Raw genomic sequence first — 57,671 nt, forward strand, 5'->3', positions numbered from 1 at the left:
ATTGACCTAATCGCCGTGAACTAAAGCGGTTAGGCGCCCTTCAGTGCCTTGGCCCAGCTCATCTTTTTGCCGTTGTTCAGAATGGAATTGCGGTAGACGCGGGCCACCAGCAGAATCACCAGAACCGTCGCAACGGTGGCGATGAGGAAGCTCAGCAGAACCTGCGGCAGGCTCATCGTGCCCGCCGCCATGTTCATCGGGGCGACGGTCAGGCTAAACGGCGGCACCCAACCCAGCACCTGCATGAACGTGGATTCCATGTTGCTGAGGCCGAAAAGCGGGGCGTAGGTCATGCCCATAATGAACAGCAGGATCGGGGCCTGGGTGGACTGTAGATCCTCCGTACGGGAGACCAGCGAGCCCGCTGCGGCGTACAGACTGCCGAAGAAAAGCATGCCGATGCAGAAAGCCAACAGCATCAGAGCCACCACCGTGTAATCGAGCTCCACGTCTCCCAACAGCCCGGAGACGGATACTGCGACCGCGCCGATGATCAGCAGGATCGCGGTGCCGATGAAACCGAAGACGGTGTTGCCGATGATCTTGCCAGCCAAGAAATCCATCGGGCGGGCGGAGGCCAGGATGATCTCCACCACACGAGAGGACTTCTCCTCGGTGATGCGCCCGCCGACGTTCGCGGCGAAGAGGATGATGAAGTATGCCATCAGCATTACGCCGACCAAGGCCGTGTAGAACTGCGGTTCGTTAGCCTTCGTCGCGTCATCTGCCTTCAAGTCCACGGTCTCCAACTGCGTGGAAGGGGTGGCCTTGGCGAACTCTTCGGGGGAAACTCCCACCTTGTTTAGCGCTTCAGATTGCGCGTGCGCGTTAATTGCGGCACCTACGACACTGAGGATAGTGGGATTCGGCTCACCCTCGGCGAGCAGTTCGTAGCCGGAATCAGTCTTCACCAGGGCTGCATCGAGGTCCTCGTCGGACACCTTAGAAGAAGCTTCATCGCGGGAGCCCACAGTTTCCGCCTTCACGCCACCGGAAACTTCAGTCCCCTCTGGGGCGCCTTCGGCGGAGGCCGAGGCGGCGTCAACAAACTCCTTCTCAATCCCCACAAGACCGAGCTTCGGAGTTTCGTCGCCGTCGTCCTTGCTGGCGAACCATGCGCCGGCGAACACGCCGATGAGCATGACGGCGATGACCACAATCAGGGAGAACATGATCGCCTTGCTGCGGGCAGCCACCTGGATCTCGCGCTTGGCGACGGTGGCGATGGTGTTCGGAGAAGAATAACTCATGATTCGACGACCTCCTGGAAGAGCTCTGCAAGGTGCGGGATACGGCGAGAGAACGAGTGGACCGGGCCGACAGCTAGCGCAGCCTGCAGGATCTGCTGATCCAGATCCGTGGTCTCGGCCTCGAGCAGCACGCCCTCGCCAAAGTCCTCAACCAGGCGCGTGCCCTGGGGATACCAGTCGCGCGCCGGAGTGCGCACCTCGTAGACGATGGGGCCGCGGGTACGCAGCTCGTCGACGGTTCCCTCGGCCTTCATGCGCCCCTTGGCGATGATGCCCACGCGGTCGCACAGGCGCTGCACCAGATCAAGCTGGTGGGAGCTGAACAGGACTGGAACGCCCGCATTGCAACGCTCGACAAGCAGGTCGCTCATCACATTCACGGCCACGGGATCCAGGCCGGAGAAAGGCTCGTCCAGGATCAGCAGTTCCGGGTCGTGGATCAGCGAGGCCGCCAGCTGGACGCGCTGCTGGTTACCCAGCGATAGCTCTTCCAGCTTGTCGTCCGAGCGCTCGGCCAGGCCGAGCTGCTCCAGCAGGCCTTCCGCGTTCTTCCGGGCCGATTCGTCGCTCAAGCCGTGGAGGCGGGCGAAGAAGCGCAGCTGATCGCCGATCTTTTCTTTCGCGTACAGGCCGCGCTCTTCTGGCATGTATCCGATGCGACGGCGCAGGTCATCATCGATCGGCTTATCGCCCAGGCGAACCTCGCCGCTGTCTGCAGCGAGTACTCCCAGCGCGATGCGCATTGTGGTGGACTTGCCGGCACCGTTGGAGCCAACGAAACCGTACATTTCGCCGGGCTGGACCTGGAGCGTCATGTCGTGGAGGACCTGATGGTCCCCGTAACTCTTATTGAGGTTGTTGATATAGAGAGCTTCCATACATTCCTTGGAGTTTTATAACGAAAAGAAGGATCTTGTTTATTGTGTCATACGCCAAATATTTGAGCTGGCAATGCTTTCTGGCTTTCTGGGACTTCGCAGTACGTTCGTGGTTGCGATTCCTCTGCCAGCGCCGTCGCGAGAATGAAGTCGGTGGCGTACAAAGGAGGCCATGAACGAAAAGAACAATGCAGTACCGACTCTTGAGATGAATGACGGTAAGACCACTCCGCAGCTGGGGCTGGGCGTGTGGCAGTTGAGCGACGAGGACACATACACCTCGGTGCGTGCGGCGATCGAGACCGGCTATCGCCACATCGATACCGCCGCGATCTACGGCAACGAAGAGGCCGTGGGGCGCGCTGTGGCCGACGCGGTGAAGGCCGGGGATGTGCAGCGCGAGGAGCTGTTCATCACCACCAAGCTGTGGAACGCCGACCAGGCGTGCGGTAAGGAAGCATTCGCGGAATCCCAGAAGAAGCTGGGGATGGATTATGTGGATCTGTACCTGCTGCACTGGCCGTGCCCGCAGGCCGATTCGTTCGTGCAGGCCTACGACTCTATGGCGGAGATCCAGCAGTCCGGCGGCGCGACCAGCATCGGCGTGTGCAACTTCTACCCCGAGGCGCTGGATGCCCTGAAGCAGGCCGGCCACACCCCAGCCGTGAACCAGATCGAGATTCACCCGGGCTTTAGCCAGGCCGAGCAGCGCTCGGACAACCGCGACCGCGGGATCGTCACCGAGGCGTGGTCGCCGCTGGGGCAGGGGCAAAACCTGACCGACCCGACCATCGCGAAGATCGCCGCCGAGCACGGAGTGAGCGTGGCGCAGGCCATCATCCGCTGGCACATCCAGCGTGGCGACGTCGTTATCCCGCGTTCCTCCAAGGTGGAGCGCGTGCGCCAGAACTTCGACGTCTTCGGTTTTGAGCTTTCCGCTGACGAGGTCTCCGCCATCGAGGCTCTGGACGTGGAGGACGGTCGCATCGGCGGCGACCCGCTGACTTTCCACGCCGGCCTAGAGGGCTAGCGCAACTCCGCGCGGGTTACCGCGAAACACCCGCGTATGGCACCGTCCCTGCGGTACATTGCTAGCCATGAGCGCAGGGCACGTCATCACTCATCTAGAGACCGTCGAGGCAGGCAAAGCGAGCAATGCCGACGGTTTCGGCCATTCCGCCGCCCCACAGGTCGGCGTGATCACCCTCAACCGCCCAGAGAAGCGCAATGCCCTCAATGCCGCCATCGCCACAGTCGTCGCAGAGGCCGTCCGCGCCCACACTGCCTCCGGGGTGCGTGCCATTTTGATTCGTGGCGAGGGACCTGTTTTCTGCGCCGGAGCAGACCTTTCCGGCGGTGTGTATGCCGATGACTTCTGGTCCGCTATGGAAGACATGCTCTCGGCCATCCAGACCACCCCGGTGCCTGTGATCGCCGATATCCACGGCCCGGCGGTCGGTGCGGGCTGTCAAATCGCGTTGGCTTGCGACCTGCGCGTTTTCGCCGACGAAGGGGCCTGTTGGGTGCCTGTAGCCGAACACGGTTTCGCGCTGGACCTTTGGACCCACGCCCGCGCCCGCGAGTTGATGGGCGGCGCGCTGGCTCGCAACGTGTTCTTGGCAGGCGCCCGGGTAGGTGCCGAACAAGCTCGGGCGACGGGCTTTTCTGTGGTTCTGGATGACGCCACCCCCAACGCCAGCGCCCTAGCGCATCGGGTGGCGCGCCAGGCTCCGCTTTCTATGGAGCATTCGAAACGCGTGTTCAACAGCCCCGACATGCACGCGGATGCGGAGCTGCAGCAGATGATGGTGGACATCTGGGCCAGCGAGGACGTACAGGAGGCGCGCCGCGCCCGCGCCGAGAAACGCGCGCCTCAGTTCAGAGGCCGTTAAGGGACCATTCGCCGCCTAGTCGCGGCCTTCCACCGACCAGGTGTGCACTGGCTGGCCGCTGGACTGGTGGGCGATATAACGCTGCATCATGGTGGCCAGCGCCTCGGCGCGCTCTGCGGACTCCGGCTCGCTATTCGGCGCCAGCCGGTTCAGGGCATCCAGCTGCCACGTTGCACCGTTTTGTCCGCTGCGGGCGCGGCCTTCGATGATTCCCAGGTAGGTCTCGATCAGTTCGGAATCCACGTCCAGCAGCTCCAGTCCTTCGCGGGCCTGGTCGAGCAGGTGCTCGGTAATAAGCTCCCGGACAGGCACTGTTCCCACTCGCGGCCAGCGCATGCTGGCGCGGAGCCCTTCGCGGGCGCCGGCGAGGAAGTTACTGTGGGCGTCCTCAAAGGAAAGCCGTGACCACACGGGGCGATTCTGCGTGCCCAAGAACTTGACGAGCCCGTAGTAGAAGGCAGCGTCCGCGACAATGTCGGCGGTGGTGGGGCCAGCGGGCAGCAGGCGATTCTCCACGCGAATGTGGGAGAGCTCCAGGTTCGGATCGTAGATCGGGCGGTTCCAGCGCCAAATCGTGCCGTTGTGCAGGTTCATATAGTGCAGGCCGGGGCTCTCGCCGGACATGATGGGTGTGCCGGCTTCCATGCGATCCTCTGGCAGGAGTGGGGAGAAGTAGCGGCCGTTTTCCTCAAAAAGGTCGAATACGCTGGTGATCCATCGTTCGCCGAACCACACGCGCGGGCGCACACCCTGGTTGACGAGCTCTGCCGTGCGCGTGTCGATGGCCTGCTCGAAGACGGGGATGCGTGATTCGTGCCAGAGCTTGTGGCCGACAAATAGTGGGGAGTTGGCGCTGAGCGCCGTCTGCACACCCGCGATGGCTTGGGAAGCGTTCCAGGCGTTGGCGAAGAGGTTCGGCGCGACCTGCAGGTGCAGCTGCATGGAGGTGCAGGCGGATTCCGGCGCGATGTCCTCGAAGTCGTGCCTATAGGAATCGACGGTGCCGAGTACTCGGCCCGGCAGGGCGCCTTCGAGTTCGATGCGGACCAGCTCGCCGCGGGATTCGAGGATGGCGTTGTTGAGAGCTTTGTAGCGGTTTTCGTCGGTGATCCAGGCAGGATCGCTGAGGAAGTCGGTGGTCAGGGTCGGAAGGGTGCCGATCATGACGGCGTGGGAGCCGAGCTGTTTGGCGGCTTTCTGCACCGCGCGCAGGCGCTCGTCGAGGCCTTCCTGCAGTTCCTCGAGCCCGCGGCCGGTGATGGCCAGAGGGGGATGGTTCATCTCCACGTTGAAGGAGCCGATCTCGGACTGGTATTCGCCAGGGTGGGTTTCCTCCAACTTCTCCAGCACGCCTACGTTGCAGCGCTTGGGCTGCATGTCGTCGCCGACGAGGTTCATCTCTAGCTCCAGGCCGATGGTGCCCTGGTTGATGAAATCTGCGTTCTGCAGGTGCTTATCGAAGACCTCGAGTTCGGCGTTGAGGCGCTCGCGGAAGCGGGTGCGCTGTTTCGGTGTGTAGGTATCTTTGGATACTGCATCGCCCATGCTTCTTAATCGTAGCCTTGCTGCGGGTGGGGTGTGGGGGTTCTTTGGTGCGGACGCCCACACGTTCCGGTGCGCTGGGGGACTGGGGCGCGGTGACCAAAAGGGCTGGTTAACGGGGAGCGTCGACGGGCTTGTATTATGTACCTCGCACGGTTTCCGTGCGACTGCCCTAGTAGCTCAGTGGATAGAGCACGGCTCTCCTAAAGCCGGTGTCGGAGGTTCGATTCCTCTCTGGGGCACCATGTGAAGTGGGACTTTCGGTTAACTTTTCCGTTCAATTCAGGAAACTCCTTCCAGGTTAACCCGGGTTTTCAAAATTCGGTAACTTTTTCAGAGACTATCCCCGACAACGCGAAAACCGGCCGGTTTTCAGCCTCAAAAGGCTTTGCCGGCCGGTTTTTGTCTATTAACCCGGATTTCTTTTGAAAGTGTTCACTATCAGCCCGTCCTAACGCGAGGGCTCCGTGTCTGCACATGTGTCGCCGCCAGAGGGCTCGCTTGCGTTCTTTAGTCTCCTAATTTCCGAATGCGTTTACCCGGAAACACACCGTTGGGATTAGGTTAGACTTTCCAATAGTCAAGGCGATTGGCACGGAGTTGAAGGAGGCACGTTGTACGACGTCGTAAGGGATGCTTATGCAAGGCTCGCTCCCGAATACGTTGAAGCCTTGGGATCAATTAAGGATATGAGTCCTCAAGACGTAGCGCTCATTTCTGAATGGGGAAGAGTGGTTAATAGTCCGGTGCTGGATGCGGGGTCAGGTCCCGGACACTGGACGGACCTATTGCGAACTTTGAAATGTGAAGTAGTCGGGCTAGATATGGTCCCAGAGTTCATTGGGATTGCGAAGAATAGATTTCCCTCCACCAACTTCGTTTTGGGCGACTTGTCGGAGATACCCCTTAAGTCCTCCAGCCTCGGAGGGATACTTGCCTGGTACTCGTTGATTCATTTGTGGCCTGATGACTGGGGCTTGGTTCTAAGCGAATTTGCTAGGACTCTTAGGCCGGGTGGAACTCTTCTTCTTGGAGCGTTTTTAGGGGAACAAGGTGCTCCATTCGAGCATGCAGTTACTGAGGCTTACTACTGGTCAGAACTAGAGCTACTAAAACAGTTGGAGTTGGCTGGCTTTCAGGCAATTTCTGTCCACTCTCGATGCGCGGCTGGCATTAGGCCGCATCTAGACGTTCTTGCACAGCGTTGTTAGATGGGGACAGCTTGGCATTTTGGACAGTGACTGTCGCGACAGCACTCCCGTAGATCTGCTAGTGGCACTTGTGATGAAGGCGTGGTCGTAGACCCGGTCTGTATATCCGATGGCGAATTCTGGCACGTCAACCAACCAAACCACCTTCGATTTTTCGCCCGCAGAGCAATTACATTCGAGATTAACCCAGCTCAACTGCTAGAAACCGGCCCCGCCCGGACACGCTTTTCGAGCCTTAACCCACCGGTGGGCTGAAACCACATATTCGCTCCCGCCTAGATTCAGAACAAACTTTCTGCGTCCAAGAAATTTTTCAGACCCGTCCACCCGGTAAACCTGCCCCGTCTCGTCCGCCCAGTGTGACCGGCCATGTGTTCGACTGGCGCGTTTCGGTGTCGCGACGACCGTTACGCTTAACGTGTCGGTTCCCGTTTCGAAGGAGAATGATGCTCGGCTACAGAGATTTTGCCCTGCTTGAACTGGACCTTAACCAAGGACATCATCGATTTAGGTTTACTGACGATAGAGCACAGTCGGGAGCTATCACCTGCCCGGTGTGCGGAGAAGGAAAAACGGTAAACATCGCTTGGGCGACTGACAGGCGCCACTTCGTTAAAACCGGGTACCGCTGGATGGTCTGCCAGGACTGCTGCGGCGCTTCAATCAGCATTTATCGGGAAGGTGGCGGCGAGGAGATCTACCCACCCCGGACACAGCAGCAACCTATCGACAACCTACCTGGTGACGTTGCGGAGATGTGGGAGGAAGCGAACCTCACGTACTCTGTTGGTGCCTACACTAGCGCGGTGCTTATGTGCCGCAAGATAGTTTTCGCTGCTGCTGTCCGTTGCGGTCTACCAGAGAAGAACGACAGGAGCTGGGCACCGAGTTTCGAAGAGTGCGTGAATTTCTTGGTGAATGAGGGAATTCTCACCCAGCGCATCAAGGACAGTTGGGCTGACAGCATTCGACTCTGGGGTAATGCAGCCACTCACGAGCTGAAATCGGTAAGGCAATCTACCGCGTTGAAGGCCATCGAGTTCACCCAGATGATCCTTCGCATGGCCTTTGAGTTTGAGGGAAACGCACGGGCCGAAAATGAGTCTTGAGGGGTAGTCCCCCCGAAACGACACCCGCCCCGCTAACCGCTGCGCAACCCGTTCCGACCGGCGACAATAAACCCATGCCAGCCGCGAAAGAACTCACCCCGCGCCAACGCACCGTCCTGCAATGGGTCGTTGACGGGTGCCCCACCGACCCAGAAGTGCCTTCGACGTACAAAACCACCGCCCGCACACTCGAAGGCCACGAGCTCGTCAAGGTCAAAGGCCACGGCAAGACGTGGCAAGCAACGGTCACTGAGCGCGGCAAGCGGGTGCTGGCAGGGAAAGAACTGCTCCGGAAACCGAAACGGAAACGCGGCGCGGCACCCGAGACGGTGTACGTTGCGGCTGCCTATGCCCCGCCAGAGCCGCCACCTGCGAGCGAGGTGGCACTCGACACGCGCGTGACCGACCTGCTCGAAGACTTGGTCGCCTCTCAGCGCGGTTGGGTTGTCAGGCACGTAGAAAACCGCGACGTGGCGAGAGCCGACTGGGACCCCGTCGAGAAGTGGGTCAAAGGACCGCGGAAAGACCTTGTCCCAGACGGCAAAGAGTTCATGCTCGACTGGAGCTACGACTCGTGGCATTTCAACTCTCCCGTGACGGTGACCGCTGCGTTGCTTGACACGGACGAGTGGGTGTCACCAGACCCGGGACCGGTCCTGCGGGACGAAGTTGAAGTCCGCAAATTCCACCCGGCAATCAACAGGCTTCTACGAAACTCTAAGTGGTACAGCGCAGAGACGAAACAGCGCGCAAAGTTGCTTTTGCACGTCGTTATCACCGAGGCTCAAGCCCGCGGGTGGAGTGTGACGGCACACGACACCGAGGACCACAAAGGCAAGAAAGTACTGGAGAAAGTCACACTCGACACCGACTACCACTCGTATGAGATGTGGGTCAGCGAGCGCGAAAACAGCGTCGAGCGGCCGCCGACGAAGAAGGAAGTCAAAGCCTACGAGGACTCGCTGCGCTGGTCGTACAACAAGGGCAAAGAAATGCCGAAGTACTACAACAAAGAAGGTACAGGCCTGGTGTCTCTCGTTGTCGGTTTCACCAGGCGAAACGACACCCCTGCCAAGCCGACGCGGCTGAACTTCGTGCTCGGGGACTTCTTTGCCGACGTCCACCGCAGGGAGCAGTGGTACGCAGTGGTAAAAGAGCGCGACCGCGTCGAGGCCGAGTGCCGGCAGCGCCGACTCGACAAAGCAACGGAGCTCGCCCGTGTTCACCACCGGGAGAGCGAGCGTCACAAAGTGCTTCTCCAGCGCGTCGAGGCATGGAAAGAGCGGCAGGCAATTGAGGAGTACCTCGCAGCGCTCGAAGGCGTTGCAGGGGCCGAAGAGTGGGTCAATTGGTGCAGGGAAAGGCTGACCAAGACGAGCCCTCTGGGTGAGACCGACTTGCCTGTGGACGTCCCATTTGACGAGCAGGAAAACCGTGGGCTGATTGCGGCGTTCGAGCAACGGTTGCCGGAGGACGAAAGTCAGTGGTGACGCTGGCCTGTCGCGGGGGCTGGGTTCCGTAGCGGGAGTCGTGGCGGGGTTCGGTGCGGGAGGACGTCAGGGGGGTTGGAAGGAAGCGGGGCTTTGGCCTGGAGGGTTGCGTCAGAAGTGGCAGTGGAGTCCCGAATTGAGGCAAGGTGCGAACCCCCGCTGTAGCGGTTCGTCTCGCACGACGACACAATGCCCGTCCATGACTGCACAACGACATGAAAGCGGCGGTGACGGACGTAGTTCGGCTTGGTCGCAGGAGTCCGCGCCAGAGACCTTCTACGCCAAGAAAGTGCGCTCGGTTTCCGACACGTACCCATACTCCGCGGTCCGAGTCGAGGTGCGGGACGGAGACTTCACACTGCTGTCCGTCCACTGGTCGGCAGAGCTAGCGCTCAAGGAGGTCGGTGAACACCTCGCCCGCGGTGAGAAGGCCGCTGCGTACCTCGCCCGCTGGGAACGCATTGAGTCCGAGAACGACCCGCGGCTCAAAGAGACGTCCTAACCTGCACCGAACTGCCTGCCCCTGGTTGAGTGGGCGGCTTTTCGAGGTAAGGCAGGCTACTTTCCATGATCCACCACAACGCAAAAGCAGCGACACCGCACCGCTGCACCGAAGAAAAGAAAACTACGACCCCGCACACGCCAAAGGAGGTGCTGCTCTCGCTCGACGTGTTCTTCAACCGGGACGAACTGGTCACAGTGAACCGGTTCCTCCGCCGCCACTCCGACAGTGTTCGTGTTGTTGGCGCTGACGGTGAGCACCACCTGCTCGACGTGTTCCAGGCCATGAAGTTCCTGACCACACTGGTCAAATACTCCGACCAGGACAACGGAATGCTCACGCTGGAAGCGGACGCGAACCCACGTCACCTGACGTACTACGAGCGGGAAAACCTCGTGGACGCAGACAAGTTCGACCAGAAAGAGCTGGCAGCCGCCGTCGCACCGAAAGAAGACGCACCCCGCGAGCTTCTGGACGCAATGTTTAGCCAGGACACCTGGGAAGTCTGGACCGCCGAAAGCATCGACTTCCTCGCCCGCTGCAACGACTTCGAGGAGGCACGTCGCATAACTCAGTCGTTCCGGGACGAAGGGGTGCCGGCCCAGTTGAGTAGAACTTCTCGCACGGTCTATCCCGTGTAGGAAGGCGAAAAGAAACCCGCCACGGCGAGCGAAACGTTCACCGTGGCGGGTTTCGGCATACCGACCCGGTCGGTGACCGCCAGCGATTAGAACGTATAGTCGATACTTCCGTACCCGTGTCTAGCCCGTCACTACCCTCGGTGTTGCTCCTTTCAACACAACCCAACCAAGGAGCACAGAATGTCTTTTCCCGCCCCCGACACCATTGTCCGAGACTGGCTGAACGAGCGTGCCGAAGCAGGCGTTGTCCGCGCCAAGGTCGTCACCGACGTCGCCTACAGCGACGGCGTGCTGACGGTGACCATCGAGCCGGAGAAGTTCGTTGACTTGGGCGCCTGGAACTCACTGAACGAGGGCTACTCCGACTCGCTTGGCGCCTTCTACGCCACGGAGCTCGGCTGGACGAATAAGCAGTCCGTCTACCTGCGCGAAATGGTCACCGAAATGCGCGTCGTGACGGCCACCGGCTCGGTGCTCGAAACGGTGGACACCGCCGCCTACCAGCGGAAGAAGAACCCGCAGTTCTAGTGCCCCGACCCGCACCCCGACCCGTCTCGGCAACCGCTCCGGCTAACGTGTCGGACTCCGAAGCAGTGAACACGCACTCGTAACGGCAACCGGGGCGGCTCCCGAAGCGAGCCCCACCGGGCACCGAGACGAGCCTCGGGCGACATCCGCGGCGCGCCCCGCTACGACACGCCCGGTACGGCAACCGAGACGAGCCCCGGGGCGGGAGTCGGTGGGCGTTGCGGGGTGTGCAAGGAAGCGGCGGAAAACGTGTAAGCCGCCGTGTAAGCGGCGGCGGAGCTAAAGGTTGGGGAGTTTGCTGAATGTCCCTTTTGGTTGGCTTCATCGATGTCGCCTATGGCGATAGGTCTGCGTTTACGTTGTTCGTTGCGGGACGAGGTTGAATGGCGGTCCATGCCTAACCATGACTGAGTGAGGGGAGGGGCGAGGTTACCCATCTTGGGGGGTGTCCCTATGTTTTTGTCAAGCGTTAGGCCGATGTTGACGAGAACAGTCTTGGGAGTAGGTTCTTAGGCGTGCCTAGGAGCCGACCAGCGTGTGCTGGTCGGCTCCGTCTTTGGGCTTTATGCGGCGACGGGGCGTGGCGGGATCTCGCGGAAGAACTCCTTGTTTTTCAGCATCGCGTAGATGACATTGCATCGGCGTCGTGCCAGGCAGATGACTGCTGCGTTGTGGCGTTTTCCTTCAGCGCGTTTGCGTTCGTAATACTGCCGTGACGGTTCGTGGCTGCGGATAACCGGTCAAGTCCGGTGTAGTGGTGTAGCCGTTTGTGCTTTCGGCTCGATATGAAGTTCGGGGCTTGGTTAGGCGGTTAGCTGGTGGTGGTCGTCACGATGTTCTCCTGGGTGGTGCATGAGGTGCTTGGTGTGTTCGAGTGCGGTCAGTGACATGTAGCGTTTTTGTTGGATCCAATCGTCGTGTTGCTCGGCTAGGACCGCACCGACAAGCCGGATGATGGATTCACGGTTTGGGAAAATGCCGACGACGTCGGTGCGCCGGCGGATCTCTCGGTTTAACCGTTCTGTGGGGTTGTTTGACCACACCTTCGTCCAGACTGGTTTCGGCACTGCGGTAAACGCCAGTACTTCATCGAGTGATTCCTCCAAATACGCCGCGACGTGAGGGAATTTCGGCTCCAGTAGGTCGACAACTTCGCGGGCTTGAGCCCAAGTGGATGTGGCGTCAGGTTGCTGGAAGATTGTCTGGAACATCGCAGAGACCATCGGCCATTGTGTTTTCGGGACCTTTTCGTAGAGGTTCTTCGCGAAATGGGTGCGGCACCGCTGCCACGACGCATTGGGCAGCACTTCGGAAATGGCGTGCTGGATGCCTTCGTGGGCATCACTGGTGATAAGGAATACCCCAGTAAGTCCGCGGGCTTTTAAGTCCTGGAAGAAGCCTTTCCACGACGCGTTGGATTCCGCGGTGGCGACGTGCATGCCGAGCATTTCGCGATACCCGTCGGCGTTGACTCCGGTGGCAAGCAGCACTGAGCATTTGACCACCCGGCCGCCTTCACGGACTTTGATCGTGAGCGCATCGCACGATAAAAAGGCGTACCCGCCGGGGTCTAGTGGGCGGTTTTTGAAGTCTGCGACCATGTCGTCGAGTTCTTCTGACATGCGTGAGACTTGCGATTTCGACATGCTGGAAATCCCAAGTGTAGCCACCAGATCATTCATCCTGCGGGTGGAAACCCCCTTAAGGTAGCACGTGGCGATCACAGTCGATAAGGCTCGTTCTGCTCGTGAGCGGCGCTCTAACAGCCAGTCTGGGAAGAACGCGCCGTGGCGCAGTTTCGGCACCGCCACGTCGATCGTGCCGACACGGGTGTCAAGGTCGCGGTGGCGATACCCGTTGCGGTGGTTGACCCGCTCGGTGGATACAACCCCGTATTCGGCGCCGCAGACGGTGTCAGCCTGGGCGGAGAGGATCTGGTTGATAAACCCTTGCAGCATCTGGCGCATCAAATCCGGAGACGCTTGGGCCAGCAAATCATCCAGATAGGTTGTCGGGTCGATAGAATACGGTGCAGCGGTCATCGTCATAGGCCTTTCGGTGAGATGTGGTAGTTGAGTTGAAAGGCTAACTGGCGGTGGCCGCCCACTACTTTCCGGGATCCACCATCAGCAAGCGTTACACCACACTAAGGGACGCAACCGGATAACCGCGAATGCGGAGTAGAACAAGGCATTTTTCAGTCGTTTATTGCCTGACCGTGCTGGGAACTCACCTCTGATCGACGAACCTGATCGTCTAGTGACGGGCGCTATTCCAGCATAAGCAGCTAAGTGGCCAGCACTATCGAAGTCGGAGCCATCACCGATCGCAAGAAGGATCTGCGCTGCGGTCTTGATGCCGACTCCGGGCATACTCATCAAGACCTCACAAAGAGGGAAATCAGCGAGCATCTCTTCAACCTGTTCAGCGATGGTGTTTCGTTGCTCTTTGAGGGCCTTGATGTTTGCAGCCAGTTGAGGAATTACTAACTCGGCGGCATCGCTTCCAGGCACGGTGACTGATTGAGCTTTCAGTGCTGCAAAAATGTCGTCTACCAGCGGGGTGGGGTCTTTACGTGTGTGCTTGATCATCCAGTTCAACACTCGTTGGTATCCGGCTCTTTTTAGCCCCTGCGGTCCCTTGTAATGAATCAATAAATCCAGGATCGGCGTGCGAGTCAGGGTGCTACCAGCAAAAACTCGTTCCAGGCTGGGATAGATCTGGGTGAGGATACTGCGAAGTCGATTGACCGTGCGAGTGCAATCGCGGGCGATGTCATCATCGAAGCCGGACAGCATCTTTAGGGCGGAAAGTACCTCATCATTGCGGTCGACGGCACGTAGCGTGTGGGGCATTGTGCGGGCGGTGTCAGCGATGATGAATGCGTCGCGTTTGTCTGTTTTTGCACGCCCCGGATAGAGATCTGCAGCTTTGCGCATCGCAAGACCTGGCAGGTATCCGACTTCGCAACCGCAGTCCCGGGCTACAGCAATTGGTAGTGCGCCGATGGTGTTGGGTTGGTCGACGATCACGAGCACGGTGCCAAGCTCCTGAAGCTGGTGAAAAACGCCTGCTAGTTCGGATTCGAGTTGGGGCAACGGTTTGTCGAAGACCTTGTTGCCATCACGGTCTAGGGCGCAGGCGTGGTGTTCAGATTTGCCGACGTCTAGGCCGAGGAATATGTCGATGGAATGCTCCGGAGACATGATGAGCTCCTAGAAAACGAGATGGGTATGGCGTTGATCCAGTCGCTGGCGTCATGACCTTCGTTGCAAGCACCCACGTTACAAAGAGACCTAGTTTGAAACTGGCCGTGTCCCTATCAGCTGTCATCGAAAGTCCTGGCACCCGGCGGCAACACCCCCCGGATTATGGAAACTACAGGGCAAGTAAGCCATACCGGGACCAGCGACTATCCCCATTATCAGGGACACTCACAAGGTAACGGGGGGTGGAGAATCGGCCGCATTTTTACTTAATTTTTCATATGAAGTCCAGGGGGTTTACCCAACCCGTAGGTTTATGCGATCGCGTTTAAAACGTTGTTTCATAGAAAAATATGCGCAGGATTGTATCGTTGAAGATGTATCGGTTTTTCGAAAACCGGAGCGTACAGCGCTTGCGGCTCGCGCCCAGCGCCTTTTGATCCAGAAAGATTCAGATACAACCAATCGAGATTCTTCGAGGAGAGATTTCGCCGATGACCCAGTCCACCGGCTCCACCGACACCAGCATCGACTTCCTGTGGCTTTCCGAGCCCGACATGATTGAAGCGGGGGTGACGGACTCTGCTCGCTGCGTCGACGTCATGGAAGAAACCCTGATCCTTCTGGATAAGGGCGACTACCGCATGGCTGGCGCTTCCGGAAACTCCCACGGCGCCCAGGTCAATTTCCCCGACAACCCCGAGCACGAGGGCATGCCCGCCAACGGCCCCGACCGTCGCTTCATGGCTATGCCCGCTTACCTCGGCGGCCGATTCAAGGGCGCCGGCGTGAAGTGGTACGGCTCGAACGCCGAGAACCGCGCCGCAGGTCTGCCCCGCTCCATCCACGTGTTCGTCCTCAACGATGCCGTCACCGGCGCCCCGAAGGCGATCATGTCGGCCAACCTGCTATCCGCTTACCGCACTGGTGCGGTTCCGGCTGTGGGCGTCAAGCACCTCGCCGTAGAGAACGCAGAGACCGTAGGAATCATCGGACCGGGCGTCATGTCCCGCACCATCCTGGCCTCCTCCATCACCCAACGACCCAGCATCAAGACCGTAAAGATCAAGGGCCGCAGCGCCGGTTCCACCGAAAAGGCAGCACAGTGGATCCGCGACCGCTTCGCGGACCTGGACGTGCAGGTCGTCGATAGCGAGCAGGAGGCCATCGAGGGCAGCGACATCCTGATCGCCGGCACCTCCACCTCCCCGGACGGCCCGCAGGCCTTCCCGTACTTCAAGCGCGAGTGGCTCAAGCCCGGCGCGCTGGTGCTGTGCCCCGCAGCGGCCCGCTTCGATGACGACTTCATCAAGTCCGAAGAATCCAACCTGGTGCTGGACTATGACGGCCTGTACAAGGAATGGTTCCAGGAAAACGGCCCGGACGTCACCTACGAGCGCCTGCTGGGCATCCCCGGCAACCGCTGGTGGGACATGGTCGAGGAGGGCACCCTGCCGAAGGAGAAGCTGCACAATATCGGTGCCATCGCCGCGGGTAAGGCCCCGGGCCGCGAGAACGATGAGCAGATCTTTTTCTACTCCATCGGCGGCATGCCCGTCGAGGATGTTTCCTGGGCTACCGAGGTGTATGAGAACGCTCTGGAGAAGGGCATTGGCACCAAACTGAATCTCTGGGAGACCCCGGAGCTAACCTAGGAGCCTGAACGAACCATGGAGTTCAAAAACATCGACCAGGTCATCGACTTCATTAAGTCGGAAAACATACGCTACCTGGACATTCGCTTCACCAACATGTTCGGCCTGGAACATGGGCTGACTGTCCCGGCACGCGAGCTAACCCCCAAGGCGGCGGAGGACGGCTTCGCCTTCGACGGCTCCTCCATCCCCGGCTTCTCCACCGTGGATAAGTCGGACATGACGCTGATCCCGGACCCGACGACCGCCTACGTGGATCCCTTCCGCGACCACCCCACGCTGAACATGCAGTTCTTCGTGCAGGATCCGCTGACCCGCCAGCCGTACCGCCGCGACCCGCGCACCATTGCGCGCAAGGCGGAGAACTACCTGAAAGAAACGGGCGTGGCAGACACCTGCTCGATCGGTGCGGAGGCGGAGTTCTACGTCTTCGATTCCGTCCAATACGCCTCCGACACCAACATGTCCTTCCACCGCGTGGATTCGGACGAGGGGTGGTGGCGCTCCGGTGAGGAGACGATGATGGACGGCTCGCCGAACCGCGGTAACCAGATCCGCATCAACGACGGCTACTTCCCGGTCGCCCCGTACGACAAGACCATCCCGGTACGCGACGACATTGCGTACAACCTGGAGAAGGTCGGCTTCGAGATCGAGCGCTTCCACCACGAGGTCGCCACCGGCGGCATCCAGGAGGTCAACTATCGCTTCGATACCTTGCTGGCCGCCGCAGATGACCTGCAGACTTTCAAGTACGTGGTGAAGAATACCGCCGAGCAGCACCGCAAGACCGCTACCTTCATGCCGAAGCCCCTGGCCGGCGATGGCGGCTGCGGCATGCACGCCCACCAGTCGCTGTGGAAGGACGGCAAGCCGCTTTTCTACGACGAGACGGGCTATGCAGGTCTGTCTGAAATGGCGCGCTATTACATCGGTGGCCTGTTGCACCACGCCCCGGCGGTGCTCGCCTTTACGAACCCCACCGTTAACTCTTATCGACGCCTATATTCCGGTTTCGAGGCACCCGTCAACTTGGCCTATTCACAGTCCAACCGCTCGGCGGCCATCCGCATTCCGCTGACCGGCGATAGCCCTGCGGCCAAGCGTATTGAGTTCCGTGCGCCGGACCCGTCTTCGAACCCCTACCTGGGCTTCGCAGCCCAGCTGATGGCGGGACTGGACGGCATTCTGAACCGCATCGAGCCGGGCGAGCCGACGGATAAGGACCTCTACGAACTGCCGCCCGAAGAGGCGAAGAAGGTGCCGAAGGTACCGCACTCGCTGGAGGCCGCCCTTTCGGCAATGGAGGAAGACCACGACTTCCTGACCGCAGGGGGAGTCTTCGACGAGGACTTCCTGCAGGCCTATGTTCGCCTGAAGTACGAGCTGGAGATCCAGCCGCTGCGCCAGGGGCCAAGCCCGAAGGAGTTCGAGCTGTACTACAGCGTTTAACTAGCTGTGCGTTATGGCGCGGAGCTGCTAGTGGACTACTAGCGGCGCGTCCAGGTGCAGAAGCGATAGCGCAGGGGCTGCTCGGGATTAGCCTCCTGGTCGACCGGGTGGCCCTTTAGCGATTCCTGCCATTCTTCGGCATGCTCTTCGAACTCTTCGGTGGGGACCAGAGGAGCGTACACCTGGAAGCGATCGGGTGCCTCCATGTCGATCTCCGTAATGACGATGCGATCGGCCACGGGCATGCACTGCGCGTACACCTGGCCGCCGCCCAGTACCCATACGGTGGGAGTGCGCTCGTCTGAAGTGCCGTCGGCTCCGTCAGCGCTGGCGCTTTCCTTCAGTTCGTTGAGGATCTGCTCCGCGGCATTGGCTAGGGCACTGGGGATCGACGGCTCGATGATGCCGCCGGGGGCGTCATAATTATCCTGCCTAGTGATCACATAGTTCGTGCGTCCCGGCAGCGGGCGGAAACCATCGTCGAGCGCTTCCCAGGAGGTGCGCCCCATGACGACGGGGTAGCCGGTGGTGGCGTTCTTGAAATGCTTCAGATCCTCTGGCAGGTACCAGGGCATATCCGCGCCATCGCCGATCACTCCGGCGGTGGTTTGCGCCCAGATCATGCCGATTTCCACCTGATCGCGGGAGATCCCCTTGGCCTCCAGGGCGTAGCTGACAGCTGCGGCCGTGAGCTCCGGATAGTCGCCGGGCTCGTAGCCGGTCGGGCGGTGGGGTTGGTTGTTGGGAGTCATTTACACGGCCACCTTTGCCTTAATCACCGGATGCGGGTCGTAGCCGGTGAACTCGATATCGGAAAAGTCGTAAGAAAACATGTCCGCAGCCTTGTTCAGCTTCAGCTGCGGATACGGGCGGGCATCGCGGGAAAGCTGCAGCTGAACCTGCTCCACGTGATTGTCGTAGATGTGGCAATCGCCACCGGTCCAGATGAACTCGCCGACCTCCAGGCCCGACTGCTGAGCAAACATGTGGGTAAGCAGTGAGTAACTGGCGATGTTGAATGGCACGCCTAGGAACATGTCGGCGCTGCGCTGGTACAGCTGGCAGCTCAGCTTGCCGTCGGCCACGTACAGCTGGAACAGCAGGTGGCATGGTGGAAGGGCCATGTTGTCCAGCTCCGAGACGTTCCAGGCGCTGACGATATTGCGGCGCGAGTCCGGGTTAGTCCTCAGAGTTTCTAGTGCGCCCGCGATCTGGTCGATGTGCTGACCATTCGGGGTCGGCCAGCTGCGCCACTGCACGCCATAGACCGGGCCCAGGTCACCGTTCTCGTCGGCCCATTCGTTCCAGATGCGAATGCCGTTTTCCTGTAGCCAACGCACGTTGGAATCTCCGCGGAGGAACCACAGCAGTTCACCCACCACGGACTTCACGTGAACCGATTTGGTGGTAATCAGTGGGAAACCGGCGGAGAGATCATAGCGGATCTGACGGCCAAAAAGGCTGGTAGTGCCTGTGCCAGTACGGTCACCCTTGGGAGTGCCCGTTTCGAGGATCTCCCGCAGAAGATCCTCGTATGGGGTGGGGATGGAACTCGGCTGCTGCTGGGGTGCCACTGCTCGCCGCCTTCCTTTCAAAGCTCTTAGGTCCTTAGGTTTAAAAGTCCCACATAGTCTACGTCGGCTAAGCAGCGGCGGCACCCAAGGGGCTGAAGAGCTCTTGGCTGGGGTCAACTAGGAACCGGAAGCGGACGTAGAAGCGGAACCGCGCGCCGGGCTAGAGCAGTGCTCGGTGGTCGGCGTGTGGTCGCCCGCCTTGCGGGTCAGGCCCCACAGGATCAGCCCAATGGTTGGGTTGTTCTGTGGCATCGCTGCGTGGGCCGGTGCGATCGGAAGCTTGCAAGCAGCGCCTACCTCCACGTTTGCTACGTCCGCTCCGTCAACCGATTCCAACATGGAGGTCTTGTTCGGTGTGGCGGTGGTATCAGCGGAAGAGTAGAGGTTGGTGTACTGCACGCGCTTGTCGGTATCCGGCAGTTTGTTCAAGCGATCGATGAGTTCCGAACCGACCAGCTGCTGCACGCCAGCCTTACCTGCGACGGACTCTGCAAGCTCCGGGTTCCGCTCAATGATCGGGCGCAGCATCTTATCCATACCGGCCAGAGTGGTGCCGTGGTAAGTCGGGGCCACGCCGACCACGCGGTCGACCTTATCTCCACCGCCGTTTTCCGCGATGTACTTCTTCAAGTGCAAGCCGCCCTGGGAGTGCCCCACCAGATCGACCTTCTCTGCGCCCGTCACGGACAGGATGTAGTCGATGGTCGAAGCGATTTCCTTGGCGGAATCGTCGATGTCCGTCATCGCGTAGTGTCCCAGCAGGTTCGGCTTGCCGTCAGTCGGCTTGCCGTAGTTGAAGGCCCACGTACAAAAGCCCTGGTTGGATAGTGCGTTGGCGGCCTTCTGCCAACGCGTGGAGTTATCGGACGTGCCGTGGAGGAATACGACAGGGTTCGGGTGCTCCGGGGAGGGAAGACAGGTGGGATTGTTTACAGGTGCCTTGGCCACATGGTTGCCTTCTAGACCGGCGGGGACTGCGGCGTCCGGAATAGCGCCAGAAGCTTCCGCATCAGCAGCTAGGGCAGAAGGGGTTAGAGAAAAGAGGGTAGAGAGGGAAACACTAAGCGCCGCGGCGCCGGCGAGGAAGGATCGGCGACCCCGACCCAAATTGCGAGAGTCAGTTTTCATGGAAGAAACGATAGCCTAACTTCCAGCGCTGTCCACCGTTACAGCCAGAATGCACGGGCGTGTGATCACCCCGATCGCGCGTCAAACCCCACTCGATCAGGCCAATGATGTGATCATTTTCGGGTAGCGATGCATGCCCCGGTGGAAGCAACAGCCCGCAGACCTCGCCGACCTCTGCCTCGGCCACGTCCGCGCCACCGATGGATTCCAGCTGCGACGTGGAATTCGGCGTGGCCGTCAGATCCTTCGAGGTAAAGATGTTCGTGTACATCACGTTCGGATGGGTATCTGGCAGCTCGTTGAGGCGCCTAATGAACTCCGAACTATTCAACTGCTGAATCGCAGCCGTACCCGCCACCAGATCCGCGAACTCCGGGTTACGATCCACTAAGTTCTGCAGTATCGAGGACATCCCGGTCATCGTCGTGCCGTGATAAGTGGCGGCCAGCCCCACCGCACGGCGCACTGTATCCTGCCCGCCGTGCTCCGCAATGTACTTCTTGATGTGCAGCCCACCCTGCGAATGGCCCACCAGATCCACCTTGCTGGCACCGGTGACGTCCAGGATGTAATCAATCGTCGCTGCGATCTCTAGGGCGGATTCGTCGATGTCGTTCACAGCGAATACACCGGGGATTGCAGGGCGGCCTTCCTCCGGCTTGCCGTAGTTGAAAGCCCACACGGAATACCCCCGGGCGGCGAAATACGTTGCGGCTTTTTGCCAGCGGAAAGAGTTGTCCGTCGTACCGTGGATAAACACCAGGGGGCAGGGGTGCTCCTCCGAAAGGTCCTTCCGTGGATTATTGGCCGGCGCACCGATAACGTAGCGCCCCTGCAGGGTGGCGGGAACGTCCGGATCCAGCTCTGCCCGCGCGCGGGAGGCCGGGCGGGCCGTCAAGAAGGAAAAAGGAAGCATGCAGTGCTAGGTGCAGGGCTAAAGAGAGTAGGCGCCGTGCTTGTCGTGGAACTTCGCGGCAGAGGCTAGGATCTTGTCGGCCATATCGGGGCGGGAGATCACCAGATCCGGCAGGTACGGTGACTCGCAGTTGTAGCACAGATCCGTGCCGTCCAGCCGGGAGGTGTGCAGGCCGGCTGCCTGGGCAATGCCTACGGGGGCTGCGTTATCCCACTCGTACTGACCACCGGCGTGGACGTAGGCATCGTTATCGCCCAGGATCACGGAGACGGCTTTAGCTCCGCAAGACCCCATGGTTACCAGCTCCATGCCCAAATCCTCGGCGATGAACTCGGCGATCGCCGGGGTGGTGTTTTGGCTGATCACTAGGCGGTTTGTGCGTGCTCCCTCGACGGCGCGGACCTCCGAGCTGCTGAACACGCGCCCCAGATCCGGCATGCCCACGGCAGCCTCAATGATCTTGCCGTTTTCCACCAGTGCAATGTGTACGGCCCAGTCCTGGCGGCCACCGGCGTACTCTCGGGTTCCATCGAGCGGGTCGATGATCCACACGCGCGAGTTGTCCAGACGCGAGAGGTCGTCTTCGGCCTCTTCCGAGAGCATTGCATCGTTCGGGCGGTGCTGTACGAGGGAACGGGCGATCCAGTCCTGCGCCAGCGCGTCGCCGGCCTTGCCTAGCTCGGTGCCGCGGAGCAGACCTACGTTTCTTACGCCCTTGAGGATCTCTCCTGTGCCCTGCGCGAGTCTCTGGGCCAGCGTCGCATCATTGAGTTCAGCCGTCATAGTTCTTACTTTAGCGGTCTGTTTAAATGGTCACATGGCTGTTGACCCGCTGGATTCCTTTTATGCCCCCGTTGCAGCGTGGTTCCGAGATGTCTTCGCCGAGCCGACGATTGTACAAACTCAGGCGTGGAGAGCTATCTCCGCAGGTCAGAATGCTTTAGTAGTGGCACCGACGGGGTCGGGTAAGACCCTGGCGGCTTTTTTATGGTCGCTGTCACGACTTTCTGGGGGATCTTTTTTTAATGACGCCCCCACGCCTGAAAAATCCAGCCCCACCAAGGTGTTGTACATCTCCCCGCTGAAAGCACTGGGCGTGGACGTCAGCCGAAACCTGGCGGCTCCGCTGGCCGGCATTGCTCGGGTGGCCGACGCAATGGGGGAAACTGCCGCCCCAGTGCGGGTGGGCGTGCGCAGTGGAGACACCCCACAGTCGGAACGTTCTAAACTGCTGCGCAATCCGCCGGAGATTCTGGTGACCACTCCCGAATCGCTGTACTTGATGCTGACCAGCAAGGCAGCGGCCACGCTGGCAAATGTGGATACCGTCATTGTGGACGAGGTACACGCGGTGGCCGGAACGAAGCGCGGCACACACCTGGCGCTGTCCCTGGAGCGATTGGAGATGCTGACGGGCCGGGCGGTGCAGCGCATCGGCCTGTCGGCGACGGTGAACCCCGTGGATAAAGTCGCCAGCTTCTTGGGAGGCGACCGCCCGGTGACGGTGGTGAACCCCGAGCAGCCGAAGTCTTGGGATGTGCAGGTGACCAGCGTGGTGGAGGACTTCCAGGATCCTCCAGCGGTCGAAGACGTCGCGCTGGCTGAGTATGAGGTGGCTGAGTCTGAGGCGGCGTCAGAAAAAGAAACAGAGGAAGCACTAGTAGACGGGGCACCTGTAGACGAAGCACTGCTCGGCCCTAGCCTCATCGGCGAAGGGGTGGGCGGCAGCACCCAGGTCGGGTCGGGTGCACGCGTGGCGAGCGGGGTGGATAAAGAATCTGCACTGCCGCAGCAGAAGAGCGTGTGGCCGCACGTGCAGCGTGCGATTTACCGGCAGGTGATGGAGAACCGGTCGACGCTGGTGTTCGTGAACTCCCGGCGCGCGGCGGAGCGGCTGACCGGAGCACTCAACGAGGAATGGGCCAAGGAGCACGATCCGGATGCACTGGCCGCTCCGACCAGGCGCGACCCGGCGCAGATGATGGCGCAGTCCGGGGCTGTGCGGGGGATGGACGGGGCGGGCGTCGCGCGAGCGCACCACGGTTCGGTTTCCAAAGACGAGCGCGCCGACATCGAGGCAGCGCTGAAGTCTGGCGAGCTGCGCTGCGTGGTGGCGACGAGTTCCTTGGAACTCGGCATCGATATGGGATTGGTGGACCACGTGGTACAGGTTGGGGCGCCACCGTCAGTGGCTGCGGCAGTGCAGCGCTGTGGTCGCGCCGGGCACAACGTGGGAGCGACCAGCCACGCGACGATCTACCCATTGCACAAGCAGGACGCTGAGGCTGCGGTGGTGGTCGTCGACCGGCTACTCAAGGGAGAATTGGAGCCACTGCACGTGGTGCATAATGCGCTGGACGTGCTGGCACAGCAGACGGTGGCGGCGACTGTGCAGGCCGGGGCGGGCGGCACAAGTGGCGCAGACGGCACGGGCGCGCTAGACGTCGAGGAGTGGTGGCGCGTCGTCCGCCGCGCGCACCCCTATGCCACTCTGCCGCGCGAGGCCTTCGACGGCGTGATCGAAATGATCAGCGGCCGCTACCCGTCCACCGACTTCGCGGATCTAAAGGCCCGCGCGATCTATGACCCTGTGGCCGGCACCTTGGAAGCCCGCCCTGGTGCGCAACGCCTTGCCGTGACCAGCGGCGGCACCATCCCGGACCGCGGGATGTTCGGGGTATTTTTGGCAGCCGGGGAAAACGACGGCGCCCGGCGGGTCGGCGAGCTGGATGAGGAGATGGTCTACGAGTCCCGTGTCGGCGACGTATTCACCCTAGGCGCGAGCAGCTGGCGCATCCTGGAAATCAACCGCGATCAGGTGATCGTTGCCCCTGCTGCGGGTCACACAGGCCGCCTGCCGTTCTGGGTGGGCGACGCTGCGGGCCGTCCTGTGGAGCTCGGCAAGGCCATCGGTGAGAACCGACGTACTTGGGGCTCTGGCACCTTGGCGGATATTCGTTCGGCCGATTTTTTGGACGCCCACACCCGCGCCAACCTGGATGCCTACTACCAGGAGCAGAAGGAAACCGCCGGGATCATCCCGGATGAGAGAACCGTGCTGATCGAGCGCTTCCGCGACGACATCGGCGACTGGCGCGTAGTGGTGCACACTCCCTTCGGCCGTGGGGTGAATGCGCCGTGGGCATTGGCGCTGGGGGCGGAGCTGAACCGCCGGACGGGGATTGATGCGATGGCCGTGGCCGGCGACGACGGCATGGTGCTCCGCCTGCCGTATTCGGACGAGCCGCCGGGGATGGAGCTGCTGCTGGGCGAGGGGTACAGCGGTGCCGAGCGTGCGGAGGCGACACTGGCGGATGTGATGGAGGAGGTCGGCTCATCTGCATTGTTTGCAGCCCGTTTCCGCGAATCCGCGGCCCGGGCTCTGCTCCTGCCGCGCCGCAATCCTGGCAAGCGCCAGCCGCTGTGGCAGCAACGCCAGCGGGCCGCCCAGCTGCTGGACGTTGCCCGGGAGCACCCGGAATTCCCGGTGATGGTGGAGACCATGCGTGAGTGCGTGCACGATGTCTACAACCTGGATTTTCTCAAGGCACTGGTGGCGAACTTGGGCCAGCGGGGTGTGCGCCTGGCGGAGGTCACCACCGAGGCTCCGAGCGCGTTTGCCGAGTCGCTGCTGTTCACCTACACCAGCGCCTTCATGTACGAGGGCGATTCCGCCGAGCGCGCAGCCGCCCTTGCCGTGGACCCAGCGTTACTGGCGAAGGTGCTGGGCACCCGGGAGGAGGGCATGGTCCTGGACCCAACTGCGGTCCGCCGAGTGGTCGACGCCGCCCAGTGGCTGGCCGAGGGGCGCCAGGCTGCGAGCGTGGAACAAGCTGTGGATATGCTGCGTGCCCTCGGGCCGCTGAGCCTGGACGGCGTGCGCGAGCGCATCGAACCCTGGGCTGGGACAGTGGAGGACAGCCTTGAGCAGCTGCGGGAATTGGTTCCCACGCGCTTGATCGAGGTGCACTTTGGTGGGCAACTGAAACTCGGTGCGGTAGAGGATATGCCTCTGCTGCGCGACGGCCTGGGAGTGCCAGTTCCACCTGGCGTGGCCATTGCTGCCGAGCAGGTGGATCAGGTGGATAATGCCATCGACCAATTGTTGCTGCGATGGATGAAGAATCGCGGCCCCACGACCGCCGCCGAGGCCGCTGCGGAGTTTGGCCTGGGACGCGCAACCTCCGACGCGCTGCTCGCCCGATGGGCCGGGGGAGTACAAGGCACGGGAAAGCAGCGCCGCTTGAGCGCCGGACATTTTGTCGACCTGCAGGCGGAAACCCAGCACACGGAAACTCAGCACACCGAAACCCAGTACGTGGATACGGGGATGCTTCGCCGCCTCCGGTCGGCAACCCTCGCCGCCGCGCGGGGATCGCTGGAGCCGGTGACCCAGCAGACCTACGCACAGTTCCTGGCCGACTGGCACGGTCTGGGCCAGATGCAGCGCGAGGAGCTCGCCAGCGCCCTGGAACAACTCGCCGGGGTGCCGATTCCCGCCAGTGCATGGGAAACCCTGGTGCTTCCCGCGCGCATCCCGGACTATCAGCCGGGAGACCTGGACGAACTACTCAGTACCGGCGAGATTCTCGCTGTCGGTTCCGGACAGGCCGGCGCCAAGGATGCCTGGCTGTGCTTCATACCCGCGGGCATGGCCGAGTACCTGCTGGAAGGTGGGGAGGGGCTGGAACGTGGCGTCCATAAAGAAACAGTGACCACCTTGGGCATGGTGGCCACACAGATCCTCGAGCACCTGCAACGTGGCGGTGCGTTCCTAGCGGCCGAGCTGCAATCGGTGACGGGGGCGGATCCCGAGGAGGTCGACGCTGCGCTGTGGGAGCTCTTCGATGCCGGTTTGGTTGCGCCCGATAGTTTCGCTGCTGTGCGGGCGCGGCTGGCGGAGGCTGGCCCCACTGGCAAGCAGGCACACCGCGCACCTAGACGGAACCAGGGGCGCGGTTCGGCGCGCCGGGTGCGGATGGGGCGCAGTGGTTTCGCGCGGGCGGCACGGCGGTCGATGAACGCGCATTCCTCGGTGCCGGGGCGCTGGTCGGCGGTGTACGGTGCGGGGACTGGCACTGGGATTGGCGCTGGTATTGACGCTGTGGGGGAGCTGGAAGCCCCGCTCGATGCTGCGGAGCTTGCCCTGGTGCGTTCCGAGGCATGGATCGACCGCTACGCCGTGGTTACTCGTGGGGCAGTCGTGACGGAGAAGGCCGCCGGGGGCTTCGCTGAGGCATACCGGACGCTGAGCGCCTGGGAGGATTCCGGCGAAGTATTGCGCGGTTACATTGTCGAAGGTTTAGGCGGGGCGCAGTTCGCTCCGCGCGACGTGATTTCCCAGCTCCGGCGAGCGCAGGACGGGCGTAGTCGTGATGCTGGCGAACCGGCCACACCCGGAAACGCGCCACAGTTGCTTTCCGTACTGGACCCCGCGAACCCATTCGGCTCCACACTGCCCTGGCCGGAGGTCTCGCGTTCGACCGCGGAGGGGATATCGCCCACGCGCACAGCCGGCGCGATGATCATTATTGCCGCTGGTCGCGCCGAGGCGTATGTATCCCGCGGCGGCAAAAACGTGAGTCTTTTTTCTCGGCCCGATTTTGGTGACGCCACGTCTGCCGAGCTCGGCGCCTCAGCTCCGCAGATCGATCTGGTGGTTGGGGCTCTCAAGGAAGCTATCCGTGCCCAGCGTTTGAGTCCTGTGACCATAGAGAAGGTCAACGGTTCCTCGGTGATGGACATTGCTACGACAGATTGGGTGGCCGCAGGCGCACGCCTTACTCCGAAGGGGCTGAGCATCCGTGCCTGAGGGTGACTCCGTACTCCAGCTTTCCAACCGCCTGCAATGGATGACGGGGCGGACGGTGCGGCATACGGACATCAGGGTTCCACGCTTTGCCACCGAGAGCTTCGACGGTGAAGAAGTCCGACGGGTGTGGCCGTATGGGAAGCACTTGTTTATGCACGTTGGCGACCGAGTGATCCACACACACCTGAAGATGGAAGGCGTGTGGGCGATTCACCGGGCTGGCCAACGCTGGCGCAGGCCGGGCTATAGTGCGCGCATCGTGCTGCGCTTTAGCCCCCAGCACACCGGTGGCGAGGAGATAGAGCTAGTGGGTCACGACCTCGGCTTCGTGCGGGTGTTCAACTTTGCGGATTATCCGCAGGCTATTGCGCACTTGGGGCCGGACATTCTGGCGGAAGACTGGCAAGACGGCGGCAGGGAAGAGGCCATTGGGCGGATACTGCAACGGCCGGAAAGGACCCTCGGTGCCGCGCTGCTGGATCAGAAGAACGTCGCGGGGATTGGCAACGAGTATCGCGCCGAGGTGATGTTCCTAGTGGGAATGCACCCGGAGGTGAAGGTGGGGCAGGTGGGAGAAGTGGGCGTCACAAAAACAATAGACCTGGCGCGAAGAGTGATGTGGGATAACCGTCTTGAGCCGCACCGAGTCTTCACAGGCGACCGTCGGGCCGGGCAAACTAACTGGGTGTTTGGCCGTGCGGGTAAGGCATGCCGGCGGTGCGGGACGGCGATCCAGCAGTCAACGCTAGGAGGACGCTGGGCTGGTGGGGATCCGGATCTAGATTCGGCGGAGTTGGAGCGGATTATCTGGTGGTGTCCGAACTGTCAGGAGCGGTGAGCTTCTTCGAGGTGGGGGAAGAGGTCGCTAGAGAGGCTGCTTCGCGGACTACTTGACAATCCGGTCAATAGCCCCAAAAAGGGGTGGTTTCGTTCGGTGGGAGGGGTAAAAGTGCAGGTCGCGTGAGTTTACCTAAAGTTCATGTAGCTCAAGGTTATGTATTTAGAAAAAGTGCGATTGTGTGAAAATTTCGGAAACAAAAGGGTCTGCTATTCTTATTTTTTAAGGATGGGTGTGTTTGTGTGGGGTGGTTACCGCGTCAATCAAGGCTTTTCGATGGTCAAAGCAAGGGTTACCTAAGTAGACGGCTCGGGCTAAATTGCAGGGGTGTGAATCCGGTTTCGGCGAGGTGGGTGGAGTTCTTTAAGGGTTGACTAAGGTTCTTTTGGTGAACTGTTGCTTAAGGGTTGGTGAACTTGGGGTTAAATGCCGTGCACGGGGGCGCATAATTGTCGAACAATTACCGGCTTTGAGGAGCTAGAGTTAAATCCCGTCACTCAGAACCTGGGTGTGTAGCGGCCCTCGCAATTCGGCGCGCAGCACCCGGGGAGGGCACCCCTAAGACCGGATTCAAACCCATAGTCACCTGGCCGAAATCTCGCAGAACCCCTTGGCTGGCGGCGCGTATTCTCGCAGCATCACCAAACACGCCCCAGCCCGTGCGAGCCGGAGAGTATCCAGCTCGCGCACGTTTTCGTCCAGTGGCGTGCAAGAGGAGCACAAAACATGAAGAACCTGTGGAAGAACGGTGCAAGTGCAGCTGCTGCCGCCGCTATCGTTGCAGCAGCCGTAGCATCTCCCGCATCCGCAATCACCAAGGAAGAGCACTACCCGGAGACTCCGAAGCTCAACCCGACCCTGCCGATCGTCAACACCACTCACGGTAGCGACCACATCAAGGCCAACGTCCTGAACCCGCACCCGGTATGCAACTCCGGCGAGGACTACCGCACCGTCGTCTACAAGGTGGACGACAAGTTCACCCCGGCGGGCACCATCTCCGCCACCAACCAGTCCAAGAACACCATCCCGCTGACCCAGGAGCTGTCCAAGACTCAGACCATCTCCATCAGCATCAAGGGTGACCGCACGGAGACCACCAGCGTCAACCTGGGCGGCGAAGGCTCCGCCAAGGACGCCAAGGGCAGCGTTGGCATCGCCTACGAGCTGGCAAAGACCATCGGCGCTGAGGCTTCCTACTCCCTGAGCTGGAACGTTGGCCAGACCGTTGGCCCGTACGACGTCCCGGCAGGCCACACCGGCGAGGCCACCTACGGCTTCCGCACCATCAACATGACCGGCACCCAGCAGTTCTGCAAGGCCAACGGCACCTGGTCCACCCCGACCCCGTGGTCCGCGCTGACTCCGATCAAGAACCAGGTCAACGTGAAGCTGTACGGCAACCCGGCTGACTCCGCTGTCCCGGCAAAGCCGGAGGACGCCGAGAAGCCTGCTGATAAGCCGGCCGACAAGCCGGCTGAGAAGCCAGCTGACAAGCCAGCTGACGAAGCAAAGCCGGCTGAGAACGCCGACGCATAAACCCCTTATCGCGCAGAATATCCAGCAGGTTCGAAGGGGCTTGAGCTACTGCTCCTAGCTTTCGCAGGCTATGTCCCTTCACCCCGCCCCTACTAAGTAAGGAACCCCCTCACATGAAGAAGAACGCAGCTTCCCTGACCCTCGCTGCTGCCATTGGCGTGACCACCGCTTTCGCGGGCGCTGGCAACGCTTTCGCTGAAGATGCTGTCGATCCTGGCTTCAACCACGACGTTGCTGTCGCTGAGAACACTGACGCTGCCGAGGCTCCGGCTGATGAAGCTCCGGCTGACGAAGCCGAAAAGCCGTCCGCTGACGAGGCCCCGGCTGCCGAAGCCGAAAAGCCGTCCGCTGACGAGGCTGAGCAGCCCGCTAAGGACGAGGCTGAGCAGTCCGGCGAGAAGTACGACCTGAAGCCGGAGATCCGCGTCGCTGCTGGCAAGGCTGCTGGTTTCGCAGGCCTGGTCTCCATCTCCGCCAAGAACGTTGGCTCCGAGACCTACTACCAGGACTTCCCGGCTACCTCCTTCCGTATCGACGTGCACACCGAGAAGGGACCGAAGGGTGTTGACCGCCTGATCACCCCGGGCTGGTTCAACGGTGCATACACCCGTGACCTGGGCTTCGACAAGGAAAAGTCTGTTCGTAGCTTCGAGGTCACCCTGTCCAACCCGGTCAACCCGGGTGATTCCCAGCTGCTGGCGAACCTGAACTTCGGCGATGGCAAGACCAAGCTGGGGCGCCTGGTGAACTACATCACCGTCACCCAGACCGGTCGTCTGGAAGAGGACAAGTCCACTTCTAACGACCAGAACGTCGACTCCCGTGAGATCACCACCACCGACGTTATGCACAAGCCGACCAAGGGTCTGTTCTAGTCTGATCTCTGATCGGATCTCTGATCTGAATGGCTAACTCCGTCTAAACACACTAAGGCTCCCCGCGTCAGCGGGGAGCCTTAGTTTCGTTATCTAGAATTCGCTCTGCACAGTGGGTTTTGCCAGATGGCTAGGAACTGAAGGCGCTGGGTCTAGTTTCTACCTTTGTTAAGGAAGCATCCAGTTCGATTCACCCTTCAGCAGGACGCGAATCGCGATAGCCAGCAGCAAGCCTGGTGCGAGCAGTAAGCCGAACCATCCAGGTGCAATGTTAGACAGTGAGGACGAGGGGGACGGGGTGCCTTCCGTCCGGGCAGCTTGTGCCGGCGCAGCTACGCCAGCGCTGATGGATGCGGCTGCGATACCTACTGCCAAAGCCTTGCGGATCTTCATTGGGGGGTGTTCCTTTCTGGGCATTCGTGCGGTCACAACCAGTCAAAACCAGCTATGGGGGAAGCGGGTTTCGTAAGTGAAATCGATCACCGAGCCCCCAGCCTTAGCTTTCGGGGCGGATTCAGGCGCGATTGGCGCTGGATCGAGGTTGCGACAGACAGCTTTCGGCGAAAGTTCGGGCGCAAATGTCGTTAGAACGGGAATACGTCGGACGGTTTTCAAACCGTAGGGCGAGCGCGTCTCTCTGACCAGGCATTATGTATAGATGAAAATGTGTTTAAATAACGTATTCTCGTTCTAGCGACATTTGCCCAGAAACCGGCGCCCGCTCGCCTCGACAGTATCTAGCTCCGGCGCCCTCCCCAGCGTTAGCCTTCGGAGTAAGTCGCTAATCCCGGTGCTGACGGTAGTAGGCGATGAGGTCGTCGGTGGAGGAGTCGCCGGCGTCACTACGCTCCTCACCAGTAACCGCAGGCAACAGCGCGTTTGCCTGCTTCTTGCCGAGCTCCACCCCCCACTGGTCAAAGCTGTTGATACCCCAGATCACGCCCTGTACGAAGACAATGTGCTCGTACAGTGCGATCAGTGCGCCCAGCGTCTTCGGGGTCAGCTTGTTGGCCAGGATCGTGGTGGTCGGACGGTTGCCGGGCATCACCTTGTGCGGGATCAAACCGGGGGCCACACCCTCCTCCTTCAACTCCTCGGCGTTCTTGCCGAAGGCCAGCACGCGGGTCTGGGCAAAGAAGTTGGACATCAACATGTCGTGCATGCTGGTGGTTCCGTCGGCGGCGACTGCATCGTCGTGCGGGTTGACGAAGCCAATGAAGTCAGCCGGCACCAGGTGCGTGCCCTGGTGGAGCAGCTGGAAGAAAGCGTGCTGGCCGTTCGTGCCGGGCTCGCCCCAGTAGATTTCGCCGGATGGTACCTCCACCGGGGTGCCGTCTAGCTGCACGGACTTGCCATTGGATTCCATCGTCAGCTGCTGCAGATAGGCGGGGAAGCGCGCCATGTCCTCGGAATACGGCAGCACTGCGTGCGACTGCGCTCCCAGAAAGTCGGTGTACCACACGCCCAGCATGCCCATCAGTACCGGAATGTTCATCTCCAGTGGCTCGGTGCGGAAGTGGTCGTCTACCTCGTGGAAGCCCTCCAGGAAGCGCATGAAGTCCTGCGGCCCAATGGCGGCCATCAGGGACAGGCCAATGGCGGAATCCACGGAGTAGCGGCCGCCTACCCAGTCCCAAAACTCGAACATGTTCTTCGTGTCGATGCCGAAGTCCTGCACCTTTTCCGCCGCGGTGGAGACGGCCACGAAGTGCTTGGCGGTGATGTCACGGATGGCGTCGTCCCCCTCGACGTCCACGCCCTCATCGGCGAGGTTGCGCAGCAGCCAGCGGCGCGCGGCGTGGGCGTTGGCCAGGGTCTCAGAGGTGGTGAAGGTCTTGGAGGCAATGACGAAAAGGGTGGATTCGGGATCCAGCCCGTCGAGAGTGCCGGCCACGTCCGCCGGGTCGATGTTGGAGATGAAGTGCGGCGTAATGCCGGCCGTCATGTAGGGGCGCAGTGCCTGTGCAGCCATCGCCGGACCCAGGTCGGAGCCGCCGATGCCGATGTTCACGACGTGCTTGATGGTGTGCCCGGTCACGCCCTGCCAGGAGCCGGAGCGGAGCGCCTTAGCGAAGTCGCGCATGCGGCCCAGCACTGCGTGCACGTCGGCGGCCACGTCCTGCGTCTCGTCGGCTCCGACTGGGATGCTGAACTCGCGGTCGACCGGAATGCGCAGCGCGGTGTGCAGCACGGCACGATCCTCGGTGGTGTTGATGTGCTCGCCGTCGAACATGGCGCTGCGGTAGTCCTCCAGGCCACGGGCGCGCGCCAGGTCCAGCAGCAGGCGCAGTCCGCGCTCGTCGATGAGGTTCTTCGACAGGTCTACGTGCAGCGGACCTACGTTGTAGGTCATGTCGCTGGAACGTCCCGGCTGTTCGGTGAAGAGCTCTCGCAGTTGGGTGCCGCGCGTTGCGTCGGCATATTCGGTGAGCTTCTTCCATTCCCGTGTCTTATGTGCGGCTTCGCGTTGTTGTGGCATAGGCACAGCTGGGCTCCTTTCGTCGCTGTAATTATCACTTTCCACGGTAGTGGAAAAGGTGCAGGCTCGTGGCGGTCTGCAAGCCTGCTTCCGAAAGACGCGTATATGTGGGTGTATGACTTCACTCAACATTCCTTCTGAATTCAGCACTACTCTTCAGGCCGCGGGGCTTTCCTTCGAGGTGCCCACGGGCTTGTTCTTAGGTGGGGCCTGGCGCGCCGGGTCTGCCGGTGAAACTATTTCGGTTATTGACGCCGCCACGGGGAAGCCCTTCGCGGATGTCGCCGCGGCGACAGAGGATGATGCGCGAGAGGCCATGGATAAGGCCGTGGAGGTTCAGGCGGACTGGGCCGAATCCACCCCGCGGGAGCGTTCCGAGCTTCTGCGTCGGCTGTTCGACCTGGTGCACGAGCACGCGGATCAGCTGGCGGCTCTGCAGTCCCTGGAGCTGGGGCGCGCGCTGCCAGATTCCAAGGGTGAGGTGACCTACGCCGCCGAGTACCTGCGCTGGTTCAGCGAGCGAGCGGCGGCTATCGCTGGCGAGTATCGCGTGGCCCCGGCGGGCAATGGGCGCATCGTGACTACGCACCGTCCGGTCGGGCCGGTGCTGGCGATCACCCCGTGGAATTTCCCGCTGGCGATGGTGACCCGCAAGCTAGCGCCGGCGCTAGCGGCGGGCTGCACCGTGATTGCCAAGCCGGCGCAGCTAACTCCGCTGACGATGCTTTACTTCGCGGAGCTGGGGCGCATCGCGGGCATTCCGGATGGTGTGTTCCAGGTGCTGCCGACGTCCTCGGCGCGCCGCGTGTCCGCCCTGTTGGACGACGACCGTCTGCGCAAGCTGACGTTCACAGGTTCCACGGAGGTCGGCCAGGCGCTGGCCGCCACCGCAGAGCAGAAGACGATCCGCACTTCGCTGGAACTCGGCGGTAACGCACCTTTCGTCGTGTTGGAGCACGCGGATGTGGACAAGGCTGTGGAGCAGGCTATTGCGGCGAAGATGCGTGGCGCGGGTCAGGTTTGTGTGGCCGCTAACCGCTTCATCGTTCACGAGTCCCTGGCCGAGGAGTTCGAGGCTGGGCTGGTGCAGAAGATGAGCGAGTTCGTGATGGGGCCGGGAACCGATTCGAAGACGACGATGGGGCCTCTGGTCAGCCAGGAGCAGCGCGATGGAGTGCGCGACATGGTGGCCAAGGCCGTCGAGGAGGGGGCGCACGTTGCCCTGGGCGGTAATGAGGCCTTGGAGAAGCTGGGGGAGACGCACCCCGACCTGGACTCGAATGGTTTCTGGTATCCCGCCACGGTGCTTACGGGCGTGACGCCACAGTTTGAGATCGCTAATCAGGAGATCTTCGGTCCTGTCGCGGCCGTGCAGCGCGTCTCCAGCGATGAGGAAGCCTTGAAGGTCGCCAACGATACCGTCTTCGGCCTGGCTGGCTATGTGATGGGCGAGGATATGAAGAAGACCCTGCGCTTCGCCGAGCGCATGGAGGCCGGAATGGTCGGCGTGAACCGTGGCGCGCTATCGGATGCGTCTGCTCCGTTCGGCGGAGTGAAGCAGTCCGGCCTGGGCCGCGAGGGTGGTTTCGAGGGCATCGAGGAGTACCTCGACACCGTGTATCTGGCGCTCGACGTCTAGGGTTAGGCTCGGTTAGCGCCTATTCGAGGGCGCTGAGCGTGGCCTCGTGCAGCAGGCCGTTGGTGGCGACGGCGGACCCGCCGTGTGGGCCGTCCTGGCCGTCCAGGGAGGTGAAGCGTCCGCCGGCCTCCGTGATGATCGGCGCCAGCGCCGCCAGGTCCCAGAGGCTTACCTCCGGCTCGGCGGCGATGTCCACTGCACCCTCGGCGACCAGCATGTAGGACCAGAAGTCGCCGTATCCGCGCAGGCGCCACGCAGAATCCGTCAGGCTGATCAGCTGCTCGCGCTTGCCGCAGTCCGCCCAGCCGGAGAGCGAGGAAATAGCAATCGAAGAGTCCGCGACCTGCGCGACTTTTGAGACTTCCAGGCGGCGGGCACCCACCGACGGCATCCCGCCGTCTGCGTTGCCAGTGCTGCCAGTGTCTCCCGTGTCGCCAGTGTTACCAGTGCCGCCGGTGGCAGCGGCGCTCGCCGGGGTGTTAAACAGTCGCCATGCGCCGGCTCCCTCGGCGGCCCACCAGCGGCGCCCCAGTGCGGGGGCGGAGACGACACCCACCACTGGCTTGCCGTCTACCAGCAGGCTGATCAGCGTGGCCCACACGGGCACGCCACGGACGAAGTTTTTGGTGCCGTCGATGGGGTCGATGACCCACTGGCGCCCGGCGAAGGTGACGTCGCCGCCGAATTCCTCGCCCAGCAGTGCGTCCTCCGGGTGATGTGCGGCGATGAGTTCCCGCAGTTCCTTTTCCACGGCGGTGTCTGCGTCGCTTACCGGCGTGAGGTCGGGCTTCGATTCAACGCTCAGGTCGTTCGCCTCGAAACGTGCCATGGTGATCGCGTCGGCTGCGTCGGCCAGCGAGAGTGCCAGGGTTAGGTCATCTGCATATGGGGAAACTGAGTCCGTCATGAGACACATGATAACCCCGTGGCGCAGGTAAAGCTATGGGGTTTGTGTGACTGGTGTGGTGAGGGGGATAGGTGAGCTTCTCGCTAGGCTTCGCGCAGTGCCTTAACAGCATGTTCTACTGCATCGGGCGCCCCGGCAATGAACCAGGTGGTGCCGTCTTTTTCTTCCTTCTTAGCGACGCCCCCAGCGCCCTCCACCAAAGCGCGCCCAGGCAGCCAGTCCCAGCTGGCCACGCTGTGCTGCATCCAGCAGCCGAGCTCGCCACCGGCCACGCATGCTAGATCGATGGACGCAGACCCCAGCATGCGCAGCGTGGCAAACTGCGTGCTCACAGCCTTCCAGTTGTTCAGCCGGGTGGCGTCCGCGATATCGGTTGGGTGCAAGTAGCCACCCAGGCAGGTCAGTTCCGCCGAAGTATTCGGCAGACTGATCTCGGCGGCGTCACGAGTAGTAGGAATACCCGGACCACCAAACCACGTGTAGCCCATCGCCGGACGGTGAACGGCGCCGAACAACAGGGCGTCCGGATCATCGGGAGAACCTTCGACTAGAGCCAGGGCAGAGCACCAATAATCCGAACCAGTAGTGAAGTTGTACGTGCCGTCGACCGGGTCGATCACCCAGGTACGACCGGATTTCGACTCCACGGCGGTGCCCTCCTCTCCCAACAGACCATCGTCGGGGCGGATCGCGCGCAGCGCATCTGCGATGAACTTCTCGGCCGCGCGATCCGCAGCGGTGACAACATCGCTAACGGACGACTTTTGCTCCGTATCCAAGCCCGTCTGGCGCATACGCCACGCCAAACGGCCCGCGTTATAGACCAACGCCTGGGCCAGATGGTGGTCGGAGTCATCGACATGCGCCACGATGAACGTCTTGATGATTGCGTTCAGCATGTCCTCTGGGATCGGGGAAGAAGAATCAGAACCGTTAGTAGCCATACATTCCATTGTGCATGTCGCCGGGTAGACTTGCGCATTATGCAACCGGAAGTTTCTGCAGACCTAAGCGACCTGGACGGCACCCTAACCACGATCGAGAAGGTGCTGGATCTCGACGAGCTGGGCGACCGCGCCCGCGAACTGGAGGAAAAGTCCGCCGACCCGTCCCTGTGGGACGACCCGGACCACGCGCAGCAGGTCACTTCCGAACTCTCCCGAGTGCAGTCAAAATTGAAGAAAGTCAAGGGGTTACGCCAACGCCTGGATGACCTTCCGGTGCTCTACGACATGGCTGAGGAGGAAGCCGGGGACGATCCGGACGCGGCTCAGGAAGCGGTGCAGCTGGCCGACACGGAACGGGAGGAGCTGCGCCAGGAGATCGAATCGCTCGAGGTCACGACGATGCTGTCGGGGGAGTACGACGAGCGTGAGGCAGTGCTGAACATCCGCAGTGCGGCCGGCGGCGTGGATGCCGCCGACTGGGCAGAAATGCTGCTGCGCATGTACACCCGCTGGGCCGAAAAGGCCGGGCACAAGGTGGAGGTCTACGACATCTCCTACGCCGAGGAAGCCGGCATTAAGTCCGCGACCATCGTCATCCACGGCGAATACATGTACGGCACCCTCTCCGTGGAGCAGGGAACCCACCGCCTGGTGCGCATTTCCCCCTTCGACAACCAGGGCCGCCGCCAGACTTCGTTTGCCGAGGTGGAGGTGCTGCCAGTGGTGGAGCAGACCGACCACATCGACATTGACGAAAACGACGTACGAGTGGACGTCTACCGCTCCTCTGGCCCCGGCGGGCAGTCGGTGAACACCACCGACTCAGCGGTGCGCCTAACCCACGTGCCCACCGGCATTGTGGTGACATGCCAGAACGAAAAATCGCAGATTCAGAACAAGGCATCCGCTATGCGGGTGCTGCAGGCGAAGCTGCTGGAGCGTAAGCGTCAAGAAGAGCAGGCCGAAATGGATGCGCTGAAGGGCGACGGCTCGAACTCCTGGGGTAACCAGATGCGCAACTATGTGCTGCACCCGTACCAGATGGTGAAGGACCTACGCACGAACGTCGAGGTCAACGACCCCAGTAAGGTGCTGGATGGTGACCTCGACGGCTTCCTGGAGGCCGGCATCCGCTGGCGCATGGCGCAGCAGCAGGAAGCACAGGCCTAGCGCGCCGGGCTGTACGCGAGCGCGCGCCGGGCTGCGTGCCTGGCGGTGGCTGAGCCAGGGCTGCGTGCCCGGTCAGGCTCAGCGCTGCGCCTTAAGGGGTGAGGCCGTGGATGTAGCCGAAGCGGTGCTCCGTGGTGGAGATCGCCTGCTCTAGCAGCAGCGGCAGCAGCTCGCGGCGGCCATCGGGCAGTACATCCTGATCCAGAATCACGGAGCCGGACTTCGCAGCGGCCTCGTAGAACTCATCCGGAGCCTCACCCAGCGAGCGGACGCGCACGGACTGGGCGATGGCGATTTCCTCGGCAAAGTCGCGATCGGAGGAAGTGCGCATCTGCTCGCCGAGCTCGCCCCACTCGCGGGCAACCTCCGGGTTGGCGGAGATATCCAGTTCCGTGCCCGTAGCAGCGGAGGCTAGCTTCAGGCGCAGCAGATCGCGCGGGTTGGCGCCCTCGGAAACGCGGACGCGCAGCGGCTCGAGCAGCGGCTTGTAGCGGAACACGTTGGACTCCACGACCAGGGCCGTCTTGTCGTGCTCCACGCCAAACTCGGTGGACATGGCGTAGGCATCCGATTCTGCGGCGCGGCGCAGCCAGACGTGATCGTCCTTGGACAGGGCAGGGGAGCCCAGGCCGCGGATCTCGCGCAGCAGCTGCGTGATGTGCGTCGGCAGGGTGCCTGCAGCCAGCTCGCTCAAGTCGCCCTCGGTCCACACGCCTTGCTGGGCGACGTAGTTCGGGCCACCGGCCTTCGCGCCGCTACCCAGAGCGGAGTTCTTCCATCCGCCGAAGGACTGACGCTGCACGATAGCGCCGGTGATGCCGCGTTCCACGTAGGCGTTGCCAACCTCCACGCGCTCGCGCCAGTAGGCGGTCTCGTCCACGTCGATAGTGTGAATGCCGCCAGTTAGACCGAAACCGGTGGAGTTCTGCCATTCGATGGCTTCGTCCAGGGTCTCGGCGTGCATGATGCCCGCCACCGGGCCGAAGCATTCGTGGGTGTGGAACCAGCTGCCCGGCTTCACGTTATCGCGCAGGCCAGGGGACCACAGGGTTCCCTCATCATTGAGCTTGCGGGGCTTGACCAGCCACTTCTCGCCCTTATCCAGTTCGGTCAGGCCGCGCAGCAGCTTGTCGCCCGGCTCTTCGATCACGCCGTTCATGAACGTGGAGATGTCGGAGCCCGGGCCGACCTTCATGGAACGCACCGCATCGACCAGCTGGTTGATGAAGCGCTTGGACTTGCCAATCGAACCGACGGTGATGATCAGCGAGGCGGCAGAGCACTTCTGACCCGCGTGGCCATATGCGGACTTGAAAATATCCGCCACCGCCAGATCCGGGTCAGCTGCCGGGGTAACGATGATCGCGTTCTTGCCGGAGGTCTCCGCGTTAATGACCATGCGCGGCTTCCAACCGCGGAACAGTTTCGCGGTCTCGGAAGCTCCGGTGAGGATCACGGACTCGACATCCGGGTGGCTCACCAGGCGCTTGCCGGCCTCGGCCTCGTCGGCGTTGACCAGCTGCACCAGGTCCTCCGAGATGCCAGCCTCGCGCAGAATCTCCATGAAGACCTCCGCGATGCGCAGTACCTGCGGCGCAGGCTTAATGATCACACAGGAGCCGGCAGCCAGGGCCGCGAATACGCCGCCCAGCGGGATGGCGATGGGGAAGTTCCACGGCGGGGTGACCACCACGGACTTGTACGGGGTGAACACCGATCCGCGGACGTGGTCCAGCTGGCGGGCGCTCTCTGCGTAGTAGCGGGCGAAGTCGATGGCCTCGGAAACCTCGGGGTCGGTCTCGGCGACGGTCTTGCCCGCCTCAAACACCGCAGCCGAAATCAGCTTCGAACGGTTGTTGGCCAGGGCATGTGCTGCCTGGTCCAGCAGCTCTGCACGCTCGGCGCCGGTCTTCTGCGACCACTGTGCAGAAGCCTCGCGGCAACGGGCGACGGCGGCGTCAATAACCGCAGGGTCAGTAACCTCCGGGGTCTGGGCGGGGCCAGGATCGCTCGACGGATCGACGATCTTGAGCGCCCACTCGCGGTTGGCGGGCAGCGTCGGGTCGGTATCGGGCTCGTTGACGAAGTTGCCGGGCAGGCCGTCGGACTGGCAGCCCTTCTTCTCTGCCTCTTCCTTCAAACGGTTCTGGGTTCGACGCGAACCGGCGAAGGTCTCCCAACGGTCGCGCACGGAGTTGCGGAAGCGCAGCTCCTGGCCCTGCATCGGAGTCATGCCGGTAACGTCGGTTTCGTCATCCTCTGGCGTGAACAGCGCGTAGAGGAAGTTCTGCTTCGCACCGTTTTCCTCCAGGCGGCGCACCAGATAGCTGATGGCCACGTCGAAGTCTTCTTTCTTGACCACCGGGGTGTACAGGATCATGTTGCCGGCGACGTCGCGCACCGCCTCGGACTGCGCGGGGGACATACCCTGCAGCATTTCCACGTCCAGCTGGTGCTCGACATTGCGGACGACGGACAGCTCGTGAGCGAGGGCCAGGTGGTAAAGGTTGTGCGAAGCCACGCCGATGCGCAGATTATCTGCGTGCTCTGGCTGCAGCACCCAGTCCAGCAGGCGGATGTAGTTGGCGTCCACCTCTGCCTTTGTGAGGTAGGGCGCCTGTGGCCAGTCGTGGACCTCGGAATCCACGCGCTCCATGGAAAGGTTGGCGCCCTTCACCAGGCGCACCTTGATCTTCGCGCCGCCCTTGGCGCGACGCTGCGCGGCGAACTCCGCCAGCTCCTGTAGAGCGTCGAAGGTGTCGGGCAGGTATGCCTGCAGCACAATGCCGGCCTCGAGGCTCTGGAACTCTTCTTCATCCAATAGCTCGGTGAACAGCTTGATGGTCAGGTGGAGGTCCTTGTACTCCTCCATGTCCAGATTGATGAAGGGGTGTGGGTCGCGCTTCATGGCCTGTCGGTACAGCGGGCGCAGGCGATCCTTCAGACGTTCGATGGAGCCCTCGAAATCCCAGTGATTCAGCTGGCTGACCACAGAGGAGGCCTTGACGGAAACGTAGTCCACCCGAGGGTTCTTCAGCAGATCGAGGGTGTTGTCTAGACGGCGCTGCGCCTCAGCTTCGCCAAGCACGGCCTCGCCCAGCAGGTTGAGGTTCAGCTGGAAGCCCTTATCGCGGTAGTCGTCTAGCATGCGGTCCAGCGCCTTGGATTCCGCATCCAGCACCAGGTGGCCGACGGTGGCGCGCAGGTAGGAGCGCGCGATCGGCATGACGATGTTTGGCAGCAGCGGGGCGGCGATGGAACCGGCGGTAACCAGGATGGAATCGACCAAGCTCATGAACCCCGGCACCGGCTCGGTGCGCTTAAACGGGTTGGCGATCTTGGCGAATTCCTTGGCCGAAACGTGGTTGTCCTCGGGGCGGGCCACGCGGTCGACGAAAGCGAAGGTGAATTCCACACCGTCGGGATCATGCACCATGTCTGCCAGTTGCTTCGTGGAGGCGGAGGTTTCTTCGACCTCCAGCCACTGTTCGGCACGGTGGATGGCCTTGGTGACCACCGCTTCGACATCGGAGCTATTTGGTAAAGGAGTATTAGCCTGGCTGTTCAACGCCGACCTCAATTCTTGGATCGTTGGCCAAGGCACAATGTGGGGCCTGGCCAAGCGGTGTGCAAGGTACGTTTTCCACACTAACGATTGGGGTCTGGCTGGGCTACCACGGGGTTGGGGCAGCGCAGTGTTGAACCAGTGCAGCAGCCTACGGCGCCGGGTAGTCCATCGGCGTACCGGGGCCGAGCGGCAATCCGATCATCCACCAGAGTGCGAAGAACAGGAACCAGCCGACCAGCATGGCGATGGAGTATGGCAGCGCCAGGGACATTAGCGTTCCGATGCCCGCCTTCTTGTAGTAGCGCTGCAAGAAGGTCAGGGCCAGGGCGAAGTACGGGCTCATCGGGGTGATGATGTTCGAAGGAGAGTCGCCGATACGGAACAGCATCTGGGTGACCTCGGGGGAGAACCCGACGTACATGAACATCGGTACGACGATCGGCGCCATAAGCGCCCACTGGGCGGAGCCAGAAGTAATGAAGAGGTTCACCAGCGCTACCAGGATCACAAAGGCGCCGAAGAGCAGCAGCGGTGGTAGATCGGCCTTCTGCAGCAGCTCTGCGCCCTTAATGGCGGTCCAGGCGCCCAAGTTGGATGCCTTGAACCAGGCCAGGAACTGGGAGACTGCGAAAAACAGCACCATCATCGGCAGCAGGGTCTTCAACCCGCGTGCCATGAATTCCGGAACGTCGCTGGCCTTTGTAATGGACTTAATGCCCAGACCGTAGACCAGGCCGAGGATCAGGAAGGCAGCGCCAATGGGCACGGCCACCGCGGTGATCAGGGGGCTGGACATCACCTCGCCGTTCTCGCCTTGGAGCGGCGAACCCGGAACAAACAGCAATGCAAAGTAGATGCCCGTCATGATTATGGCGACGAAAGCGGTGATCCCCAGTGCGCGTGCCTCGTCGCGCTCGAGCCTCAATGCGGCGGTGATCTTTTCCTGCGGTACGTCTCCAGCGAGCTCGTCATCGCCGTCGCGGCCGGTGTTGAAGGTGACCTCCGAGTAGTCGATCTCGTCGTGGTCCACCAACTCCTGGGTGCGCTTGTTCATGTACGCTTCCGTCAATACCGTGATGATCAGCGCCAACACGACCGCGCTGACGGCTACGAAGAAGTAGTTGGCTAGCGGCGAGACGAAGTATTTATCGTCGACGATGTGGGCCGCCGAGGTGGAAATGCCACCCAACAGCACGTCGGTGATGTTCAGGACTAGCGAGGAGTTAAACCCGGCTGAGGATGCGGCAAAGGCCACCATTGCGCCAACGATCGGGGAGCGACCCACTGCGCGGAAGGACACTGCGCCTAGCGGAATGAGGATCACGTACACAGCGTCAGAGGCTACGGAGCCCGTCACACCTGCCAGAGCCACAACAAAGGTCAGAAGTGTCGGCCCGACTCTAGAGACCGTTGCGCGCACTACCGCGCTGATTAGGCCAGAATGCTCGGCCACGGCCACGCCCAGCATGACCGTAATAATCAAGCCCAGCGGTGGGAAGGTGACGTAGTTGTCCACCACGCCGGAAAGGATCTCCTTGAGCCCATCAGAACTCAGCAGGTTGACGATCTCTACCTTCTCGCCGTTTTCTGGGTTCGTGGCGCTGAGGCCAATCCTGTTGAAAATGAAACTGGAGACAAGGACTAGCCCGCCGAGGATGACGAATAGCCAGAACGGGTCGGGAAGTTTGTTGCCGACTTTCTCGATGAATCCGAGGAAGCCCCCGGGCTGATTGCTCTTTGTAGTTTCTTCTTTTGTCTGCGTATCGCTCAAGGGTTCTTCTCTCTTGTTGACGCCAAACGCCTTAATCGGGTTGGGTTGCGACTTTACATTCTGGGGTGCCGCGGGACAGCAGAAGCCCAGAATCAACGGAGCCGTACGAAGCCTCAGGAGTAACAACAGTCACTTTGGACTATCTTTGCCTCACTAGTTTCGCTACACTGTGTGCTCGTGATCACCTTCGAAAACGTAACCAAGAGCTATTTGTCTTCCGGGCGGCCGGCCCTGGACAACATCACCCTGGACATTGAAAAGGGCGAGTTTGTCTTCCTCATCGGCCCGTCTGGCTCCGGTAAGTCCACGTTTCTGCAGCTCATCCTGCGCGAGGAAAAGCTGGATTCTGGAGACCTGCACGTCGCCGGCTACCACGTGAACAAGATCAAGGGGCGGGATGTGCCGAAGCTGCGCCAGCGTATTGGCTATGTCTTCCAGGACTTCCGCCTGCTGCCGAAGAAGACCGTCTTCGACAACGTTGCCTTCGCTCTCGAGGTTATCGGCAAGAAGCGCGCGGAAATCCAGCACTTGGTGCCTGCGGCATTGAAGACCGTTGGCCTCGACGGAAAGGAAAACCGCTTCCCGCACGAGCTGTCGGGTGGCGAACAACAGCGCGTGGCGATCGCGCGGGCGTCAGTAAATAAGCCTTTGGTCCTGCTGGCGGACGAGCCGACAGGCAACCTGGACCCCGATACTTCATCTGAGATCATGATGCTGCTCAACCGCATTAACCAGAACGGTACGACCGTGGTGATGTCCACCCACGACGATGTGGCGGTGGACTCTATGCGTAAGCGCGTGATCGAGCTGTCGAAGGGCAAGCTTGTCCGCGATGACGAGCTCGGTATGTATGGCGTGGGCCACTAATACGGAACAGTACGGATCAGTAAAGATCAGTAGGGAACAGTAGGGAAACATTAATGAAGACCAACTTTGTGTTCCGCGAGGCGTTTTCGGGCCTGCGTCGCAACATGACGATGACGATCGCCATGATCATCACCACCTCCATCGCGCTGGCGCTGCTGGCCACCGGCTTTCTGCTGAGCGCAATGACGGAGAGGACGAAGGACATCTACTTCGACCGCATTGAGGTGATGGTGCAGCTCGACGATAAGATTTCGAGCTCCGACCCAACGTGTGCCTCTCCGGAGTGCTCCGAGATCAAGCAGCAGTTGGAGGGCGACGAGGCGGTGAAGTCCGTGACCTTCCGTAACAAGGAGCAGTCCTACGAGCGCTTTGTGGAGTTGTTCGGCGAGTCCGATCCGCAGCTAGTGGAGCAGACGGAGAAGGATGCGCTGCCCGCCGCCTTCCACGTGCGCCTGGCCGACCCGGAGAACTCCGCGCCCATCGACGCGCTGCGGGACAATCCGGCGGTGACGAACATCGTGGATCAGGGCGACAACCTGGAGGCCGCGATGCGCAACCTGGACTCCATCCGCAACGCCTCCTTTATCGTGGCCGCAGTTCAGGCCATCGCAGCGATCTTCCTGATCATGAACATGGTGCAGATCACCGCGTACTCGCGCCGCAGTGAGATCAGCATCATGCGCATGGTCGGCGCTTCGCGCTGGTACACCCAGGCTCCGTTTGTCCTGGAGGCCATGATGGCCGCCCTGATCGGTGCGGTGCTGGCGGTTGGTGGCATGTTTGCCGCGAAGATCCTGGTGGTAGACCGCGCCCTGAAGGCCGTGTACGACCAGCAGCTGGTGGCGCGCGTGACGAACAGCGACCTGTGGCTGGCCGCGCCGTTTGTGGTGCTGGTCGGCGTGGTCGTGGCAGCTATCACCGCGCAGGTCACCTTGCGCTGGTATGTGAAGAACTAGCACTGCGCCCTCGCTAAGCCAGCGCTGCTTAGCGCGCTTAAGCATTTTCGCTCGAGGGAGCGCCCGGTGGTAGTGTGTGGCTGTCATGGCAGCAAAAAAGAGCACTCCCACCGATTCGGGGAAATCGAAGGGGAAAAAGAACAAGGCCCAGAAGGGCACAGGTCAGAAGGGGACTGGCCAGATCGTCGTTGCCACCAACCGCAAGGCGCGCCACGATTACCACATCATCGATACCTACGAGTGCGGTGTGGTGCTGGTGGGTACGGAAGTTAAATCTTTGCGGGAGGGCAAGGCTTCTCTTGTTGACGCCTACGCCACCATTGATGAAGGCGAGGTCTGGCTGCGCGGACTTCATATCCCGGAGTACTCCATGGGGCACTGGACGAACCACAGCCCCCGCCGTACCCGCAAGCTGCTGTTGCACCGCCGGGAGATCGACTCGCTTATGGGCAAGGTACGCGACGGAAACAACACTTTGGTTCCGCTGCAGCTGTACTTCGTTGCCGGCAAGTTGAAGGTCGAGCTGGCGCTGGCGCGCGGTAAGCAGGAATACGACAAGCGCCAGGACATCAAACGCCGTACAGAAGAGCGTGAGATCACGCGCGAGATGGGTCGGCGAATCAAGGGGATCCAGGGCTAGGGTGCGGTAACGCATAGGGGACCTCTATTGAACGGGGGGGTTTGTGTTTTGATACTTTCGGGCGTGTGAAAAATGACGACGTCGAGCATTGGTCCCTTAAGCATCCTGAGTTCGGGCTGCTTGAGCTCTTTATCGGCGAGCCGGATGCACTGCGGAGAATCGACCCGGACTTCCCCGCGTCCGATAAGAAAACTGACGCGGAAAACAGTGCCGCGCCGGAGGCGGAAGAGGTAACTGAAGATGCCGCGGGGGACGAGGGGGCGTCCACAAGAGAAGACAGCGAGAAGCTCCACAAGAAGCTGGCAGAGAAACTAGACGACCTCGATAAGAACCGTCAGCTACTCGTGCGTCGCGACGGGGTAACGATCGCAAGGTACAAGAGCCTCGAGAATCAGAAGATTGACCTGGGTAAAAGCGAGGCGACCGTTAAGGCTGGAAAATATGGCGGTGAGATGACGCTCAGCGCGCCGTACCTGGGGTGGACCTCGAACTTCCTGGATAGCTGGATGATCGAGGTTAAGGTGAAGGACGACGAGGGGGTGGTGGTCTTCGACCCGCCTGAAGGCTCGCGGGCGGCGAAACGCTGGGAGGCGATGGAGGAGTCGCCGTTCAAGCGCTGGTTCTTTCCCCTGATTACCGGGCTGGGGAAGGGCGGTTGGGCGCTGGCCGTGATCGTGCTGGGGCCGTTAGCTTCGCGATTGATCTCGTGGCTATTGAGCTTCGTGCCGGACTGGGATATCGATATCCCGTGGCCGGACATTAATCTTCCGTCGATCCCATGGCCGGACATTAACCTGCCTTCCATTCCGTGGCCGGAGATCAACCTTCCCTCGATTCCCTGGCCGGACTGGCACATGCCCGAATGGATGGAGCCGATTCTGCGCGTGGTGGAATTCATGGCGGATTACAGCAAGGTATGGGTGCCTGTGGTGATAGGCATTGCGGTCGGGCTAATGGCGGTGAAGAACAACAAGAAGTCCAAGGAGCGCAAGGCGAAGTGGCAAGAGGAGCAGAAGGATTCTTGAATCAGCGCCACACGCGGGTGTAAGGTTAGATTTCCTGTTGTACAAGCGTTTCCGCAGCAGGAATCACGGGGTCGACTTGGTTTCGACTTTGTGCATTGAGCCAGGGGAAGCGTGCCGGTGAAGGCAGATGACCACCGATTTTAAGCGTCGCTGCGATTTTATAAGCGCCGAGAACACTCAGCGCGACTACGCTCTCGCTGCCTAATTACAGCGACCGCGTGTCTGTCAGCCCGGGTATGTCCCTGACCCGGTAGCTGGCATCGACTTAAGGGACTTGCCGCACGGCTTTGTTGCTTGGGCCGTGTGGGACACCTTTCGAGCAACTGGGCCCATCATCCAGGCTGGTTCGTGAGCGCTGGAGGGTCGAGCAGAGGTCACGTGCGAACTGCGCACGGAGAAGCCCTGGCGAGGTCGCAAAGGACCCGGGTTCAATTCCCGGCGGCTCCACAGAACGCATTTCCCCAGTTCAGAAATGAGCTGGGGTTTTGTGTGTTCAATTAACAAGCTGGAATTGGAATGCCATCCGCTTTCAGATATTTAGGGAGAAAGCCATAATGTGCCTCCCAAACATGGTGCTGGTTTAGTTTAGTGTGCAGGGGGGTACCAGTTGCGACCCTCCGATCTAGGGCAACCGCGTATCGTTCAGCGGCTAGCTTAGAAGTGAACGCCCCCACTAGTTCTGGATCAAAATCGTCTGCTCTTCTTTCTTCCTCCTGGGCAGGTCCAGATCTGAAAACCAGAAAGATTACGTCGGACGGAAGTTTTCTGAGTAGGGTCCTATACCAGTCTTTAATGGTTACTTCTTCAATCCAGCAGCTGTACTTTTTTGATTCTACATATTCGGCCATTGCGTCTGCTTGTTTTCGATTACGTGCAACACCGACGAAGTCTTCTTGAAGAGTTTCCTTTTGGTGAGAGAAGAGTGCGAACGCGCTCGGGTAGGCAGCTTTAAGCATGGGGTCTCCTCAGGCTCTACAGGCAGCGCGAATTGCATGAGTATTGATAGCGGAATTATAGATTCCATCGTTGGAGGGGGTGGCTGAATCAAGGAGAGGGGTGGGGCTGATCGGTTAGACTTGCCCGCATGGCAGCGCCCGAGACACAACCGCAACCCAGCTGGCGCTTTGCCGGAACCTTCCGGCCGTACCAGCAGCGCATCCTCGAACGCTTCGACGACCTGAAGCAGGATCACCGCATCCACATCGTCGCCGCGCCCGGATCTGGCAAAACGATTCTCGGACTGGAACTCATCTGCCGCCTCGGCCAACCAGCCCTGATCCTGGCTCCCACCATCACCATCCGCGACCAGTGGATCGATCGTTTCGCATCACACTTTCAACACAACGGCGCATCGAACCCGCGGGGGTGGTGTTCCACCTCGCTGCACAATCCAGCCTTCCTGACGGTCATCACCTACCAGGCGCTGTATTCCGCATACACCCAGGCGCTCGACGAGGAAACGGGGGAGGACTTCGCGGACCTTAACATCCTGGACGCAGTCCGCGACATAGGTACGGTGTGCCTCGACGAAGCACACCATCTGCGATCCCAGTGGCACCGCGCCCTGACAGCCTTCATGAACCAGCTGGACCACCGAAAAGCAGAGCTCAACACCATCGCGCTGACGGCGACCCCGCCGTATGATTCCACCCCCAGCGAATGGCAACGCTACGAACAGCTGTGTGGCCCTATCGACGAGGAAATCTTCGCCCCGGAACTCGTGGCCGCCGGTAACCTGTGCCCGCATCAGGATTACGTCTACGTTACGAAGCCCAGCCAGGAAGAAGAGCAGGAAATAGCCGAGCTGCGCCGGCGTGGCAACGAAGTGTTGGTAGACCTGCAACGTCAGGGCATCTTGGCCCAATTGGCGGAGGATCTCGGCCGGCTCACGGACGAACAGTTACAGGTGGCCCTCGACGACGAGGAGAATTTCTACGCCCTCAAAATCCTTCTTGCCGCTGCTGGGTACCCGATTGCGCCGCATATCCAGGCGATACTCAGCGAAAAGCGCCCTGAACTCGCCGGCGAGCTGGGGCTGCAGTTCGTCATCGACCATCCCGACTTCTTCCGCGCCAGCTCGTCGGTAGCCTCCGCTCTGCGGGCGAACAACCTGCTGAACAAGGGGAAGATCTCCGTCACGGGAGAGAAGAAAGTCAACCGCATCCTCACCCATTCCGCGGGCAAGATCCGCGCCGTCAGTGACATTGCCGAAGAGGAAGTCTCCGCGATGTCCGAAAGCCTGCGCATGGTGATCCTCGCGGATTACGTCCAGCGGGATTACCTGTCCAGCGTGGGCAGTGACGATGCTCTGGTCCACGTGGGCGTCATCCCCATCTTCGAAGCATTGCGACGGCGCGTAGGCGGCACCGCAAGAATCGCCGCCATCAGCGGCTCAGTGATCGTCATCCCGCGCACGGCGCTGGACGAGGTGAAACGCTTTGCAGAGGACCTCGATGGGGAAGTCACCGGCGCCAAGAACCTCAACGATGAGTATGTGGAGGTGCGCTTTTCCGGTGGCACGCGGGTATCCGTGCCCGCCATCACCCGCGCTTTTCAAGATGGACTGTTCACGATCCTGGTGGGCACCGCCGCGCTGCTGGGGGAGGGGTGGGATTCACCCTGCGCCAACGCGCTCATCATCGCCAGCTCCGTACGTGCGTTTATGCTGACCAACCAAATGCGTGGCCGGGTGATTCGGGTGGACCCCGCCGTCCCGGATAAGACCGCGAACATTTGGCACATCGCGACGTGCGAACCGAGCAAAGGTGCCGGGCGCGGAGCATGGCTCGACCAGTTGGCACAGAACGGGGCGCAAGCGCTGAACGTCGGTACAGGGGACTCGTTGGATGTGCTGGGCTCACACGACGTGCACTCGCTGCAGAAGCGCTTCGAGGCCTTCGTAGCGCCGCGCGCCGATGCGCCGGTAATCGAGAACGGCTTCGATCGCTGCTACGCAGAGCCACCCGTCCGCGCCTACCGCAGCATCGATGCCGCCAACGGACAGATGCTGGCGCGAGCCTTCCGTCGAGACCTGATGCGCAACCAGTGGCTAGAGGCTCTAGACATGGGGAATGTGCCGGATGGTCAGCCCTACGAGATGCAGTTCCACATCGACGTTGAAAAGCCCGCATCGGCCGGGGTGGTGCCTTACCTGGACGTTATCCTGGGCTATATCTTCTTCCTCGCGGTCATGTTCGGCCTGGCAGTGGGGCGCGTCCTGCCGCACCTCCCGGTCGGGGGCCAATGGCTGGCGTTCGGGGTGCTTGCGCTGCTCGGCGGTGCGGCGGTACTGATGCGCACCCGGAAGGTCCAGCAACTGACGGATACCAGCAAGCGCCTGAAAGCCGAGGCCACGGCGCTGGTACGCACGCTGAGCGCCCTCGGCTTGATCGAAACCCGCAACCTCATGGCGATCGTCGACGAGGGCGCTATCGGGGCGAATGTGCGCCTGTCCGGCGGAACCTTCGCCGAAAGGAAGCTTTTTGCGGACGCCATAACTCAGTTATCTGGGGAGGTCCGCAACGCGCGCTACCTCATTGCGCCCGCGCATCAGGTCCGCATCCGCGGCATCTTTTGTGCCCAGTCGGTGCCCGACGTGCTCGGCACGCGTCGGGAGAACGTGGATGAGTTCTTGAACCAACTGCAACGCATGGGCTTGCCGATGCGGGCGGTGTATACCCGCAGCCAGGAGGGCCGGGAGTTCCTTCTGCAGGCGCGCAAGCTCAGCGGATCTAATATTGCAGCCCGCCTGGCAAGCCAGACGCGGCGCTACCAGAAGCAGTCACCGTTGGAATTTCCTATTGTCTGACCTCTCACACTATTCTAAGGTGCATGAATGCAGTCCTAGTCGCCGTCGTCGTCATGCTGGCCCTCGCCCTGCTTCGGGTGCATGTGGTTCTGGCGCTTTTCATCGGAGCTATCGTCGGTGGTCTCCTCAGCGGCCTTGGCCTTGACGCCACGATGGTGGCCTTCCAGGAAGGCCTCTCCGGCGGCGCGAAAATCGCGCTGAGCTATGCCCTGCTTGGCGCCTTTGCGATGGCCGTCGCCAGCGCAGGGCTGCCCAAGCTTCTGGCGGACTCCCTGCTGGGGAAACTGGGCGTCACCAACGAAGAAACAAAGAGCCGCGCCGTCGCCGTAACGAAATGGTTGATGTTGGCCGGCATCCTCGCTATGGCCGTGATGAGTCAGAACCTCATCCCTGTGCACATCGCGTTCATTCCGCTGATCATCCCGCCGCTGCTGAGCGTGTTCAACAAGCTGCAGCTGGACCGCCGTCTGGTCACCTGTATCCTGACGTTCGGCCTGATCACCACGTACATGTGGATCCCGCTGGGCTTCGGCTCGATCTTCCTGAACGACATCCTGCTGGGCAACATCGACAACGCAGGCATGAACACCGATGGCATCAACGTGATGAAGGCCATGGGCATCCCGGCGCTGGGTATGTTCTGTGGTTTGCTGATCGCGGTCTTCATCACGTACCGCAAGCCGCGCGAGTACGAAGAACGCCCGATTGTGGAGGTCGAGACCGACCCGGACGGTGAGGTCTCCCGCTACAAGATCCTCGTCTCCGTCATCGCGATCATCGCCACCTTCGCCGTGCAGGTCGTTATGCAGGCTATGGACATGGAGGCCGATTCGCTGCTGATCGGCGCTCTGGTGGGGCTGACGATCTTTATGGGCACCGGCGCGGTCGATTGGAGGAAGGCGGACGATGTCTTCACCGCCGGTATGCGCATGATGGCCCTGATCGGCTTCATCATGATCACCGCCCAGGGCTTCGCCGCGGTCATGCAGGCCACCGGCGAGGTCGAGAGCCTGGTCAACACCTCCGCCGACCTGTTCGCGGGCAACAAGCCCGCCGCCGCCCTGGTGATGTTGTTGGTTGGCCTGGTGGTCACCATGGGCATCGGCTCGAGCTTCTCCACTCTGCCGATCGTCGCAACGATCTACGTGCCTTTGTGCGCATCGATGGGCTTCTCGCCGCTCGCCACCGTGGCGATTGTGGGTACTGCGGGTGCTCTGGGTGACGCCGGTTCCCCGGCCTCCGACTCGACCCTAGGCCCCACGTCGGGTCTGAACGCGGATGGCCAGCACGACCACATCCGGGATTCCGTGATCCCGACGTTCCTGCACTTTAATATTCCGCTGCTGATCGCCGGCTGGATCGCGGCGATGGTTCTGTAGCTGCTAGAACTCACCAGCAGGTAGGGCGTTGGGAAAACAGGGGAGCACCAGGGGGGAGGGGCGCTAGTAGCGCACAACCAGGTTGCGTGCGTCCGTCGGCCCCAGCAGGATCTCTGGCGCCAGGCCGAAGTTAGTCCAGCGGGTACGGCTCGCCCAGTCCAGCGCTTCTTCGCCCAGGTTGTGGCGGAAGTTCACGGCAATGCCGTCGGAGTAGAAGCGTAGCTGGGTGGCTCCGGTGGGCCAGTTTTTCGCCGCGGGGGTTTCCAGGAATACTGCGTGGGTATCGACGTCTGGCTTATCTCGATGAGCGCGGTGAGTGTGGCCGGTCAGCACCAACTTCACGCCCGGCGCCGCTTGAATCATCTTCTGCAGTCTGATCAGATCCGGGTCACGCAGAATAAAAGCAGGTCCGGCAGCGTTCGACCAGCCGGCCTCGCGCGTCATGGGGTGGTGCAGCATCAGCACGGTTGGCTTATTTGGGTCGCGGCGCAAGAAGCCTTCGATCTGGCGGAATTGCTGTGGCTCGATCCGCCCGCCAGACTTGTCCAGTTCCGTGGAATCAATGCCGATCACGCGCACGCCCGCGGGCTCTAGATCCATCATCCAGGCCTGTTGTCGTGGCTCGAAAACGTCACCGAAGGGGTCGAAGTGTTCTTTGCCGTAGGGGGTGGCGGTTTCGTAACCGGAGGTGTCGTCGGCTTTGTGCGGCCGGTCGTGATTGCCACGGGTTACGCGCCATGTGCCGGAGAACGTATCCAACATTTCCTTGGCACGCCGTACCTCGGCCGGGCGGGCTTCACTCGTGACATCGCCATTGACAAACAGGTGTGTAGCGCCACAATCCTCAGCGGTCTTAATGACCGCATCCAGGCACACCTCCGGGTAGGGTGCGGATTTCGGGTTGGGTACCGCCGGCGGTGGAAAGCCATCGAACCACAGGCCATCCTGAGCCTCACCCATGTGCACATCGTTCGCCACGACCACGGTCTGCAGTACCTCGCCGGACAATTTAGGCAAGGTGGTGAACTCTTTCTTCTTCTCCTGGAAATAGTTGTGTGTCGCGTTGGCTTCGATGCCGTGGGAGGAGGCGCTGAAGCGGTACTTGGTCTCCGGCTGTAGGCCTTCGATAGTCATGATGTGGAAGAAGGTGTTCTTCTCTGAGCGCACAATCTTCGTATCCTGCGGGTTATTTTCCGGCCATACGCGCAGCGTGCCTTCGGTCGGCATGCCCACAGGGCGCTCAGCGATGCTCACCTTTGCGTCCCACGTCAGCCAGCTAATCGTCACTGAATCCTCCGTAACAGTGACTACCTGCAGGTCACCGGCCAAAAAAGAACCGTTCGGCCCAGCGCCCTTGTGCCCCATAACCCAGCCGGTCTCGGAGCTGCCGATGTTGCTTGGGGTGAAGCTCGCCGACCCCGCCAAGTTTGGAGTGCTAGCGGATCCCAGGGCTGAACTCCCGGCCAACCCACTGCCCGCCAGGCCGGAACCGCCTGCGCCTGTGCCTGGTGCCGCACCGGCCTTCGCAAGCGGCCCCACCACGAAGGCTGCGGAACCGGCGCTGAAACCCAGCGCTTTGAAGAATCGGCGTCGAGAAAAAATACCTTTACTACCCATGAAGGCAAAGGGTAAAAGGCGTGCGTGACCAGCAACCGGCCTAAAGGCAGCGGGTAGGGAAAGGCCGGGCAAATACTGGGTTAACGGCTAAGGCCGTACCTAGTTAATCTTCTGCTCGTGGCCTACCCACGCTTCCTCGCGCAGTTCGTTCTTGCGAACCTTGCCCGTGGAGGTGCGGGGGAGTTCTTCGAGAATGCGTACGTCACGCGGCACCTTGTAGCCGGCGATGTGCGCGCGACAGTAGGCGATCACGGCTTCTTCCAAAGCGGACTCGTCTCCGCCGCGGGCCTCCGGGCGCAGGGTCACATAGGCACGCGGACGCTCGCCCCACTTCTCATCTGGTACGCCGATGACTGCACAGTCGGAGATGTCGGGATGGCTGATAACGGCCTGTTCGACCTCGATGGTGGATATGTTTTCGCCGCCGGAAACCACCACGTCCTTGGCTCGATCCATCAGCTGGATATAGCCGTTGGGGTGCATTACTCCGAGGTCGCCGGTGTGGAACCAGCCGCCACGGAAGGCATGCGCGGTGGCCTCTTCGTCCTTGAAGTAGCCGGCCATGATGCCGTTGCCGGTCAAGATAATCTCGCCCAGGGTCGCACCGTCGGCGGGCACGTCTACCAGTGCTTCGTCTAGGTGTTCGGTCGGCTCGATCACGCGCACGTCCTCGTTGGTAACGGAGGCCACGCCTTGCCGGGCTTTCAGAACCGCGCGACGACGAACCGTCATGTCCGCCCACTCGGGCTGCGCCTCGCAGACGGTGAAAGGCCCGTAGCTCTCGGTCAGACCATATACGTGGGTGACCTCCACGCCGATGTTTTCGCAGCGAGTGATAGTCGTAGGGCTCGGCGGCGCACCAGCGGTGGTAACGCGCAGATTGGTCACACGGCGCTTGTTCTCGTCATCTACCAGCGTGTTGAGCACGGCCGGAGCGCCGCACATGGCGGTCACGCCCTCGGTACGGATCAGCTCCCACATCTCCGGGCCACGCACCGCGCGCAGAGCCACCTGTGTAGCGCTGACGGCCATCGCCGCCCAGCCTGTGCACCAGCCGGAGCAGTGGAACATCGGCAGCGTCCACAGGTACACGGTGTCGTGGCTGAAGTGCTGTGTGTGCGCCTGCCCCAGTGCGTTCAGGTATGCGCCGCGGTGGGTGTAGATCACGCCCTTCGGCTTTCCAGTGGTGCCGGAAGTGTAGTTGATCGCAATAGTCTCGTTCTCATCGTGCACGCGGTAGGGCAGTGGCTCTTCGTCACGGTGCCCGGCCAGGTAGTCGCTAAATGTTGTTACTAGTGACGCCCCCTGCGCGTCAGTTTCTCCCTTTTCCACCTGGGGTTCTACGCCTTCTTTGTCGGCGATGTACACCGCACGGCGAAGGTTTCGCTCGCCACTAGCGAGGATGGGATCGATCAGTTCCTTCTCGCCGACGAGGACGTTGATGGAGGAGTGGTCGAGGATGTAGTTAACTTCCTTGGGTGCAAGGCGGGTGTTGATTGGTACCGTCACTGCATTAGCCAGCGGCACGGCGAACTGGGCAAGCAAGGCTTCGTAACTGTTCGCAGCGAGGATGCCCACGCGGTCGCCCTCGGCCACGTGGTCGGCGATGAGGGCGTGGGCGAAGGCCTGAGCGTCTTCGTTAAACTCCGCGAAGGTGATGCGCCGTGGTCCGTCGACTGCGGCGATCTTGTTGGGGTGAACCTGCGCGGAGCGTTGGAGGAAGCGCAGGGGTGTCAGGGGAGCATTCAGGCCATGCTGCGATGCGAAAGTCATGACCGAGACTGTAATTCAGATCACTAAAATCTGTGGGAGCTTTGCGGAAATTGAGTTTTGTTACGGTGGAATGCGATGAGGTATTTAACGTTCACTAAGGAAACTGCAGGTTCGCAAATCAGCCGCCCCGTTTCACGCATAGCTCGCTGTAGCGCCGCAGTAGTAGTGGCGGCTGCGCTGGGGATCTCAGTCGCCGCCTGCTCGTCCAAGGATTCCGACGACGGCGCCACGGACAAGGAAACCGTGACCACCACGGTGCAGGAAAGCGCCGAGGCTTCCGGTTCCTCTGAAGAGTCTGAGCAGCCCCGGGATACTCAGAAAGCTCCCGCGCAGCAAAGCCCGGGCAGCAAGCTCCACAAGATCTCCGTAGACGGGAAGGCTGTGGATACCAAGCTGCTTTCCCCTGTACGCTGCGAGCTGGGCGAAGACGATGGACGCGAGGTACTTGAGGTCGACTTCGGCAAGGACGATGATGACCGTAACGAGCTGGACATCGATATCTACACCGATCAGCCAGCCCTAGACTCACTGGAGTTCGAGTACCAGGGTGTGGAGTACGAGATCGACGACGAGCATGCCGTCTCGGCCACGGTCAAGCGCCAAGGCGACAAGTATGTTGTCGAAGGAACTCCGGTGGAGGACGACTCGCACCGCACGATCGCCCTATCCGTGGAGTTCACCTGCGCCAGCTAATGGCGGCGTTATAGCCCGCTGGCTATAGCGCGCTGCGCCAGGGGTTCTTGGTATCCACCAAGAACTTCTCCACATCCTCCGGACGCGCCCGCAAGGTTGGATCGAAGTCCAGGTATGCCTTAGTCTCCCGGGCGATGAGCCCGGAGAGGATCAGCAAGCCCACCAGATTCGGCAGCGCCATCAGGCCGTTGGCGATGTCTGCAAAAGTCCAGGCCAGACCGATCTCCGTGGTGGCTCCGACGAACACCACGCAAGTGAACAGCATGCGGTAGGGCAGGGAAGCCCAGGAGCCGAAGGCGCGTTCCGCGTTGCGTTCGCCGTAGTAGGACCAACCCAGAATCGTGGAAAAGGCGAAGAACACGATGGAGAGGGAGACGATGGTGCCGCCCCACTCCGAGCCGATGCCCTTGCTAAAGGCCTGGGCGGTCATGTTTGCCGCATTCTCCTCACCGGTGTCCCACACGCCGGTGGTAACGATCACCAGGCCGGTCATGGTCACCACGATGATCGTGTCGATAAACGTCTGGGTCATGGAAACCAGGCCCTGGCGCACCGGGTGAGTGGTCTTCGCTGCAGCCGCTGCAATTGCCGCCGAGCCCATGCCGGACTCGTTAGAGAAGATGCCGCGAGCCACACCCATCTGCATAGCCAGCATGATGCCGGAGCCTACGAATCCACCGGTGGCAGAGGTTCCCGAGAAGGCGTCATTAAAGATAAGTCCCAGAGCATTCGGGATGTCGCCAGCGTGCAAAGCCAAGACCACAAAGCCGCCGCCGATGTAGATAAGAATCATCAGTGGAACGAAGGCGGAGGTCACCCTGCCGATCGAACCAATGCCGCCGAGAAGAACCGCGCCGACCAGTACGAACATCACCGCGCCGGTGACGGTGGGGCTGACGTCGAACGTGTCCTCCAGGCCCGCGGCTACGGCATTACCCTGCGTCAGGTTGCCGATGCCAAAGGAGGCGATGATGGCCGCGATGGTGAAGAACCACGCTAGGAACGTGCCCAGGCCACCCGGGATACCTCGCGATAGATAGCGCTGCGGGCCACCGGAGACATTGCCCTTGGAATCGGCCACGCGGAAGCGCACGCCCAGGAAGGCCTCCGAGTACTTGGAGGCCATACCCACCAGTCCGGTGATCCACATCCAGAAGAGCGCGCCGGGACCACCGATGGAGATGGCGGTGGCCACACCGACAATGTTGCCTACGCCGACCGTCGCGGCCAGCGCAGTAGTGAGGGCCTGGTACTGGGTGATGTCGCCGTCGCCGCCCTCATCGTCCCGGTCGATAAGCCCGTGGCGCAGGGCGACGAATAGTTTGCGGAATTGCACGCCACCAAGGCGGATCGTTAGCCACAGACCAGTGAGTAGCAGTAATGGGATCAAGAGCCATTGGCTCCAGATGAACTGGTCGATCTTGTCCAGATTGTTTTGTAGGGATTCGGCGAAGGAAACGTCTTGCATGGACTACAGAGGTTACGCCTGTAAATAAGAGAGGAAGAAGAATTTAGCGAAATTCGCGGAGGGTGTTTGCTGTGGCCAAGTATTCAAAGAGCAGCGGCAGGGGGCGTTAAAAGGGCGGTGTAGCACTGAAAAACCTGCCGGAATCGGGCACGATAAATGGTGAGTAGCAAGAAAATGCTTTCAGGCACCGACCGAAGGAATCATCATGCACCCACGTGCTGGCCAGCCCGCCACCCCCGACGACCTCACCGACATCCCAGCCCTCCTGGAGGCTTACTCCGCCACGGTTCCGAATCTGGCTGACCCAGGCCAGCGCGTGAGCTTCGGTACCTCCGGTCACCGTGGCAGCGCTTTCGATGGGGCCTTCAACGAGGCACACATCCTGGCCACCACCCAGGCCATCGTTGACTACCGTCGCGAGCAGGGAATCAACGGCCCGGTTTTCATCGGCCGTGACCCGCACGCGCTTTCCGAACCGGCCGAGGCTACCGCACTGGAGGTTCTGGCTGGCAACCAGGTGACCGTGAAGGTAGACCAAGAGCGCGGGTTTGTACCCACCCCCTCGATCAGCTTCGCCATCCTGGAGTACAACAAGCAGTTGCCCGGCGGCCCAGAGGGCACCGACGCAGGTCGAGCCGACGGCATTGTTGTCACCCCCTCCCACAACCCACCGCGTGACGGTGGCTTCAAGTACAACCCGCCAACCGGCGGTCCGGCGGATACCGATGCCACTAGCTGGATCGCCCGCCGCGCCAACGAGTACCTGGATGCGGATCTGTCTGGCGTGCAGCGCTCCACCTCCACTGAACTGGTGGAAAACCACAATTACCTGGGCAATTACGTTGCTGCGCTGCCGGAGGTCATCGACATTGAGGCCATTCGTAGCGCGGGCGTGCGCATCGGCGCCGACCCGATGGGTGGCGCCT

44 protein-coding genes, 1 tRNA gene, 1 other RNA gene and 2 pseudogenes (2 of these 48 only partly in view) are annotated in these 57,671 nt (G+C 61.3%); 27 read left to right on the forward strand and 21 right to left on the reverse strand.

All coding sequences use genetic code 11. The annotated features are described in order from the left end of the window. Nucleotides 1-24, forward strand: partial view of an FKBP-type peptidyl-prolyl cis-trans isomerase gene (locus tag CJEIK_RS02225; RefSeq protein ID WP_005294416.1) — the end only. It extends 336 nt beyond the left edge of the window; the window shows 24 of its 360 coding nt (coding positions 337-360); its start codon lies beyond the left edge, outside the window; it ends in the stop codon at nucleotides 22-24. A 5-nt stretch (nucleotides 25-29) separates the two neighbouring features. On the opposite strand, the gene CJEIK_RS02230 is transcribed toward CJEIK_RS02225, so the two are convergent. Next, entirely contained in the window at nucleotides 30-1,250 is a 1,221-nt protein-coding gene (locus CJEIK_RS02230) for an ABC transporter permease (protein WP_005294413.1), read from the reverse strand. Continuing rightward, entirely contained in the window at nucleotides 1,247-2,128 is an 882-nt protein-coding gene (locus CJEIK_RS02235; RefSeq protein ID WP_005294410.1) for an ABC transporter ATP-binding protein, read from the reverse strand. The genes CJEIK_RS02230 and CJEIK_RS02235 overlap by 4 nt, the downstream gene beginning before the upstream one ends. Before the next feature lie 172 nt (nucleotides 2,129-2,300). Here CJEIK_RS02235 and CJEIK_RS02240 point away from each other — a divergent pair, with 172 nt between their 5' ends. Together CJEIK_RS02240 and CJEIK_RS02245 are read left to right on the forward strand one after the other, a co-directional pair. Next, nucleotides 2,301-3,158 (forward strand): aldo/keto reductase, encoded by an 858-nt coding sequence (locus tag CJEIK_RS02240; RefSeq protein WP_005294407.1) that lies wholly within the window; start codon nucleotides 2,301-2,303, stop codon nucleotides 3,156-3,158. A 67-nt stretch (nucleotides 3,159-3,225) separates the two neighbouring features. Beyond that, nucleotides 3,226-4,020, forward strand: coding sequence for an enoyl-CoA hydratase (locus tag CJEIK_RS02245; RefSeq protein WP_005294404.1), 795 nt, complete (start codon nucleotides 3,226-3,228; stop codon nucleotides 4,018-4,020). A 15-nt stretch (nucleotides 4,021-4,035) separates the two neighbouring features. Here the strand turns inward: CJEIK_RS02245 and CJEIK_RS02250 are convergent, their stop codons facing one another. Beyond that, nucleotides 4,036-5,565 (reverse strand): glutamate-cysteine ligase family protein, encoded by a 1,530-nt coding sequence (locus CJEIK_RS02250; protein WP_005294401.1) that lies wholly within the window; start codon nucleotides 5,563-5,565, stop codon nucleotides 4,036-4,038. Between the two features lie 166 nt (nucleotides 5,566-5,731). On the opposite strand from CJEIK_RS02250, the gene CJEIK_RS02255 reads away from it, so the two are divergent. From CJEIK_RS02255 to CJEIK_RS02285, 7 genes are all read left to right on the forward strand, one after another. After that, a tRNA-Arg gene (locus CJEIK_RS02255) sits at nucleotides 5,732-5,807 on the forward strand. 369 nt (nucleotides 5,808-6,176) lie between these two features. Beyond that, on the forward strand, nucleotides 6,177-6,773 hold the full coding sequence (locus CJEIK_RS02260) for a class I SAM-dependent methyltransferase (RefSeq protein WP_005294399.1): 597 nt from the start codon (nucleotides 6,177-6,179) through the stop codon (nucleotides 6,771-6,773). A 443-nt stretch (nucleotides 6,774-7,216) separates the two neighbouring features. Further along, on the forward strand, nucleotides 7,217-7,882 hold the full coding sequence (locus CJEIK_RS02265) for a DUF4145 domain-containing protein (protein ID WP_005294396.1): 666 nt from the start codon (nucleotides 7,217-7,219) through the stop codon (nucleotides 7,880-7,882). Nucleotides 7,883-7,956: 74 nt separating this feature from the next. Next, nucleotides 7,957-9,372 (forward strand): hypothetical protein, encoded by a 1,416-nt coding sequence (locus tag CJEIK_RS02270; protein WP_005294395.1) that lies wholly within the window; start codon nucleotides 7,957-7,959, stop codon nucleotides 9,370-9,372. A gap of 199 nt (nucleotides 9,373-9,571) precedes the next feature. Further along, a complete protein-coding gene (locus CJEIK_RS02275) occupies nucleotides 9,572-9,874 on the forward strand; it encodes a hypothetical protein (protein ID WP_005294392.1) in 303 nt (100 codons plus the stop codon). Between the two features lie 65 nt (nucleotides 9,875-9,939). After that, the gene (locus CJEIK_RS02280) at nucleotides 9,940-10,515 is read left to right on the forward strand and encodes a hypothetical protein (RefSeq protein WP_005294390.1); all 576 of its coding nucleotides are present in this window, start codon (nucleotides 9,940-9,942) and stop codon (nucleotides 10,513-10,515) included. A 180-nt stretch (nucleotides 10,516-10,695) separates the two neighbouring features. Continuing rightward, nucleotides 10,696-11,043, forward strand: a complete 348-nt coding sequence (locus tag CJEIK_RS02285; RefSeq protein WP_005294387.1) for a hypothetical protein — start codon at nucleotides 10,696-10,698, stop codon at nucleotides 11,041-11,043. A 563-nt stretch (nucleotides 11,044-11,606) separates the two neighbouring features. On the opposite strand, the pseudogene CJEIK_RS02290 reads toward CJEIK_RS02285, so the two are convergent. The 3 genes and pseudogenes from CJEIK_RS02290 to CJEIK_RS02300 form a co-directional block, all read right to left on the reverse strand. Beyond that, nucleotides 11,607-11,768: pseudogene (locus tag CJEIK_RS02290) on the reverse strand (IS110 family transposase); the annotation flags it as partial. A gap of 78 nt (nucleotides 11,769-11,846) precedes the next feature. Next, a complete protein-coding gene (locus tag CJEIK_RS02295; protein WP_011113078.1) occupies nucleotides 11,847-13,085 on the reverse strand; it encodes an IS256-like element IS3506 family transposase in 1,239 nt (412 codons plus the stop codon). 117 nt (nucleotides 13,086-13,202) lie between these two features. Further along, nucleotides 13,203-14,249 (reverse strand): annotated as a pseudogene (locus tag CJEIK_RS02300) (IS110 family RNA-guided transposase); the annotation flags it as partial. Between the two features lie 494 nt (nucleotides 14,250-14,743). Between CJEIK_RS02300 and CJEIK_RS02305 the strand changes: the two are divergent. Together CJEIK_RS02305 and glnA are read left to right on the forward strand one after the other, a co-directional pair. Beyond that, nucleotides 14,744-15,904, forward strand: coding sequence for an ornithine cyclodeaminase family protein (locus CJEIK_RS02305; protein WP_005294380.1), 1,161 nt, complete (start codon nucleotides 14,744-14,746; stop codon nucleotides 15,902-15,904). Between the two features lie 15 nt (nucleotides 15,905-15,919). Further along, nucleotides 15,920-17,356 (forward strand): type I glutamate--ammonia ligase, encoded by a 1,437-nt coding sequence (glnA, locus tag CJEIK_RS02310; protein ID WP_005294376.1) that lies wholly within the window; start codon nucleotides 15,920-15,922, stop codon nucleotides 17,354-17,356. Nucleotides 17,357-17,394: 38 nt separating this feature from the next. On the opposite strand, the gene CJEIK_RS02315 is transcribed toward glnA, so the two are convergent. The 5 genes from CJEIK_RS02315 to CJEIK_RS02335 form a co-directional block, all read right to left on the reverse strand. Further along, entirely contained in the window at nucleotides 17,395-18,108 is a 714-nt protein-coding gene (locus CJEIK_RS02315; protein ID WP_005294373.1) for a dihydrofolate reductase, read from the reverse strand. After that, nucleotides 18,109-18,930, reverse strand: a complete 822-nt coding sequence (locus tag CJEIK_RS02320) for a thymidylate synthase (RefSeq protein WP_005294370.1) — start codon at nucleotides 18,928-18,930, stop codon at nucleotides 18,109-18,111. 117 nt (nucleotides 18,931-19,047) lie between these two features. Then, the gene (locus tag CJEIK_RS02325; RefSeq protein ID WP_034964822.1) at nucleotides 19,048-20,058 is read right to left on the reverse strand and encodes an esterase/lipase family protein; all 1,011 of its coding nucleotides are present in this window, start codon (nucleotides 20,056-20,058) and stop codon (nucleotides 19,048-19,050) included. Continuing rightward, nucleotides 20,048-20,974: an alpha/beta fold hydrolase gene (locus tag CJEIK_RS02330; RefSeq protein WP_005294364.1), complete on the reverse strand. Its 927-nt coding sequence runs from the start codon at nucleotides 20,972-20,974 to the stop codon at nucleotides 20,048-20,050. Before CJEIK_RS02330 ends, CJEIK_RS02325 begins: the two co-directional genes overlap by 11 nt. Nucleotides 20,975-20,992: 18 nt before the next feature. After that, nucleotides 20,993-21,757 carry a 3'(2'),5'-bisphosphate nucleotidase CysQ gene (locus CJEIK_RS02335; protein ID WP_005294361.1) on the reverse strand — a complete coding sequence of 255 codons (765 nt, stop codon included), beginning with the start codon at nucleotides 21,755-21,757 and terminating at the stop codon, nucleotides 20,993-20,995. A 34-nt stretch (nucleotides 21,758-21,791) separates the two neighbouring features. Between CJEIK_RS02335 and CJEIK_RS02340 the strand changes: the two genes are divergently transcribed. The 4 genes from CJEIK_RS02340 to CJEIK_RS02355 all read left to right on the forward strand — a co-directional run bounded on the left by CJEIK_RS02340 (nucleotide 21,792) and on the right by CJEIK_RS02355 (nucleotide 30,038). Continuing rightward, nucleotides 21,792-26,786: a DEAD/DEAH box helicase gene (locus tag CJEIK_RS02340; RefSeq protein ID WP_035008843.1), complete on the forward strand. Its 4,995-nt coding sequence runs from the start codon at nucleotides 21,792-21,794 to the stop codon at nucleotides 26,784-26,786. Then, a complete protein-coding gene (locus CJEIK_RS02345; protein WP_005294351.1) occupies nucleotides 26,779-27,624 on the forward strand; it encodes a DNA-formamidopyrimidine glycosylase family protein in 846 nt (281 codons plus the stop codon). The genes CJEIK_RS02340 and CJEIK_RS02345 overlap by 8 nt, the downstream gene beginning before the upstream one ends. Nucleotides 27,625-28,350: 726 nt before the next feature. Continuing rightward, nucleotides 28,351-29,163: a hypothetical protein gene (locus tag CJEIK_RS02350; protein WP_005294348.1), complete on the forward strand. Its 813-nt coding sequence runs from the start codon at nucleotides 28,351-28,353 to the stop codon at nucleotides 29,161-29,163. 113 nt (nucleotides 29,164-29,276) lie between these two features. Beyond that, nucleotides 29,277-30,038 (forward strand): hypothetical protein, encoded by a 762-nt coding sequence (locus CJEIK_RS02355; RefSeq protein WP_005294346.1) that lies wholly within the window; start codon nucleotides 29,277-29,279, stop codon nucleotides 30,036-30,038. Nucleotides 30,039-30,206: 168 nt separating this feature from the next. On the opposite strand, the gene CJEIK_RS02360 is transcribed toward CJEIK_RS02355, so the two are convergent. Both CJEIK_RS02360 and pgi read right to left on the reverse strand, forming a co-directional pair. After that, nucleotides 30,207-30,431 carry a hypothetical protein gene (locus CJEIK_RS02360; protein ID WP_005294343.1) on the reverse strand — a complete coding sequence of 75 codons (225 nt, stop codon included), beginning with the start codon at nucleotides 30,429-30,431 and terminating at the stop codon, nucleotides 30,207-30,209. Between the two features lie 388 nt (nucleotides 30,432-30,819). Further along, the gene (gene pgi, locus CJEIK_RS02365; RefSeq protein WP_005294341.1) at nucleotides 30,820-32,517 is read right to left on the reverse strand and encodes a glucose-6-phosphate isomerase; all 1,698 of its coding nucleotides are present in this window, start codon (nucleotides 32,515-32,517) and stop codon (nucleotides 30,820-30,822) included. A 115-nt stretch (nucleotides 32,518-32,632) separates the two neighbouring features. Between pgi and CJEIK_RS02370 the strand changes: the two genes are divergently transcribed. After that, complete coding sequence (locus CJEIK_RS02370; protein WP_005294336.1) at nucleotides 32,633-34,156, forward strand: NAD-dependent succinate-semialdehyde dehydrogenase; 1,524 nt, start codon at nucleotides 32,633-32,635, stop codon at nucleotides 34,154-34,156. Between the two features lie 19 nt (nucleotides 34,157-34,175). Here the strand turns inward: CJEIK_RS02370 and CJEIK_RS02375 are convergent, their stop codons facing one another. Beyond that, on the reverse strand, nucleotides 34,176-35,063 hold the full coding sequence (locus CJEIK_RS02375; RefSeq protein WP_005294333.1) for an inositol monophosphatase family protein: 888 nt from the start codon (nucleotides 35,061-35,063) through the stop codon (nucleotides 34,176-34,178). A gap of 83 nt (nucleotides 35,064-35,146) precedes the next feature. Then, nucleotides 35,147-36,016: an inositol monophosphatase family protein gene (locus CJEIK_RS02380; RefSeq protein ID WP_011273134.1), complete on the reverse strand. Its 870-nt coding sequence runs from the start codon at nucleotides 36,014-36,016 to the stop codon at nucleotides 35,147-35,149. A gap of 30 nt (nucleotides 36,017-36,046) precedes the next feature. On the opposite strand from CJEIK_RS02380, the gene prfB reads away from it, so the two are divergent. Further along, nucleotides 36,047-37,180 carry a peptide chain release factor 2 gene (gene prfB / locus CJEIK_RS02385; protein WP_005294329.1) on the forward strand — a complete coding sequence of 378 codons (1,134 nt, stop codon included), beginning with the start codon at nucleotides 36,047-36,049 and terminating at the stop codon, nucleotides 37,178-37,180. 91 nt (nucleotides 37,181-37,271) lie between these two features. Here the strand turns inward: prfB and CJEIK_RS02390 are convergent, their stop codons facing one another. Both CJEIK_RS02390 and CJEIK_RS02395 read right to left on the reverse strand, forming a co-directional pair. Further along, nucleotides 37,272-40,748: a bifunctional proline dehydrogenase/L-glutamate gamma-semialdehyde dehydrogenase gene (locus CJEIK_RS02390; RefSeq protein WP_034964816.1), complete on the reverse strand. Its 3,477-nt coding sequence runs from the start codon at nucleotides 40,746-40,748 to the stop codon at nucleotides 37,272-37,274. A 148-nt stretch (nucleotides 40,749-40,896) separates the two neighbouring features. Further along, entirely contained in the window at nucleotides 40,897-42,519 is a 1,623-nt protein-coding gene (locus CJEIK_RS02395; RefSeq protein WP_172544883.1) for an AbgT family transporter, read from the reverse strand. Nucleotides 42,520-42,696: 177 nt separating this feature from the next. Between CJEIK_RS02395 and ftsE the strand changes: the two genes are divergently transcribed. The 5 genes from ftsE to ssrA all read left to right on the forward strand — a co-directional run bounded on the left by ftsE (nucleotide 42,697) and on the right by ssrA (nucleotide 46,457). After that, nucleotides 42,697-43,386, forward strand: a complete 690-nt coding sequence (ftsE, locus tag CJEIK_RS02400) for a cell division ATP-binding protein FtsE (protein ID WP_034964874.1) — start codon at nucleotides 42,697-42,699, stop codon at nucleotides 43,384-43,386. Nucleotides 43,387-43,439: 53 nt separating this feature from the next. Further along, nucleotides 43,440-44,342 (forward strand): permease-like cell division protein FtsX, encoded by a 903-nt coding sequence (gene ftsX, locus CJEIK_RS02405; RefSeq protein ID WP_005294319.1) that lies wholly within the window; start codon nucleotides 43,440-43,442, stop codon nucleotides 44,340-44,342. 85 nt (nucleotides 44,343-44,427) lie between these two features. After that, nucleotides 44,428-44,982 carry an SsrA-binding protein SmpB gene (gene smpB / locus CJEIK_RS02410; protein ID WP_005294317.1) on the forward strand — a complete coding sequence of 185 codons (555 nt, stop codon included), beginning with the start codon at nucleotides 44,428-44,430 and terminating at the stop codon, nucleotides 44,980-44,982. A 65-nt stretch (nucleotides 44,983-45,047) separates the two neighbouring features. After that, on the forward strand, nucleotides 45,048-46,007 hold the full coding sequence (locus CJEIK_RS02415) for a hypothetical protein (RefSeq protein WP_005294315.1): 960 nt from the start codon (nucleotides 45,048-45,050) through the stop codon (nucleotides 46,005-46,007). Between the two features lie 67 nt (nucleotides 46,008-46,074). Next, nucleotides 46,075-46,457: a transfer-messenger RNA gene (gene ssrA, locus CJEIK_RS02420) on the forward strand. A gap of 47 nt (nucleotides 46,458-46,504) precedes the next feature. Here ssrA and CJEIK_RS02425 read toward each other — a convergent pair. Next, nucleotides 46,505-46,963: a hypothetical protein gene (locus tag CJEIK_RS02425; RefSeq protein ID WP_143336408.1), complete on the reverse strand. Its 459-nt coding sequence runs from the start codon at nucleotides 46,961-46,963 to the stop codon at nucleotides 46,505-46,507. A gap of 128 nt (nucleotides 46,964-47,091) precedes the next feature. On the opposite strand from CJEIK_RS02425, the gene CJEIK_RS02430 reads away from it, so the two are divergent. Then, on the forward strand, nucleotides 47,092-49,815 hold the full coding sequence (locus CJEIK_RS02430) for a DEAD/DEAH box helicase family protein (RefSeq protein ID WP_005294314.1): 2,724 nt from the start codon (nucleotides 47,092-47,094) through the stop codon (nucleotides 49,813-49,815). A 23-nt stretch (nucleotides 49,816-49,838) separates the two neighbouring features. Next, the gene (locus tag CJEIK_RS02435; protein WP_005294311.1) at nucleotides 49,839-51,194 is read left to right on the forward strand and encodes a Na+/H+ antiporter family protein; all 1,356 of its coding nucleotides are present in this window, start codon (nucleotides 49,839-49,841) and stop codon (nucleotides 51,192-51,194) included. 63 nt (nucleotides 51,195-51,257) lie between these two features. On the opposite strand, the gene CJEIK_RS02440 is transcribed toward CJEIK_RS02435, so the two are convergent. Beyond that, nucleotides 51,258-52,811 (reverse strand): metallophosphoesterase, encoded by a 1,554-nt coding sequence (locus tag CJEIK_RS02440; RefSeq protein WP_034964812.1) that lies wholly within the window; start codon nucleotides 52,809-52,811, stop codon nucleotides 51,258-51,260. A gap of 99 nt (nucleotides 52,812-52,910) precedes the next feature. Next, nucleotides 52,911-54,584, reverse strand: a complete 1,674-nt coding sequence (locus CJEIK_RS02445; protein WP_005294308.1) for an AMP-binding protein — start codon at nucleotides 54,582-54,584, stop codon at nucleotides 52,911-52,913. Between the two features lie 165 nt (nucleotides 54,585-54,749). Here CJEIK_RS02445 and CJEIK_RS02450 point away from each other — a divergent pair, with 165 nt between their 5' ends. Then, nucleotides 54,750-55,277: a lipoprotein LpqH gene (locus CJEIK_RS02450; protein WP_005294306.1), complete on the forward strand. Its 528-nt coding sequence runs from the start codon at nucleotides 54,750-54,752 to the stop codon at nucleotides 55,275-55,277. A gap of 22 nt (nucleotides 55,278-55,299) precedes the next feature. On the opposite strand, the gene CJEIK_RS02455 is transcribed toward CJEIK_RS02450, so the two are convergent. Next, nucleotides 55,300-56,745: an alanine/glycine:cation symporter family protein gene (locus CJEIK_RS02455; RefSeq protein WP_005294305.1), complete on the reverse strand. Its 1,446-nt coding sequence runs from the start codon at nucleotides 56,743-56,745 to the stop codon at nucleotides 55,300-55,302. Between the two features lie 205 nt (nucleotides 56,746-56,950). On the opposite strand from CJEIK_RS02455, the gene pgm reads away from it, so the two are divergent. After that, nucleotides 56,951-57,671 carry the start of a phosphoglucomutase (alpha-D-glucose-1,6-bisphosphate-dependent) gene (gene pgm / locus CJEIK_RS02460; protein WP_005294303.1) on the forward strand. The gene runs 935 nt beyond the window's last position, so only the first 721 of its 1,656 coding nucleotides appear in the window; its start codon is at nucleotides 56,951-56,953; its stop codon lies off the right edge, out of view.

It is taken from the genome of Corynebacterium jeikeium, assembly GCF_028609885.1.
Taxonomy (GTDB): domain Bacteria; phylum Actinomycetota; class Actinomycetes; order Mycobacteriales; family Mycobacteriaceae; genus Corynebacterium; species Corynebacterium jeikeium.

Coding starts and splice junctions, on each gene's coding strand:
- CJEIK_RS02440 (WP_034964812.1), bottom strand. CDS start 52,811: ATGGGTAGTAAAGGTATTTTTTCTCGACGCCGATTCTTCAAAGCGCTG.
- CJEIK_RS02435 (WP_005294311.1), top strand. CDS start 49,839: ATGAATGCAGTCCTAGTCGCCGTCGTCGTCATGCTGGCCCTCGCCCTG.
- CJEIK_RS02295 (WP_011113078.1), bottom strand. CDS start 13,085: ATGACCGCTGCACCGTATTCTATCGACCCGACAACCTATCTGGATGAT.
- CJEIK_RS02280 (WP_005294390.1), top strand. CDS start 9,940: ATGATCCACCACAACGCAAAAGCAGCGACACCGCACCGCTGCACCGAA.
- CJEIK_RS02305 (WP_005294380.1), top strand. CDS start 14,744: ATGACCCAGTCCACCGGCTCCACCGACACCAGCATCGACTTCCTGTGG.
- CJEIK_RS02380 (WP_011273134.1), bottom strand. CDS start 36,016: ATGGAATGTATGGCTACTAACGGTTCTGATTCTTCTTCCCCGATCCCA.
- smpB (WP_005294317.1), top strand. CDS start 44,428: ATGGCAGCAAAAAAGAGCACTCCCACCGATTCGGGGAAATCGAAGGGG.
- CJEIK_RS02235 (WP_005294410.1), bottom strand. CDS start 2,128: ATGGAAGCTCTCTATATCAACAACCTCAATAAGAGTTACGGGGACCAT.
- CJEIK_RS02250 (WP_005294401.1), bottom strand. CDS start 5,565: ATGGGCGATGCAGTATCCAAAGATACCTACACACCGAAACAGCGCACC.
- CJEIK_RS02245 (WP_005294404.1), top strand. CDS start 3,226: ATGAGCGCAGGGCACGTCATCACTCATCTAGAGACCGTCGAGGCAGGC.
- CJEIK_RS02230 (WP_005294413.1), bottom strand. CDS start 1,250: ATGAGTTATTCTTCTCCGAACACCATCGCCACCGTCGCCAAGCGCGAG.
- CJEIK_RS02315 (WP_005294373.1), bottom strand. CDS start 18,108: ATGACTCCCAACAACCAACCCCACCGCCCGACCGGCTACGAGCCCGGC.
- CJEIK_RS02455 (WP_005294305.1), bottom strand. CDS start 56,745: ATGCAAGACGTTTCCTTCGCCGAATCCCTACAAAACAATCTGGACAAG.
- CJEIK_RS02355 (WP_005294346.1), top strand. CDS start 29,277: ATGAAGAAGAACGCAGCTTCCCTGACCCTCGCTGCTGCCATTGGCGTG.
- pgi (WP_005294341.1), bottom strand. CDS start 32,517: ATGCCACAACAACGCGAAGCCGCACATAAGACACGGGAATGGAAGAAG.
- CJEIK_RS02340 (WP_035008843.1), top strand. CDS start 21,792: ATGGCTGTTGACCCGCTGGATTCCTTTTATGCCCCCGTTGCAGCGTGG.
- prfB (WP_005294329.1), top strand. CDS start 36,047: ATGCAACCGGAAGTTTCTGCAGACCTAAGCGACCTGGACGGCACCCTA.
- CJEIK_RS02285 (WP_005294387.1), top strand. CDS start 10,696: ATGTCTTTTCCCGCCCCCGACACCATTGTCCGAGACTGGCTGAACGAG.
- CJEIK_RS02360 (WP_005294343.1), bottom strand. CDS start 30,431: ATGAAGATCCGCAAGGCTTTGGCAGTAGGTATCGCAGCCGCATCCATC.
- CJEIK_RS02375 (WP_005294333.1), bottom strand. CDS start 35,063: ATGACGGACTCAGTTTCCCCATATGCAGATGACCTAACCCTGGCACTC.
- CJEIK_RS02270 (WP_005294395.1), top strand. CDS start 7,957: ATGCCAGCCGCGAAAGAACTCACCCCGCGCCAACGCACCGTCCTGCAA.
- CJEIK_RS02325 (WP_034964822.1), bottom strand. CDS start 20,058: ATGAAAACTGACTCTCGCAATTTGGGTCGGGGTCGCCGATCCTTCCTC.
- ftsX (WP_005294319.1), top strand. CDS start 43,440: ATGAAGACCAACTTTGTGTTCCGCGAGGCGTTTTCGGGCCTGCGTCGC.
- CJEIK_RS02265 (WP_005294396.1), top strand. CDS start 7,217: ATGATGCTCGGCTACAGAGATTTTGCCCTGCTTGAACTGGACCTTAAC.
- CJEIK_RS02350 (WP_005294348.1), top strand. CDS start 28,351: ATGAAGAACCTGTGGAAGAACGGTGCAAGTGCAGCTGCTGCCGCCGCT.
- CJEIK_RS02430 (WP_005294314.1), top strand. CDS start 47,092: ATGGCAGCGCCCGAGACACAACCGCAACCCAGCTGGCGCTTTGCCGGA.
- CJEIK_RS02330 (WP_005294364.1), bottom strand. CDS start 20,974: ATGCTTCCTTTTTCCTTCTTGACGGCCCGCCCGGCCTCCCGCGCGCGG.
- CJEIK_RS02275 (WP_005294392.1), top strand. CDS start 9,572: ATGACTGCACAACGACATGAAAGCGGCGGTGACGGACGTAGTTCGGCT.
- CJEIK_RS02425 (WP_143336408.1), bottom strand. CDS start 46,963: ATGCTTAAAGCTGCCTACCCGAGCGCGTTCGCACTCTTCTCTCACCAA.
- CJEIK_RS02240 (WP_005294407.1), top strand. CDS start 2,301: ATGAACGAAAAGAACAATGCAGTACCGACTCTTGAGATGAATGACGGT.
- glnA (WP_005294376.1), top strand. CDS start 15,920: ATGGAGTTCAAAAACATCGACCAGGTCATCGACTTCATTAAGTCGGAA.
- CJEIK_RS02370 (WP_005294336.1), top strand. CDS start 32,633: ATGACTTCACTCAACATTCCTTCTGAATTCAGCACTACTCTTCAGGCC.
- CJEIK_RS02445 (WP_005294308.1), bottom strand. CDS start 54,584: ATGACTTTCGCATCGCAGCATGGCCTGAATGCTCCCCTGACACCCCTG.
- CJEIK_RS02335 (WP_005294361.1), bottom strand. CDS start 21,757: ATGACGGCTGAACTCAATGATGCGACGCTGGCCCAGAGACTCGCGCAG.